Origin of the sequence: Paractinoplanes deccanensis, assembly GCF_016862115.1 — a bacterium.
In the GTDB taxonomy this organism is placed as follows: Bacteria; Actinomycetota; Actinomycetes; order Mycobacteriales; family Micromonosporaceae; genus Actinoplanes; species Actinoplanes deccanensis.
This window is the reverse complement of the sequence record NZ_BOMI01000002.1, coordinates 171,738-222,747: the sequence shown is the minus strand read 5'-3', so window position 1 is coordinate 222,747 and position 51,010 is coordinate 171,738. Positions and strand designations below refer to the sequence as shown.

Below are 51,010 nucleotides of genomic sequence, written 5' to 3'. Positions count from 1 at the left end.
CTCAGCGGCGGCTCGCCCAGTCCCGGGCGCCCCGCGCCGCCGAGCCGACCAGGTCGGCCGCGCCGCCGGCCGCCTTGCGGGCCAGGGTCACCAGCGGGTCGCTCGAATCGCGGAACCCGTCGCGATAACTGGCCGCCGCGGCCTTGACGTCCGCGGTCACCGACGCGTCCCGGTCGTCGTCGCGGCGCGCGTAGTCCCCGCCGAGGATCCGCGCGTACTCGCCCGAGTCCACCCACTTCTGCAGCTCGGCCGCCCGCGCCACCGGCACCGGCTCCGGGCTGAACGCCGTCATGCCGATCTTGTGAATGCTGTCCCGCAGGTCGCCCCCGCCCTGGTACTCGGCGGCCTGCTCGAGGAACGCGGCGGTGTCGATCTGCGACAGGTCCCCGCCACCGGCCAGCTTCATGAACAGCCGCAGCGAAGCCGCCGGATCCTGCGCCGCGAGCAGCCCCGCCCGGTCCGCCGACAGCTCCGCCTTGCGCCACCACTCGTACATCGCCGCGATGATCGCCCGAAGCCCGATGACACCGATCGGCATCCAGCTGACGTTCGTCACCCACCGGGTCAGAATCGTCATGATCGTCTGATAGACCGCATGCCCGCTGCGCACATGCCCGATCTCACGCCCGAGCAGCGTCCGCAGCTCGTCGTCGTCCAGCTTCTCCACCGCCGCCGTGCTGATCACCACGAACGGCTTGTCCATGCCGATCGCCTTGCCCCCGATGATCGGCGCCTGGTTCACGTAGAGCTCCGGCAGCTCCGCCACGTCGAGCGCCGCCCCCGCCTCGGCGAAGAGCCCGTGCACCCGCGGATATTGCCGCTCATCCACCCGGATGGCCCCGGCCAGGTACGACAGGCGGAACCCCCGCTCGTTCCACATGCCGAAGAGCCCGCGCACCACATCGTCGAACCCGCGCAGCTCCCGCAGAGCCGTCAGCGCCCCACGATCCGCGGGGTGCTCCCACGCCCGCGAGCTGATCCCGCTCAGAGTGACCCGCTGCCGCGCCGGCCGATTGTCGTCCTCGGTTGTCATCGTGACCCTCTCTCTCCATGACCGTGATCGAGAGTCCCGCACCCGCCGCCCCGGACACATCGGCTCGGAGCCGGAAACCACCCCACCCACCACTACGACTTTCGGCCGACGGGAGCGCGGCCGCGACCTTCACATGGTCGGCCAGCCGTCGGGGTTCGAGGCCGACTCGCGGGAGATGCCTGAGCCGGTTTCGGGGTAGTCGCCGAAGCGCTGGGCGTGCAGGTGGGCGAAGAAATAGCACATCGACTCGAACTCGGCGTCCGGCACCGCCAGGGAGGGGTCGGCTTCGACCGCCGACACGAAAGCGCGACCGGCGGCGACCATGAAGCCACGGCAGTAGAGGAAGCCGTCGTCGGAGCCGTGGCCTGGTTTCTTGTCGACTTGGGCGCCGAGACGGTAGAGACTGTGGCCAACGTCGATGTCTTCGTGGATGTGCCTGACGGGTCGTCGTGGGCGTTGACGATGGCCTGCGCCGACGAGGTGCGGCGGGCGGCGGTACGGAGGGGGCGGGACGGCGGGCCCGGGTAGCGTATGTTCGTCCACATCAGACGGAGGAGGGGTCGCGGTGGGCGACGCGCAGTTCGACACGAGTCAGCCGCAGACGGCGCGGATCTGGAACTACTGGCTGGGTGGCAAGGACAACTTCGAGGTCGATCGCGTGGTGGGGGATCAGATCCGCGCGGCCTTTCCGGACATCGTCGACAACGCGCGGGCGTCGCGGGCGTTTCTCGTGCGGGCGGTGACGTTCGTGGCGGCGGAGGGCGGGGTGCGGCAGTTCCTCGACGTCGGCACGGGGCTGCCCACGGCCGACAACACGCACGAGGTGGCGCAGCGGGTGGCGCCGGAGTCGCGGATCGTCTATGTCGACTTCGATCCGATGATCCTGGCGCACGCGCGGGCGTTGCTGACCAGCAGTGCGGAGGGCGCCACGCAGTACGTCGACGCGGACGGGCGGGACTCGGCCAAGGTGCTGCGGGAGGCCGCGTCGACGCTCGACTTCGGGCAGCCGGTTGCGCTGATCATGTCGGGGCTGCTGGGGCACGTCACCGACGACGGGGAGGCTTCGGCCATGGTGCGGGCCTATCTCGACGCGCTCGCGCCGGGCAGCTACTTCGTCGCGCTCGACGGGTCGCACAGTGTCGAGCACGGCGAGGCCGAGAAGATCTGGAACGAGCAGGCGAATCCGCCGTACGTGTTGCGCAGTCACTCGCAGTTCGCGCGGTTCTTCGACGGGCTGGAGCTGGTCGAGCCGGGCGTGGTGCCGGCGCCGCTGTGGCGGCCGGCCGAGGGCGACGTCAAGCCGCTCGACGTCGTCTGCGGGGTCGGGCGCAAACCCTGATCAGCGGGTCAGCAGCTCGGCCAGCGAGGTCGCGGGGCGGCCGGTCAGCTCGGGCACGTCGCGGGTCACCTCGGCGAGCTCGCCGGCGGCGATGGCGGTGTAGGTGCTGACCCACGCGTCCAGCTGCCAGTCCGGTGCCTGGTAGGCGCGCCTCGACTCGTACGCCTCCGCGATGGTCTCGTCGTGGAACCGTGCCGGGCGGCCGGCGGCGGTCAGCGTGGCCGCGATCTCCGTCATGGTCAGGGCTTCCGGGCCGGTCAGGGTGTACGTGCGGCCGGCGTGCGCGGCCGGGTCGCGCAGCACCGTGACGGCGGCCTCGGCGATGTCGTCCTGGGCCACCACCGCGGCGCGGCCGTCGCCGGCGGGGCCGCGGATCACGCCGTCGGCGCCGACCATGAACGGGAGGAAGTCGGCGTACAGGTTGTCGCGCAGGAACGTGAACGGCAGGCCGGACGCGCGGATGTGCTGCTCGGTCGCCCAATGATCACGGGCCAGCGTGAACGTGGCGCCGGGCGAGGCACCGGCGAACGAGATGTAGACCAGGTGGCCGACGCCGGCGGCGGCCGCGGCGTCGACGAAGCTGGTGTGCTCGGCGACGCGGGACGGGGTCTCCGCCGCCGACACCATGAGCACCGTGCCGGCACCGGAGAGGGCACGGCGCACCGCTTCACCGTCCGCATAGGACGCGACGGCGACCTCCGCGGAGGCGATCGACGGAGCGCGTGCGGCGTCGCGTACCACCAAGCGCATCGGCCCGTCGAGAAGTCGCGCCACCCTGCCACCGAGACGCCCGGACGCACCCGTCACCACGATCATGCGAACAGCCTACGAGCCCAGATAGCGCAGGATGGCGAGAACCCGGCGGTTGTAGTCGGTGGCCGCGGCCAGGTCGAGCTTGTCGAAGATGGCGTTGACGTGCTTCTCGACGGCGCTCATCGAGACGAAGAGCCGCTCGGCTATCGCGGCGTTGGTGTAGCCGGACGCCATCAGGCGCAGCACGTCGTTCTCGCGCGCGGTCAGGCGGGCCAGGCCCGAGGTGCCGGACATGAGCCGGCGTACGACCTCCGGGTCGAGCGCCGTGGAGCCGGCCGCCACCCGGTCGAGCGCGTCGAGGAAGTCCTCGACCTGGGCCACCCGGTCCTTCAGCACGTAGCCGACACCGTCGGAGCGGTCGGCGAGCAGCTGCGAGGCGTACCGCTTCTCGACGTATTGGGAAAGCACCAGCACGCCCGTGGGCGGCCAGCGGCGGCGGATCTCCAGGGCCGCGCGGAGGCCGTCGTCGGTGTTGGTGGGCGGCATGCGGACGTCGGTGACCACCACGTCGGGCCGCTCGTGCGCGACGGCGGCGATCAGCGCGGGGGCGTCGGCGACCGCGGCCACGAGCGTGTGGCCCTCGTCGGCGAGCAGGCGCACCAGGCCCTCACGGAGCAGCGTGGAGTCCTCGGCGAGCACTATGCGCACGGCAGCGAGACCCGGATCGTCGTGCCCGCGCCGGGCGGGCTGTGCAGCTCGAAGCGGCCGTCGAGCGCGGCCACCCGGTCGGCGAGACCGTGCAGGCCGCTGCCCGACGCGTCCGCGCCGCCGGCACCGTCGTCGTGCAGCACCATGTCGACTCCCGAGGCGGAGGGCGCGATCCGTACGGTGATCACGGTAGCGCCGGCGTGCTTGGTGGTGTTGGTGATGGCCTCGCACGCGACGAAATACAGCACCGTCTCGACCTGTGCCGGCGGCCGCGCGGGCAACGAGTAGTCGACGGCCACCGGCACCGGGGAGCTCAGCGCGACCATGGCCAGCGCGTCCTCCAGCGTGCCGTGGTCGAGGGCGGACGGGTAGACGCGCCACGCCACCTCGCGCAGCTCGTCGATCGCCCGCTGCGCGTCGTCGTGCGCCTGGGCCAGCAGCTCCGCGGCGCGGGCGGGCGAGCGGCGGGCCCGGCCCAGCAGCATGCCGAGGGCGACGAGCCGCTGCTGGAGGCCGTCGTGCAGGTCGCGTTCGATGCGGCGGCGCTCGGCGTCGACGGCGGCGATCACCCCGGCCCGGCTGACGGTCAGCTCGGTGATGCGCCGCTCCAGCTCCGAGCGGGTGCCGGCGGCGAGCAGCGTGCGGACGAACCGCCGGTCGAGCGCCGCGGTGCTGGCCATCGCCTGAAGGTTGAGCAGCAGCAGCGCCGAGCCGAACAGCAGCTGCTCCAGCAGCCCGAGGAGCGACATCTCGCCGGTGGCGACGGCGCGCACCACGATGCCGGCCAGCACCACCCCGACGGCGAGCATCCCGGTGGTCAGCGCGCCGAGGAACGCCGGCAGCAGCCGCGCGGCGAGGAACCGGAACGCCCGCCGCGGGTCGAGGCGCACCGGATCGAGCCCGAGGCGGCGGCGTTCCCAATCCGACAGCCTCATCGCGTACGGGTGAAGCGCCGGACGGAAACCGCCGGCCACCGCGACGAGCAGGAACACCGCCTCCCCGACACCGCTGAGCGCACCGGCCGCGACCGTGCGGATCAGGCGGACGAGGGGCACGTCAGCCATTCTGCCCGCGGCGCAGGCGGGCGCCGACGAAGAACACGGCGAGCAGCGCGCAGATCACGATGACCACCTTCTGGAACGTGTCCGCATAGGACTCGACGGCGGTCCAGTTCGCGCCGAGCGTGTAGCCGGCCAGCACGAAGACCGTGTTCCAGATCAGGCTGCCGAACGTGGTGCAGAGCAGGAACGTGGTGAGCCTCATCCGCTCGACCCCGGCGGGCACCGAGACGAGACTCCGGAAGATCGGGATCATCCGGCCGAGGAAGACCGCTTTCGCGCCGTGGCGGGCGAACCAGGCCTCGGTACGGTCGAGATCGCTCACCTTGACCAGCGGCAGCCGGGCTGCGATCGCGCGCATCCGCTCCCGCCCGAACGCCGCGCCGATGTAGTAGAGCGCGACGGCCCCGGCGACCGAGCCGAGCGTGGTCCAGGCGATCGCGGCCACCACGCTCATCCGGCCCTGCCCGGCGGTGAAACCGGCCAGCGGGAGGATCACCTCACTCGGGATGGGCGGGAACAGGTTCTCCAGCGCGACGGCGAGGCCGGCGCCGGGGCCGCCGAGCCGTTCCACGAGATCGGTCACGAACGTCGTCATCGAGGTCATGCCCACGACGCTAGAAATCGGCGGGTGGCCCGACCATGCGGGCGGCCGCCGACCTTCCTGCGGAAAACCTCAGGATCGCGGGCGGACGCTGTCGTCGAGCACCCTGGCGGTGGCGAGCGAGTCGGCGAAGCGGGCCGGATTCAGGTCGAGGCCGCCGGGAATCCAGGAGAGACCCGCGCCGGTCATGGCGAGCAGGATCTCGTCGGGGGACAGGCCGGCGGACTGGAGCAGGCGGATCTCGCGGGGGTTGACGGCGGGCGGGAGCGGACCGTTGCCGAGGTCGGTGCCGTAGCGGACCTTTCCGCCGTACGACAGGAAGAGCCGCAAGTTGGCGACGGCCGTGACCGAGCCGGGGGTGGGCCGGCCCCAGCCGTGGATGTCGAGGGTGCTGATCCAGGTCATCCGGGCGGCGCACTCGCGGGCGAGGGCGGGATCGAGGGGCTCGGTCCACGGGGTGTGCGCGAGGTAGGCGGCGCCCGCGTCGAGGGCGGTCCGCACCGTGCCGGGGCCCTCGGCGTGGACGACGACCGGGAGGCCCTGGGCGACCACGGCCTTGACGATCTCGAGGGGGAGGAGCGGGCCGCCGGCGTGGGCGGTGACCTTGATGAGGGTGGCGCCGAGGGAGCGGGCTTCGGCCACGGCCTCGGCCGCGTCGGCGGGGGAGCGGAGCTCGCGCCAGCTGCCGGCCGGAGCCCAAGCGCGGTCGCTTGGATAGCCGCCGGGCGCCGTGAGAAACGGACCAACATATCGGATATGCGGCATTTTCCAGCGCTCATGATCGCGGGCCAGAGCGGCGACCTTGGCGGGCACGCCGCCGAGATCCCAGACCTCGGCGATGCCGCCGGCGCGCACGGTGGCCAGGTCGACGAGCGCGGAGTGGACATGCGCGTCGACGAGCCCGGGCAGGAGCGTGCCGGGCAAGCGGCGGAGATCGCCCGACAAATCTGTTTCCGTGCTTATGTCGGAAATGTTCCATTCGAGATGTGGGCTGAGGGGGGAGGGACGGGCTCCGGGCGCGGTGGGGTGCGGAGGGTTGGTGGCGTGCGCGCCGGGCTCCGTGGGGTGCGGACGAGGGCTTGGCTGGTGGAGGGCCGCTCCGGTGCGGAGGCGGCCGTTCCACCAGATCGTGTCGGCGGTGACGGCTGTGGTCACAGGAGCGTGCGCAGGACGGCGAGGCCGCGGTGGACCTCGGCGAAGCTGGTGCTCAGCGGGGCGGGGCCGATGCGCAGGCCGTCGGGGCGGCGGTAGTCGGGGATGACGCCGCTGTTCCACAGGGGCTCGAGGAGCTGTTCGAAGCCGGGGCGGCGGAGCGTGATGTGGCCGCCGCGGCGTTCGGGGGCGCGAGGGCTCACCACCTCGACACCCTCGGGGACCAGCCATTCGTCGGCGAGCTCCAGCACGTACGAGGTCAGGCTCAGGGACTTGGCCCGGACCCGCTCGATGCCGGCCTCGGCGAGAACGTCCAGGTTGGCGTGCAACGGCACCATGGCGAGGATCGGCGGGGTGCCGCTCAGCAGCGCCCGCGCGCCCTTCGCCGGCTCGTAACCCGGGCCCATCTCGAACGACGCGCGGTGGCCCATCCAGCCCTGGATCGGCTGGCGCAGCTCGTTCTGCAGGCCGCCGCGAAGGTACGCGAACGCGGGCGCGCCCGGGCCACCGTTCAGATATTTGTACGTGCAGCCGACCGCCAGGTCGACGCCCCACGCGTCCAGCTCCACCGGCACCGAGCCAGCCGAATGGCACAGGTCCCACATCGTCAGCGCGCCGGCCTCGTGCGCGACCCGGTTGATCTCGGCGACGTCGGCGAGCCAGCCCGAGCGGTACGCGACGTGGCTGAACAGCACCAGCGCCGTCCGCTCGTCGACGGCCTCGGCGACCTGCTCCGGGTGGATGCCCTCGGTGGGGTCGGTCTCGATCCACACGAGCTCGAGGCCGCGTTCGGCGGCGATGCCCTCCAGCACGTACCGGTCGGTGGGGAAGTTGTCGGTGTCGAGCACGACCCGCCGGCGGCCGGGGCGCGCGTCGACCGCCGCCCGGGCCAGCTTGTAGATGAGCACGGTGGTCGAGTCGGCGACGACGACCTGGCCGGCCGCGGCGCCCAGCGCGATCGCGCCGAGCCGGTCGCCGAGCGTCAGCGGCCACTCCAGCCAGCCGTCGGTCCAGCCCTGGATCAGGCGGCCCGCCCACTGCGTGCGGATGAAGTCGTCCATGAGGTCGGCGGTGGCCTTCAACGGCCGGCCGAGCGAGTTGCCGTCCAGGTAGGACACGGCGCCGGTCTCCACGAAACGGTCGCGGAAGGGAGCCAGGGGGTCGGCGGCGTCCAGGGCGAGCGGGTCGGTCAACTCGGCACTCCGATCTCGGTGCGTACGGCGTACAGCTCGGGGAAGAACGTCAGGTCGAGGGCCTTGCGCAGGAAGTCGACGCCGCTGGAGCCGCCGGTGCCGCGCTTGAAGCCGATCGTGCGCTCCACGGTCTTGAGGTGCCGGAAGCGCCAGAGCTGGAAGTTCTCCTCCAGGTCGACGAGCTCCTCGCAGGCCTCGTACGCCTCCCAGTTCTTCTCCGGGTCGTCGTAGATGCCCTTGATCACCGGCACGAGGCCGGCGTTGAACCGGTACGGCAGGCTCACGTCCCGCTGGAGGATCTCCACGGGTACGTCGTGACCGTGCCGGTAGAGGTAGCGCAGGAACTCGTCGTACACGCTGGGGGCCTCGAGCGCCTCGACCAGCAGCTCCCGGGCCGCCGGGTCGTCGTCGAAGAGCGACAGCATGCGGCGGTCCTTGTTGCCGAGCATGAACTCGACCGCGCGGTACTGATACGACTGGAAACCCGACGAGGTGCCGAGGAAGCTGCGGAACTCGGCGTACTCGCTCGGGGTCAGGGTGGCCAGCACCGACCACTGCTCGGTGAGGGTGCGCTGGATGTGCTTGACGCGGGCCAGCCCCTTGAGCGCCGGCCGCAGGTCGTCCTTGGCGAGGTGGGCCCGCACGGCGCGCAGCTCGTGCAGCACCAGCTTGAGCCACAGCTCGGAGGTCTGGTGCTGAAGGATGAAGAGCAGCTCGTCATGGTGCTCCGGGGTGCTCACCGGGTGTTGCGCGCCGAGGATCTCGTCCAGGTGCAGGTATCGCCCGTACGAAAGGTTGACCTTGAAGTCCCGGACGATGCCGTCCTCGATCGGTCGTTGCTCCGCTGCCATCCCTGAAGGGAATCACACGAGGTCAGACATTGGCGAGTGACCCGTTGGTAAGGATCGGACCCCAGTACACCCACTGACCGTCATGCCGTACGAAACGGGAGCGCTCGACCATGTCGCCGTGCTTGCCGCGATCGGTGTAGTGCGCCCGGAACTCGACGACGCCCTCGGTGTCGAACATGCCGCCGCGCTCGGTGTCGAGGATCTCGAGCGACGTCCAGCGCAGCCCCTTGTCCGGCTCGATGTGGCCGGGCCGGGTCTTCGGATGCCACGAGCGCAGCACGTAGTCGCCGTCGTCGAGCGCGAAGGCGGCGAACCGGGACCGCATGAGCGCCTCGGCGGTGGCCGGCTTGCCGCCCCGGTGCAGAGGTTCGCAACATTCCGCGTACGGCAGGCCGCGCCCGCACGGGCAAGCAGTGGTCGTCTTCTTCGCCATGGCTCCATTTAACCGTGCGCGAGTTCGCTGATCAGTTCCTGACAGCGCTCCAACTCACCGATCATCCGCTCCACGGCCTCGACGGCACTCGCGGTGCCACTGCGAATCCCGCCCACCTCGGCATCGATCCGGCTGGTGGCGGTGGCGGTCTGCCCGGCGAGCTGCTGCACCTCCCCGGCGACCACGGCGAACCCCTTGCCGGCCTCCCCGGCGCGCGCGGCCTCGATCGTCGCATTGAGCGCGAGCAGGTTCGTCTGCTTGGCAATGGCCGCGATCAGCTGCACGACCTGCTCGATCTCGGCCCCACCCGACTCCAGCCCGCGGATCACCGAGGCCGCGGCCCGCGCCGCCCGCACCGCGGCCTCGGTAGCGCTCGCCAACTCCCGCCCAACATCGACGAGCCGCTGATCCCTCTCGGTCATCGCGCCTCCCCTTGCGCGTTCTACGGTCCCACTGCGGCCTCGGCCGCGCACCGCATTCGCCCCGATTGCCGGGGGCGGCGCCCCCGGCCGGCCACGAGCGACGGCTTGCCTTGCGACGGACAGGCGACGTATTCGCTTTCGAGCACGCTTCGCTTCCTCAGACGGCCCGATCGGGTCATGCGAGCCCATGGCTCCGCGCTCATCTCTGCGGCCCTGCGGACGGGTTCGTAAGGCGCACATCCGCTCTCGGGTGAGAGGCGTTCGCCCAGCTCTGTCAGCTCGGCTCGCACGCTCGCGAAGGTGGCCGCTGCGGCTCATGGTGGCGGGACAGCGGCCGTCCGCCGAATGAGCTGTGGAAGCGTGCGCAAGAGATGACCGGAGAGTTGTGGCGGAGAGTGGTCACTTAATCGCTTCACCCCGGGGGAGGCGCGCACGCGGCGCAACATCGGCGAAACATGAGCATCGCGGATGACGGCGCCGGGCTGACGGGATCTGAAAGTTCGAGCGCCGGGTGCTGAAATTTCGGCGGACTGCCGTACGGAAATTGCATAGATCTGACGTAAGCTGTCCGGTGTGACCAAACGTCTTGCCGAGGTGGCCAAGAAGGCGGGAGTCAGCGAGGCGACCGTCAGCCGGGTGCTCAACGGGCGCAGCGGCGTCTCCGAGTCCACGCGCGCGTCGGTGCTGACGGCTCTCGATGTGCTGGGCTATGAGCGGCCCACCAAGCTGCGCGGTGAGCGCGGGCGGCTGGTGGGGCTGGTGCTGCCCGAGCTGCAAAACCCGATCTTCCCGGCGCTGGCCGAGGTGGTGACCGCCTCCTTGGCGCAGCGCGGGTTCACGCCGGCCCTGTGTGCGCGGACGATCGGCGGTGTTCCCGAGCGCGACTACATCGAGATGCTGCTCGATCATCAGGTCTCGGGGGTGGTGTTCGCCGGTGGGTCCTATGCGCTGGCCGAGGCGGAGCACGGGCACTACAAGGCGCTGACCGATCGGCGCATGCCCGTCGTCATGGTCAACGCCGGCGTCGGTGACCTCGGGTTCCCGCACATCTCCACCGACGACGCGGTGGCGGTCGAGCAGGCGTACGGGCATCTGAAGTCCCTGGGGCACGAGCGGGTGGGCATGGTGATGGGTCCCGAGGACCACATGCCGTCGCGGCGCAAGCTCGGGGCGCTCGTGAAGATCGCGGGGCCGGAGGGTGAGGGGTGGTTCGTCGAGCGGACCAACTTCTCGATGGAGAGCGCCCGCCTCGCCGCCGCCAAGCTGATCGAGCGGGGCGTCACCGGCATGATCTGCGCGAGCGATGTGCTGGCGCTCGGGTCGATCCGGGCGGCGCGGCGGCTCGGGCTCGACGTGCCGGCCGACGTCTCGGTGGTGGGTTTCGACGACTCGGCGCTGATGACCTGCACCGATCCGCCGCTGACCACCGTGCGCCAGCCGATAGAGATGATGGGCCAGGCGGCTGTCGACCTGCTGGTCAACCAGATCGAGGGCAGCGGCGTCGAGCCGGACGAGCTGCTCTTCGAGCCCGAGCTGGTGGTGCGGGGGTCGACGGCGCCGGCCAAGCGCTGACATAACGGACGGAAAGCAGAAGGGCGAGCCCAGCCGGGCTCGCCCTTTTTGCGTGTCTGCGGTCACAATCTCGACATCTGCCGCGATCACAGTCGCGTTTTTTCAGCGAACGATCGAAACCTTGCCGAAACAGGTCGGTCTCGTTACAGTGACTCCACTCACTCCCGCCCCGAGCCACCACGGGCGGACGACACACGCGAATCAAGCGAAGGCCACGGATACACCCGTTCCCGAAGGGATGGACAGATGTCCACACCGCAGTACCGGAAGGTTGCGGCCCTAGCGCTCGTAACCGGCCTGGGGCTCAGCCTCGTGGGGTGCTCCACGAAGAGCGACGACGACTCCGGGACAGACGCCGCCGGCAAGACCACCATCACCGTCGACTGCCAGCCCGTCGGCGCCCAGAAGGAGCTGCTGGCCAACTGGAACGCGGATGTCGCGGCGTTCGAGAAGGACAACCCCAACATCACCATCAAGAGCGTCAGCGTCGGCGAGCAGTGCAACAACCCGCCGGACTTCACCGCCCGGCTGGCCGGCGGCACGATGACCGACGTCTTCTACGGCTACATGACCGACCTGCAGCAGGTGCTCGACTCCGGCCAGGCGATGGACATCACCGGGCTCGTCAGCAAGGACACCATCCCCACCTGGGACAGCGTCGACCCCGCCCTCAAGGAGGTCTTCACCGACGGCGGCAAGCTCTACGCCGTCCCGGTGAAGAACTACTCGATGGGCCTGGTCTACAACAAGACCCTCTTCAAGAAGGCCGGCCTCGACCCGGCCAACCCGCCGAGGACCTGGGCCGACGTCCGCACCGCGGCCAAGAAGATCTCCGCGCTCGGCGGCGGCATCGCGGGCTTCTCGGAGTACAGCGCCGGCAACACCGGCGGCTGGCACTTCACCGCCGAGCTCTACTCGCAGGGCGGCGACGTGCTCTCCGAGGACGGCAAGAAGGCCGCCTTCAACACGCCCCAGGGCAAGCAGGTGCTGCAGAACCTCAAGGACATGCGGTACGGCGACAACAGCATGGGCAGCCGCCAGCTCCTCCAGTGGGGCGACCTGCTGACCAACGCGGGCGCCGGCAAGGTCGGCATGTTCATCGGCGCGCCCGACGCGACCCAGGCGATCGTCAGCCAGTTCCAGGGCAAGTACGAGGACTGGGCGATGGGCCCGATGCCCGGCCAGGACGGCCCGGCCAAGGCGACGCTCGGCGGCGGCGAGGGCTACTTCTTCAAGAAGGGCCTCTCCGACGACCAGGTGAAGGCCGGCCTCAAGTGGCTCGCGTACCAGAAGCTCACCCCGGGCAAGGGCCAGCTCGACTACGTGCGGGCCAAGCCGCAGAACTACCCGGTCGGCCTGCCCCAGCCGCTGCTGTTCACCAACGGCAGCGAGGCGCAGAAGCAGGAGCTCGACCTGCGCAAGGCCAACGCGAACGTGGACACCGCCAACTTCGCGGTCTTCGAGCAGAACCCGGTGCCGATCAAGGGCGAGCCGCGCAACGCGCAGGCGATCTACGCGGTGCTCGACTCGGCGATGTCCGGGGTGCTGACCAACCCGAACGCGAACATCGACGAGCTCCTCAAGACGGCCGAGACCAAGGTCAACCAGCTCCAGGCCGCCGGTAGCTGAGTGACCGGGCGCGGGAGCCGCGCGGCTCCCGCGCCCGTCGAAAAGGAGTTCCCTTGACCATCGTCGCGCCGCACATCACGAAGCAGCCGAGCCCGCCCGCGCCGGTCGCGAGGACGAAGCGGAGCCGCAAACTGCGGGACAACCTCACCGGTCACGCGTTCCTGATCGGGGCGGTCGTCTGCTTCGCCCTCTTCATGTGGTTCCCGATGATCCGCGGCATCGTGATGAGCTTCCAGCGCACCCGCCGCGGCGAGACGACCTGGGTGGGCTGGGACAACTACACCCGCATCGTCGCCGACCCCAGCTTCTGGATCGCCTGGAAGAACACGTTCGTCTTCACGCTGCTCGCGCTGGTCCTCGGCTACCTGCTGCCGTTCTTCGTGGCGATCCTGCTCAACGAGCTCCGCCACTTCAAGGGCTACCTGCGGATCCTGGTCTACCTGCCGGTGATGCTGCCGCCGGCGTCCGCGCTCTTCCTCTTCAAGTACTACGCGTACGACCCGAGCGACGCCGGCCTGTTCAACGCGATTCTCAAGGTCCTGCACCTGCCCACCTCGGAGTGGATGCAGTCGCCGGGCATGACCATCCCCGCCATGGTGATCGCGTCGACGTGGATGAACATGGGCGGCGCGGTCCTCATCTACCTGGCGTCGCTGCAGAACATCCCGGGCGAGCTGTACGAGGCGGCGGAGCTCGACGGCGCGGGAGTGGCGCGGCGCATCTGGAACGTGACGATCCCGCAGACCCGGCTCATCCTCGCGCTGCTGGCGATGCTCCAGATCGTCGCCACCATGCAGCTGTTCATCGAGCCGCTGATCCTCGCGAACGGCGCCGGCACCCAGGACTCGGCCACCTCGGTCGCGTACCTGATCTACCAGCACGGCTTCTTCCAGAACGACCTGAACGGCGCCGCGGCGCTCGGCGTGATCATGCTGCTGGTGCTGGCCGCCTTCTCCGCCGTCTACGTGCGACTGACCACGAAACAGGACTGAGACGATGACCCGTACCCTCATCTCGCAGGCGCAGCTCCGGCGGGGCCGCGGCCGGTTCCTCTACTGGGCGGTCCTCGCCGTCGTGGTCCTCGGCTTCACCCTGGTCTTCCTGGGGCCGCTCTACTGGATGGTCACCGGCGCGCTCAAGTCGGGCCAGGAGATCGCGCAGACGCCGCCGACGCTGTGGCCGCGCGATCCGGAGCTGCGGAACTACGCGGACGCCTGGAACAACCTGGACCTCGCGAAGCTGATGTTCAACACGTTCTACTACGCGGCCGGCGCGGTCTTCTTCCAGCTCGTGTTCGACACCGCCGCGGCGTACGCGCTGTCGAAGTTGCGGCCCGCGTTCGGCAACGTCATCCTCGCCGCGATGCTGGCGACCTTGATGATCCCGGCGATGGTGCTGATCGTTCCGCAGTACGTGACCGCGATCGACCTGCCGATCGTGCACGTGAACCTGCTCGACTCGCCGTGGGCGATCTGGCTGCCGCTGGTCGCGAACGCGTTCAACATCTTCCTGCTCAAGCGGTTCTTCGACTCGATCCCCGAGGACCTGATCGCCGCCGCCCAGGTCGACGGGGCGTCGCCGCTGCGCACGCTCTGGTCGATCATCCTGCCGATGTCGCGGCCCATCCTCGGCGTGGTGTCGATCTTCGCGGTGACCGCGGTCTGGAAGGATTTCCTCTGGCCCAAGCTGGTCATGCCGTCACCGGAGACGCGCACGCTCAGCGTCGGCATCTACGCCTTCTCAGGCGGTACGCCGCAGAACGTGGTGATCGCCGCCTCGGTCATCGCCGCGATCCCCACGGTGATCATCTTCCTGGTCTTCCAGCGGAACATCATGTCCGGCCTCACGACCGGCAGCCTCAAGGGCTAGCCCGTCCAACCACCCCGCCGCCGCCCTTGAGCGGACTAAAGGCTCTTCTGACAGTAAAACCGGGCGGTTCAGTTAAACCGTCAGCCTCAGCGTGCACAGAAAGCGGGCAAAAGTGTCTCACCAAGACTCCCAGTGGTGGCGCGACGCGGTGATCTACCAGGTCTATCCGCGCAGCTTCGCCGACGCGGACGGCGACGGCGTCGGCGACATCGCCGGCATCCGGGCCCACCTGGGACACCTGGCCGGCCTCGGTGTCGACGCCATCTGGATGAGCCCCTGGTACCCGTCGCCGATGGCCGACGCCGGCTACGACGTGGCCGACTTCCGCGACATCGACCCGGCGTTCGGCACGCTCGCCGAGGCCGAGGCGCTGATCGAGGAGGCGCACGCGGCCGGCATCCGGATGATCGTCGACATCGTCCCGAACCACCTCTCCACCGAGCACCCGTGGTTCCAGGCGGCCCTGGCCTCGCCGGACGCGCCCGAGCGCGACTACTTCTGGTTCCGTCCGGGGCGGGGGCCGAACGGCGACCGGATGCCCACCGACTGGATCGGCGAGTTCGGCGGCACCACGTGGACGCGGGTCCCCGACGGCGCGTGGTACCTGCATCTGTTCGCCCCGCAGCAGGTCGACCTCAACTGGGACCACCCGGTCGTGCGCGCCGAGTTCGAGAGCATCCTGCGCTTCTGGTTCGACCGCGGCGTCGACGGCATCCGCATCGACTCGGCGGCGCTGCTGCTCAAGGACACGAGCCTCCCCGAGGTGCGCGACGGCGAGCCGCACCCGTTCCACGACCTCGACGGCGTGCACGAGGTGTACCGCTCCTGGCGCCGCGTCGCCGACTCGTACGGCGGGGACCGCGCCCTGATCGGCGAGGTCTGGATGCCCGAGGTCGAGCGGTTCGCCAACTACCTGCGCCCCGACGAGCTGCACGCGGCGTTCAACTTCGACTTCCTCGGCTGCGCCTGGGACCCGGCGCTCATGCGGGCCTGCGTCGACCGCACCCTGCACGCGCACGCCGCCATCGGCGCGCCCGCCACCTGGGTGCTGTCCAATCACGACGTGACCCGGCATGTCACCCGCTACGGCCGCGCGGACACCACGTTCAGCTTCGACAACAACCTCGACGGCACCCCGGTCGACCTCGAGCTCGGCACCCGCCGCGCCCGCGCCGCCGCGCTGCTGTCCCTCTCGCTGCCCGGCGCCACCTACATCTACCAGGGCGAGGAGCTCGGCCTCTGGGAGAACGAGAACATCCCGCCGGAGCAGTTCCAGGACCCGATGTGGGGCCGGCGCGGGCACAGCCGCGACGGCTGCCGCGTGCCGCTGCCCTGGTCGGGCGACGAGCCGCCGTTCGGCTTCACCACCGGCACCCCGTGGCTTCCCCAGCCCGCCGAGTGGAAGGACCGGACCGTCCAGGCGCAGACCGGCGACCCCAGCTCGATGCTCGAGCTCTACCGGTCGGCGATCGCGCTGCGGCGCGCCGAGGAAGGGCTGCACCAGCCCGCCATGACCTGGATCGACGGGGGCGGAGACGTCCTCGCCTACACCCGCGGCGACAGGTTCGCCTGTGTCGTCAACATGTCCGGCGCCCCGATCGCCCTGCCGGACCACGAGACCCTTCTGCTCGCCAGTGGCCCTCTCGACGGTGACCGCCTCCCCCCGGACACCGCCGTCTGGCTGCGCCTGCACTGATCCCCGCCGGCGAGCGGAAGAAGCAAGTGGCACCACCCCTCAGGGGGCCTTTCACGGAAGAAAGGTTCGCTCCGCGCATGCGTCGTCTCAGAAGACGACTGCTCGCCGCCCTCGCCGCGGCCGGCGTCGTCGCCACCGTCCTCATCGCACCCACCCCCGCGAACGCCGCCGGCCCCAACCTGGCCGCCGGCAAGACCTTCAGCGCCAGCAGCCACACCGACGTCTACCCGGCCGGCAACGCCGGCGACGGCAACGCCAACTCGTACTGGGAGAGCAACAACAACGCGTTCCCGCAGTGGCTCCAGGTCGACCTCGGCACGTCCACCCAGGTCAACCAGGCAGTGCTCAAGCTGCCACCGGCCACGGCATGGGCGACGCGCACGCAGACGCTGACGGTGCAGGGCAGCACCGACGGCTCGTCGTTCGCCACGCTCAAGGCGAGCGCCGGCTACACGTTCAACCCCGCGAGCGGCAACACCGTCACCATCGACTTCACCGCGGCGAGCGCGCGCTTCGTGCGGCTCACCTTCACCGGCAACACCGGCTGGCCGGCGGGTCAGCTCTCCGAGCTCGAGGTGTACGGGCCGGTGTCCGGCGGCGACACACAGGCGCCCTCCGCGCCCGGCAACCTCGCCTACACGCAGCCGGCCGCCGACCAGATCCGGCTCACGTGGAGCGCGTCGACCGACAACGTCGGCGTCACCGGCTACGACGTCTACGCCAACGGCGTGCTGCGCACGAGCGTCGCGGGCGGCGTGCTGACCTTCACCGACGCGCAGCCGGCGAGCGCGACCGTCTCGTACCAGGTGCGGGCCAAGGACGCGGCCGGCAACGTGTCGGCCGCCAGCAACACGGTCACCCGCACCGGCACCTCCACGCCCGGCAGCAACCTGGCGCTGGGCAAGCCGATCGAGGCGTCCTCGGTGGTGCACACCTTCGTGGCCGCCAACGCCAACGACAACAACACCGCCACGTACTGGGAGGGCAGCGCCTACCCGGCCACGCTGACGGTCAAGCTGGGCGCGAACGCCGCGGTCTCGTCGGTCGTGGTCAAACTCAACCCCGACACCTCCTGGGGCACCCGGCAGCAGACGTTCGCGATCCTCGGGCGCGAGCAGAGCTCGTCGGCGTACACGACGATCGTGGGCTCCGCCGCGTACACCTTCAATCCCGCCTCCGGCAACACCGTGACCATCCCGGTCAGCGCGACCACCGCCGACCTGCGGCTGTCCTTCACGGCCAACACGGGCGCGCCCAGCGGCCAGGTCGCGGAGCTCCAGGTCATCGGCAACGCCGCGCCCAACCCGGACCTGACGGTGACGGCCACCTCGGCGTCGCCGGCCGCCCCGGTCGAGACGGACACGATCACCCTCTCGGCGACCGTGCGCAACGCCGGCACCCTCGGCAGCGGCGCCACCAACGTCACCTTCTACCTGGGTACGGCGAAGGTCGGCACCGCCTCGCTCGGCGCCCTCGCCGGTGGGGCCTCGGCCACGGTCACCGCTTCGATCGGCGCCCGGGACGCGGGCACGTACCAGATCGTGGCGAAGGTCGACGAGGCCAACACGGTCTTCGAGACCAACGAGGCGAACAACTCCCTGACCGGCTCGCTGACCGTCACCCCGGTGAGCAGCTCCGACCTGGTGGCGTCCGCGGTGACCTGGTCGCCGGGCAACCCGTCGGCGGGGCAGACGGTCACCTTCTCCGTCACCCTGAAGAACCAGGGCTCGGCGGCGTCCGCTTCCGGCGCACACAATGTGACTTTGACGGTTCTGAACGGCTCCTCCGTCGTGCGGACGCTCACCGGCTCGTGGAGCGGCACGCTCGCGGCGGGCGCCTCCTCGCCGGCGATCACCCTGGGCACGTGGACCGCCGTCAACGGGCGCTACACCGTCCGTACCGTCATCGCCAACGACGGCAACGAGCTGCCGGTCAAGCAGGCCAACAACACCAGCGAGAAGTCGTTCTTCGTGGGCCGCGGCGCGAACATGCCGTACGACTACTACGAGGCCGAGGACGGCCAGATCGGCGGCGGCGCGGCGGTCGTCGGGCCCAACCGGACCGTCGGCGACCTGGCCGGCGAGGCCTCCGGCCGCCGGGCGGTCACGCTCAACCAGACCGGCGCGTACGTGCAGTGGACCAGCCGCGCGGCGACCAACACGATCGTGGCCCGGTTCTCCATCCCCGACGGCACCACCAGCTCGATCAACGTGTACGTCAACGGGTCGCTCAACAAGACGCTGCCGCTGACCTCCAAGTACGCCTGGCTCTACGGCAACGAGACCGCGCCGCAGAACTCGGGCACCGGGCCGCGGCACATCTACGACGAGGCGAACATCCTGCTCACCGGCTCGTTCCCGGCCGGCAGCACGATCAAGCTCCAGAAGGACGCGGCCAACAGCGGAACCATCGCGATCGACTTCATCAACCTGGAGCAGGTCGCGGCCAAGGCCAACCCGGACCCGGCCCGCTATGTCGTGCCGGCCGGCTTCGACCAGCAGTCGGTGCAGAACGCGCTGGACACCGCCCGCCAGGACTCGTCGAAGGTCGGCGTCTACCTGCCGGCCGGTGACTACCAGACGTCGTCCAAGTTCCAGGTGTACGGCAAGTCGATCCGCGTGGTCGGCGCCGGTCCCTGGTACACCCGCTTCTTCACCCCGTCCACGCAGACCGAGACGGACGCCGGCTTCCGGGCCGACAGCACGGCCAACGGGTCGACGTTCGCGGACTTCGCGTTCTTCGGCAACTACACGATCCGCATCGACGGCCCGGGCAAGGTGTTCGACTTCGCGAACGTCAGCGGGGTGACCATCGACAACATCTGGACCGAGCACGTGGTGTGCCTCTACTGGGGCGCGAACACCGACAACATGGTCATCAAGAACACCCGGATCCGGAACACGTTCGCCGACGGCATCAACATGACCAACGGCAGCGTCGGCAACCTGGTCGACAACAACGAGGCCCGGGCCACCGGTGATGACAGCTTCGCGCTGTTCTCGGCCATCGACGCGGGCGGTGCCGACGAGATCAACAACACGTACTCGAACCTGACCTCGATCCTGACCTGGCGGGCCGCGGGCGTCGCGGTCTACGGCGGCTACGCGAACACGTTCAAGAACATCTACATCGCGGACACCCTGGTCTACTCGGGCATCACTATCAGCTCGCTGGACTTCGGCTATCCGATGAACGGGTTCGGGGCCAGCCCGCCGACGGTCTTCGACAACATCTCGATCGTCCGGGCCGGCGGCCACTTCTGGGGCGCGCAGGTCTTCCCCGCGATCTGGCTGTTCAGCGCGTCGAAGGTCTTCCAGGGCATCCGGGTCTCGAACGTCGACATCGTCGACCCGACCTACTCCGGAATCATGTTCCAGACCAACTACGACGGAGCCGGCCGGCCGCAGAACATCATCCAGGACACGGTGTTCACCAACATCACCATCAGCGGCGCCCAGCGCAGCGGTGACGCCTACGACGCCAAGTCCGGCTACGGCATCTGGGCCAACCCGATGCCCGAGGCCGGCCAGGGCCCGGCGGTGGGCTCGGCGACCTTCACCAACCTGCAGTTCAGCAACAACTACCGGGACATCGAGAACCCCACCAGCACCTTCACCATCATCCGCAACTAAAGGGGCCACCCTCCACGAAGCCCGTTCCCAGGGGCCCGCGAACCGTCCCTCGCGGGCCCCGCACGGGCGCGTATGTTCTGTTTGTGGAGCGTTTCGACCTGCCGGACGGCCGGACCCTGGAATACCTGATCGAGGGGCCGGCCGGGGGTCTGCCCCTCGTCTTCCATCACGGCACGCCGTCCGGCGCGGTGCGGTACGAGCCGGTCTTCAAGGCCGCGGTCCGGCACGGGCTGCGGATCATCCTGCCCAGCCGGCCCGGGTACGCGGGGTCGACGCCCCACCCCGGGCGGCGGGTCGCGGACGTGGCGGGCGATGTGGCGGCGCTGCTCGAAGGGCTCGGCGCCGAGCATTTCGTCACCGTCGGGTGGTCCGGCGGCGGCCCGCACGCGCTGGCCTGTGCGGCTCGGCTGCCCGGCCGGTGCCTCGGGGCCGCGCTCCTCGCGGGCGTCGCGCCCTATCGTGCGCCGGGGCTCGACTGGCTTGCCGGCATGGGCGAGGAGAACATCGCCGAGTTCGGGGCGGCCGCTCACGGCGTACCGGAACTGAATGCCTTTTTGACCCGGATGGCCGACGGCCTGGAGCGGGTGACCGGTGCGGACGTGGCCGACGCCTATGGCGATCTGCTGTCCGGCGTGGACCGCGGCGCGCTGACCGGGGAGTTCGCCGACTATCTCGCGGAGTCGTCGCGCTACGCGGTGTCGGCGGGCATCGCGGGCTGGCGCGAGGACGACCTGGCGTTCCTGGCGGACTGGGGTTTCCCGCTGGAGGAGATCCGGGTGCCGGTGGCGGTCTGGCAGGGCGACCAGGACCGCATGGTGCCGCCCGCGCACGGCCACTGGCTGGCGGCTCACGTGCCGGGCGCCGAGGCGCACCTGCTGCCGGAGCAGGGTCACCTCTCGCTGCTGGCCGAGATCGACGCCGTACTGGAGAGCCTGCTCGCGCACAGCAACTCCTGACTTCTCCGGTTTGTCGAGCCTCGATCGGATTTAATCCGAATATGTCTCGCGTTTCCGGGCTCCTCGGCAATCTCAGCGTGCGGGCCAGCCTCACCCTTCTGGTCGTGCTCACCGGGATCCTCGCCATCGCCGTCGGACTGCTCAGCCTCAGCCGGATGGCGACGGTCGCCGAAAGCGGCCGCAACATCTACTACGAGGCGCTGCTGCCGTCGCGGGACGTGGCCGCCATCCGCGAGAAGGTCTGGACCGTGCGCTTCGAGGCGCTCACCGCCGCCACCTCCGCCGACGCCGAGCTCAAGTCGGCCGCGCAGGAGCGGATGACCGCCGCGCAGGACGCCATCGACGCGACCATCACCTCGTACAAGGCCCGCGACGTCGACGCGCAGCAACTGGCGGCCCTCACCTCGTTCGCCACGGCCTGGGGTGAGTATCTCGACCTGCGCGGCCAGGCCGACGCGCTGCAGGCCGCGGGCAAGACCACCGAGTGGTACGCGCTGCGCAAGGAGAAACTGGCACCGAAGGTCGTCGAGTCGCTCGAACACCTCGAGACGCTCAGCTCGGTCAACGACTCCGCCGCCAACGCGGCCCTGACCCACGCCGAACACAACTACAGCACCGCGCGGGTCGTCGTGCTCGTGGTGCTCAGCGTCGGCCTGGTCGTGGCGGTCCTGCTCGCGCTCTTCATGGCCAACGGCGTCATCCGGCCGCTGCGCCAGTTCCGCGAGGTGCTCGACGCGGTGGCCGAGGGCGACCTGACCCGCCAGGCCGGCATCCACACCCGCAACGAGTTCGGCGACATGGGCGCCGCGCTGGGCCGGGCCACCGAGCGCATGCGCGCGGCTGTGGGCGCCCTGGCCGACGGCGGCAACGCGGTGGCGACCCGGGCCGGCAACCTCCAGGAGGCCTCGGCCACGCTGGTCAGCGGCGCCGACCGTACATCCGGCGAAGTGCACTCCATCGGCGGCGCGGTCGACGAGGTCAACGCCCGCGTCGGCGCGGTGGCCACCGGCGCGGAGGAGATGGGCGCGGCGATCCGCGAGATCGCGGTGAACGCGGCCGAGGCGGCCAGCGTCGCCCACGAGGCGGTCGGCGCGTCCAGCACGGCCGAGGAGCTGATGACCCGCCTGGGCCGCTCCTCCACCGAGATCGGCGACGTGGTCCGCGTGATCACCATGATCGCCGAGCAGACCAACCTGCTCGCCCTGAACGCGACGATCGAGGCGGCCCGCGCCGGTGAGAGCGGCAAGGGCTTCGCGGTGGTGGCGGGCGAGGTGAAGGACCTGGCGCAGGAGACCACGAAGGCCACCGAGGACATCAGCAAGCGGGTGGCGGCCATCCAGGCCGACACGGGCACGGCGGTCGACGCCATCACGACCATCGCCGGCATCATCGGCCGCATCAACGAGTTCCAGACCACGATCGCCTCGGCGGTGGAGGAACAGAGCGCCGTCACCAGCGGCATGGCCGCCGACCTGACCGCGGCAGCCGACGGCGCCCAGCAGATCGGCGCCGGCATCAGCCAGGTCACCGAGGTGGCCGACGAGAACCGCCGGGCCGCCCACGCGACCAACGAGGCGGCCACCGACCTGACCCGCCTCAGCGACGACCTGCAGCAGATGGTTCGCCAGTTCCGGTACTAGCGCGTGGGTGATCCGCTTCCTGGTTCCGTCAGCCGCCTCCTACTGCGTCAACTCCGTCTCCTGGCCCGGCGCGCCGTTCCCCTATGCCCCGTGCCCTCGCGCCTGCATCCACGTGCGGTGAACCCTCGGGCCTCCATCCATGCGCTGTGAACTCCCGCGTCCATCGATGCGCTGAGGGACCCATGTGCCTCCATCCAGGTGGCGGAAGCTCGGCCTCCCCAAATCCCGCCCCTGCATCCGTCGCCCTGGCCGTCTCTCCCTCCTGTTGCCCTCGGTCTCGCGCTTTCCTTCTCCGCCCCCGGTTCCGCTGGCCTCTTCCCTCGCGACATTCGTCCCGCCATCCTGCCCCTACGCCCGGTCACGCGTTGGATCGGCGGCCGGTGCCGCTCGACCAGTCAGGCGTGCGTTGCGCCGGGACTCCTCGACCTCTCCGGCCGATAGCCGGACCGTGCGCCGAGCCCAGTCATCGCCGCCCTCTGCGGTCCGGCTTTGCAGATGATGAATGTCGATCTTCGCGGCATGATCGACTCGGGAAAAGTGTCGTACGTGTGTTCGAAGATGGGTGCGTGTTGGAGGACGTGCAGCAACTGAGCGACGATGCGGCGAAGCTCGCCGCGTCGCCGGTGTGGCCGCTGTCCGACGATGAGCTGACCGACTGTCTCCAGGCTGCCTACCGGCTGGAGCAGGCCGCTTCGGCGCTGCAGGCCCGGCTGGTGCGCCAGGCCGAGACCCGCGGTGTGCCCGCCCGGCACGGGTCTCGCGGCACCGCTGCCTGGCTGCGCACCGTCCTGTTGCTCGACCCGAGCCCGGCGCGTGACCTGACCGAACGCGCCGCCGCGCTGGGCCGGCAGCCCGCGGCCGAGCAGGCTCTGCTCGACGGGCACGCCGACATGCGACAGGCGGCGGCGATCGCGGACGTCGTCGACAGCGTCCGGTCCGGGCTCTCCGAGCTCGGCGACGTGAGCGCCGGCGAGGTCGAGGAGGTGACCCAGCGGGCCACGACGACGCTGATCGAGATGGCCGGGCGGCTGCCCGCCTACCAGTTGCGCCGCGTCGGCCAGCGCATCCTCGCGCACGTCGCCCCGCACCTGGCCGAGCGTGCCGAGGCGGCCGCGTTGGCCCGGCAGGAGGCTCGCGCTCACCAGGCGCGCGAGTTCACCTGGTCGATGCCGCGCGACGGGATCGTGCGGTTGTCCGGGCGCCTCAGTGTCGAAGACGCCGCCACGGTGCGCGCCGCCCTCGAGCCGTTGTGTGCCCCGGTCGCGGGTGACGATCGCCGTCCGGCTCAGCGGCGCGCGGACGCCCTGGTCGACGTGTGCCGGCTCGCCCTGCGCTCCGGCGACCTACCCGACAGCGGTGGGGAAGCCGCCCAGGTCGCGGTCACGATCGGCTACGACCCGCTCACCCAAGCCCTCGGCGCCGCCACCACCGACTCCGGCGAGAGGCTGTCCGGCGAGACGGCCCGGCGGATGGCCTGCGACGCCCGGATCCTGCCCGTCGTGCTCGGCGGCGCCGGGCAGGTCCTCGACATCGGCCGCACCCGCCGCCTCGCCACCGGCGCCCTGCGCCGTGCGCTGCATGTGCGGGACCGCGGTTGCGCTTTCCCCGACTGCGACCGTCCACCCCGCTGGACCGACGCTCATCACATCATTTCCTGGGCGAGCGGCGGGGCTACCAGCTTGGACAACTTGGTCTTGCTCTGCCGGACCCACCACCGTGTGGTCCACCATCCCGACACGAGCTGGCGTATCCGCCTCGGCGCCGATGGGCTCCCCGAGTTCATTTACCTGCCCGAGGCCGACGCCCAACGACATCCGCGCCGCAATCTCTACCACCCGCGCCATTAGTAACTGCGACCCGATGTCGTTGGGCTTGCCGTCGCCTGTTCCGAGGCCCCCTTTGCGGCCTCGGTAGCGCGGGTCACGACCAGGAACGCCGCAGCGGCCATGGCCAGGGTGATGTGGGCATACCAGGCGTCGTAACGGCGAACCTGGTACTGGTCCAGGCCGACCTCGTTCTTCGCCGTCTGAAACGACTCCTCGATCGCCCACCGGGTCCCGGCGACCCGGACCAGGTCCCGTAGCCGGGTGCCGCGCCGGCCGAAGCACCGGTAGTAGGCGATCTCGCCGGTGCTGATCGACCGGTGGGCCAGGACCCAACCGCGGCGGTCGTGGGCGAACTCGGTGCGGATCGGGGTCCACGCCCAGTCGTAGACGCGGGGGCCGTGGGCGCCGTCGCCGCAGGACATCCGCCGCCACGCCCCGGCTCGAACGGCCTCGATCATGGTCTTGACCGGGCTGACGGTGTGCAGCCCGGCCGCCACCTCGTCGTTGTTGCGGGTGGCCATCACATACGCGATGTCCCGCTCCTCAAGCCAGTCCCGCAGGCCGGGGTTCTGCCCGAACGCCTCGTCGGCGCGAGGCGTAGGCCAGGAACGTGCCGATCTGGCAGTTCTCGACCTTGCCCGCCGTGCCGGAGTACTGCCGCTGCACCCCGGCCGACCGCACGCCCTTCTTCACGAACCCGGTGTCATCAGCGATCAGCACACCCTCGGGGTCACCGAGGTGCTCCACCAGATAGCCACGGATGTCGTCACGCACCAAATCCGGACCCCAGCACGGGCTGTACAGCATCTCCTGCACCGCGTTCGGTGAACGCCGGCCGGCATGCTCAGCGATCGTCCACCCGTTACGCCGTTCCAACGGCGCCAGCAACCCCCGCACGTAGGCGAACGCCAACCGACGTGGCTCCACCCGCGAAAACCGGCCCGCGACCGCACCACTGCACGAGCATGGCCGGGTTCCGGCGAACCCGACCATGATCCGTCAGACGCGTCAGACGCGTCAGACTTCGACGGGCGAGAGCTCGGGCAGCACCTCCGGCTCGGGCTTCTCCTCGGCCGCCGCGCGGCGGGCCGTGGGGACCAGCAGGGCGGCGGCGCCGAGCGCGGCGAGGATCAGGAAGGAGATCGTGTACCCGGACTCGGCGGGCAGGCCGGCGGGCCCCGGGTGGGCGGTGATCACCGAGCTGACGACAGCGGTGCCGATGGAGGCGCCGATGGTGCGGATGTTGGTGTTCATGCCGCTCGCGGCGCCGGTCTGGTGGCGGGGGACGGCCTGGACGATCAGGTTGATCATGGAGGAGTAGACGAGGCCGAGGCCCACGCCGAAGACGCCGCCGGCCACCGCGATGGCCGCCTTGTCGTGGTGCTCCAGGGCGAAGGAGAGCGAGGCGAGCGTGCCCAGCCCGGCGCCGATCAACAGCTGCGCCTTGCCGCTCAGCCAGCGGGTCAGCGGGCCGCTCAGCGAGCCGAAGACGGCCATCGTCACCAGCATCGGCAGCATGATCAGGCCGGCTTCGGTGACCGAGGCGCCGAAGCCGTAGCCGGACGCGCGGGGCACCTGGACGAGCTGGGGCAGGAAGGCGAAGACGCCGAACATCGCGGCGCCGAAGAGCAGGGCGACCAGGTTGGTGGTCCAGACCGCGGGCAGCCGCATCATCCGCATGTCGATCAGCGGGTTCGCGGAGCGGACCTCGGCAAGCAACCACGCGGCGAAGAGCACGACCGCGGCGGTCAGCAGCCCGATCGTGCGGCCGGAGGTCCAGCCCCACGCGGTGGCCTTGCTCAGCGGCAGCAGCAGGGCGACGAGCCAGGCCGACAGCAGGGCCGCGGCGAGCCAGTTGACCTTGCCGGGGGTGCGCACCGGGGAGGCAGGGATCAGGCGCCAGGCCGCGAGGGCGACCACGGTGACGACGGCCATCGGGATCCAGAACAGCCAGCGCCAGTCGAGCGCGCCGACGATCGGGCCGGCCAGGACGATGCCGAGGCCGCTGCCGGTGGCGATGACGGCGGCGAGGATGCCGACGGCCGACGAGACGCGCTCGGCGGGGAACTCGTCGCGGATGATGCCGAACGAGACGGGGAAGACGGCGCCGCCGAGGCCCTGCAGGACGCGGGCCACGATGAGGACGGTGACGTTGGGGGCGATCGCGGCGATCAGGCAGCCGACGGCGATCGCGGCGAGCGCGACCAGCAGCGTGCGGTCCTTGCCGAGCATGTCGGCGATGCGGCCCATGAGCGGGGTGGCGACCGACGCGGACAGCAACCAGGCGGTGAGCACCCACGTGACCGTGCCGGTGGACGTGTGCAGGTCCTGCTGGATCGTCGGCAGAACCGGCGTCACCAGCGACTGCATGAGCGAGAAGGCCGCCGCGGCGGCGGCCAGCACCGCGAAGGTCGTTCGCGGCTTGCTCTGATAAAGTCGAGGCATGCCTCCACATTAGCGGAGGCATGCCTCCGGTTCGCAACGGCCGGAGGGCGTGAGGAGGATCACCATGACTGACGTGCCCGTCGCCGTACGCCGGCCACAGCGCGCGGACGCACGGCGAAACTTCGACGCGCTGCTCGCCGCGGCCCGCGAGGCGTTCGCCGAGCACGGCACCGACGCGTCGCTAGAGGACATCGCGCGGCGCGCGGGCGTGGGCATCGGCACGCTCTACCGCAACTTCCCGACGCGGCAGGACCTGTTCGAGGCCGTCTACGTCGACGAGATCAACCAGCTGCACCAGGTCGCCGAGAGGGTCTCGCCGCTGCCGCCCTGGCAGGCGCTGAGCGCCTGGCTCGAGCAGTTCGTGCGGTACGCGGCGACGAAGCGCGCGGTCGTCGAGGCGCTCAACCGCGACTCCGAGATGTTCCGGGCGTGCCGAGCGACCATGTACGCGGCGGGCGAGCCGCTGTTCGAGCGCGCTCAGGCGTCCGGCGAGGTGCGCACGGACGCCAGCTTCGACGACGTCCTGCGCATGATCGCCGGCCTCACCGGAGCGACGTTCGTGGACGACGCTCAGCGCGAGCGCGTGCTCGGCTTCGCCCTGAGCGGCATCAGGGTGTAGGAGGCGGGTCTAGAGGCGGATCGCCTCGCCCGTGCGCGCGCTGCGCCGGGCCGCGTCGAGGACCGTCATCGTCCGTACGGCGTCCTGCGGGTCGACCGGCACCGGGCCCGCACCGCGGACCGCCGCCGCGAAGGCCGGATAGTACGTGTCCCAGCGGCCGCGCTCGGTCGGCACCGGGGTGCCCTCGTCGCCGCGGAAGAGCTTGCCCTGGCTGCTCTCGACGCCCCACCGGTCGCCCAGGTCGGCGGGGGACTTGCCGCCCTTGAGCAGCTCCTCCTGCACGTCGATGCTGCCGTCGAAGCCGGTGACGAAGGTGGCCGTCGTGCCGCTGACCCGGAAGCGAGGGCCGGGCGCGGCCTGCCGCCAGCTGCCCCACAGGTGCGATTCGACGCCGTTGACGTGGTGCAGCGCCACGAACATGTCGTCGTCGAACTCGCCGCTGCCGCGCATCTCCGCGTACACCCGCACGGCCGGGCCGTGCAGGAGCAGCGCCTGGTCGACCAGGTGGGAGCCGAAGTCCATGAGCGTGCCGCCGCCGGCCGCGCCGACCTTGCGCTGCGGCTGCCACCGTTCGAAGCGCGACTCGAAGCGCCGGATCTGGCCGAGCTGTCCGTCGGCGATGAGCCGGCGGATGGTCAGCAGGTCCGAGTCCCAGCGCCTGTTCTGGTAGACGCTGAGCCGCACGCCCTTGTCCTTGGCGGCCGCCACGACCTCGCGCGCCGCGTCGGCGTCCATGGCGAACGGCTTGTCGACGACGACGCTGAGACCGTGGGCGATCGCCTCGAGCGCCAGCTGCGCGTGCGTGGCCACCGGCGTCGAGATCGTGACGGCCTCGGCGCCCGCCGCCGCCAGCTCCGCGATCGAGTCGAACGCGGTCGCCTGCGGGTACTGCTTCGCCACCTCGGCGCGGCGCTCCTCGTTCGTGGTGACCACGCCGACGAACTCGATGTTCGCCGCGGAGGCGATCAACGGGGCGTGGAAGATCCGCCCACCCGAGCCGTAGCCGACAAGCCCGAACCGCACCGCGTCACTCATGCCGAAAAGCCTGCCATACCCGCCTGTCCGGCTACCCCTGGGGCGAGAGCTGCCGGTCCAGTTCCGCCAGCCCGGACTTGATCAGCCGGCCGTAGTCGTCGTCACCGAGCGCGCCGATCGTCGCCCGCGCCCGGTCGAGGTGCTCGCGGGCGCGGTCGAGGTCGCCGAGCTTGCGGTGGCAGTCGGCGAGGTTGAGGTGCAGCGACGGATAGAGGCCGGCCACGGACAGCCCGGCGCCGGACTCGGCGAGCCGGGACTCGGGCAGCCGGTCGGCGGCGGCCAGGGCGCGCTCGTCCCAGAGCAGTTCCTCGCGGACGTCGTCCTGCACGTCGGCCATCGAGTGGGCGAGGACGCAGACGTGCAGCGGGTCGCCGTCCTCGCCGCCGATCTCGGCCCAGACCTCGGCGAACAGGTCGCGGGCGTCGGCGCGCCGGCCCTGGTGGTGGTTGAGGGCCACGCCCTCACCGATGCGGGCGAGAACGGCGTCGGTGGTCATCGATGCAGCTTACTCAGGCGGCGAGCGGGTGCGACGCCCCCGAAGCCGAAGCCGAGTACGTCTCGGTGCGGTTCTTGCCCAGCGTCTTGGCGGCGTACATGGCCAGGTCGGCGCGGCGGGTCAGCTCCTTGGCGGTGATGCCGGGCTCGGCGACGGCCACGCCGATGCTGGCGCCCACGGTCACGGTGGCCGCGGTGAGCCGTACCGGCTGGGACAGGTGCTCGCAGAGCCGGGCGGCGACCGCCGGGGCCTCCGCCGGGTCGGTGAGCAGCAGGGCGAACTCGTCGCCGCCGAAGCGCCCGGCCAGGCCCCGGCCCTCGGCGGCCGAGGCCAGGCGGGCCGCGATCTCCATCAGGAGCTCGTCGCCGGCGGCGTGCCCGTACGAGTCGTTGACCTGCTTGAAGTCGTCGAGGTCGACGTTGAGCAGGGCGACCGGGTCCGGGCCGGCCAGCGCGGCGCCGACGGCGCGCAGGAACTTCGCCCGGTTCGGCAGCTGGGTCAGGTGGTCGTGGTGGGCGATGTGCTCCAGCTCGGCGTGCGCGAGGCAGCCGCCCTCGGCGAGCATCACCTGATGGGACAGCGTGCGGAACGCGTCCATCACCTCCGGCGGCACCGCGCGGCGGCCGGCGACGGCCACCTCGACGTCGGCGGAGAGCGCGTGGAAGTGCCACGTGCGCAAGCCTGGCAACAGAGCCTTCAGGTCGTCGAGCTCGGCGAGGCGACGGCCGCGCAACCCGGCGGGTACGCCGGCCAGGTTGGCGATGTGCCGTCCTCGGCAGTCGCGGCGCACGACGAGCAGGGCGACGCCGGGGTGGAGGGCGACCAGCGCCTCGGCGGTGCGGCGGCCGGTCTCGCGGATGCGGGCGACGTCGGTGACGCCGAGCATGGCGGAGCCGGCCTGGGCGAGCAGGGCCTCGCGGGCGGCGGCCCGTTCCTGGCGGCGCAGGGCCCGGTAGATGCCGCGGGTCAGGAACGCCATCAGCAGCAGCTGGGGGATGAGGGCGAGCACATTGCCGTCGTGCCAGGACAGGTGCCGGCCCAGCGAGTCGGGCGAGATGGCCACCGCGGCGGGGTAGGCGGCGGACGCGAGGAGCAGCCGCGCCGCCCACTGGGTCCGCGAGCCGTAGAGGGAGAGCGCGACCGTGGACGCGAGCGCCAGGGCCAGCGCGCCGAGCGGGTCCCGCAGCCCCGCGCCGCCGACCGCGATCAGCGCCGGAACGAGGGGCACCGTCCACCACGGGGAGCGCTCACGGGCGTACGCCAGAATGATCAGGACGAGAAGCGCGACGATCGCGACCGCCGCGAGCCGCACGTAGGCCTCGGAGCGCCCCGGGTTGCCGAGTTGGGGCACACCTGGGACAGCAGCCCGGCCGAGCCGACGCTGACCGCCGCGAGCCGGGCGCGCTTCAGGTTGTCCCGAGGGATCCGCACCGATCGCCCATCGACGGGAAGCGCGACGATCTGAGCACTCTGTGTGTTCCCTCCTGTCGGATGAGTGACGGGGCCGTGGTGCGAAGCATTTCTTGCGTCAACATTTGCCGCATGAAGCAGATCGAGCGCACCCCCTGGGCCGACCTTGACGGCCAGCCACGCGAGCTGACCGCGATGCTGCTCGCCGCGCTCGAGGAGATGGGCCGCCATCCGGAGATCCGCCGGGTGCGCCGCATGGCCCTCGAGGCGCTGCGTCCCGAGCAGGGCTGGCGCATGCTCGACGCGGGCTGCGGCGCGGGCGACGTCGCGCGCATGCTGGCCCGCGAGACCGGTGGCGAGGTGATCGCCCTCGACTCGTCGGCCGCGATCATCGCCGCCGCGGTCGAGCGCCACGACGGCAGCGACGTGCGCTACGTCGCCGGCGACATCGCCTCGATCGACCTGCCGGCCGGCAGCGTCGACGGCGTGTGGTGCGAGCGGGTGCTCCAGCACGTCGACGACGTCGACGGCGCCATCGCCGAGCTGATCCGGGTGACCCGGCCCGGCGGCCGCGTCTGCCTCATCGACACCGACTGGACGTCGCTGGCCTTCGACGGCGTGCCGCCCGCGCTGGCCCGCACGGTCATCGACGACATGCACGGCCGGCTCACGCCACGACGGGCCGACATGGGCCGCACGCTGCGGCGCCGCCTCGTCGGCAAGGGCCTGCGCGACGTCGGCGCGGTCCCGGTGACGTGCCTGTTCCCGAGCCCCGCGTCAGCCGCGGTGGTGCTGCCGATGCTCAACCCGGGCGTGCCGGCCGACTCGTGGCTGACCGCGCCGGGCGTCCGGGAGAAGTGGTTCTCGCACGTCGAGGAGGCCGGCGCCCGCGGCGACTTCCTCGCGGTGCTCACGATCTGGGCGGTGACCGGCACCGTCTAGCTGGCGTGCCGCCAGTACTGCTTCTTCTTCACGTCCCGCACGACGATCCCGAGGCGGCCCAGCTCCTCGCGCAGGTCGCGCAGCTCGTCCTCGTCGCCGGCCTTCAGCGCCTTCTGCCGCTCGGCGAGGATCGCGTTCGCCGTGGGCGGCAGGTCGGGCAGGTCGGGCACCCAGCGGCGATAGGAGTTGAGGTACGGGTCCTCGTCGGCCCACGGCACGCCGTTCTCGGTGAAGGCGGCCCGCAGGCGCCGCTTCGACAGGTGGCACGGCTCGCGGGCGAGCTCCCGGCCGGTGCGCCCGAGCAGCACCAGCTTGTCGCGGTCGGGGAACGCCACCGCCACGTCGCCGCGCGGCACGGCCCGCCGGTGCCCGGGCCGGGTCAGCACCACCTCGGTCGTCGACACGCGCACGGTCAGCGACTCCGCGTCGACCATGGCCGCCAGCACGAGCCCGAGCACGGCGCCGAGCGCGGGCGTGACGTACGTGGTCACCAGGTCGGGCAGCTCCTCGATGAGGCCGAACGGCCCGGGCAGCCACTCGACCCCGCCGAGCAGCACCAGCAGCATCGCCACCCCGGTGCCCACCGCGGGGGCGCCGATCCACACCAGCACCCGGATCCACCACGGGGTGGGCACGGTCGTCGTCCGATCCAGCACGGCACCGAGTCTGCGGGCGCGGGACGCCGCCCCGATACCGACCGAGGGCGATGCGACGTAGACCAAAGTCGACTGCCTCGCGCCGCGAACCGCCGGTAGCGTCGACGGCGTGATGCGCCGCTGGCTCCCGGATCTGGCCCCGGCCGTCGTCGCGGTCGCGCTCGGCCTGTTCCTCATGGCCAACTCGGTCGGCGAGGGCGACGGCGCCCCGGTCGGCCTGGAGGTGGCGACCGGTGTCCTCTCCACCGCCGGGCTGGTCCTGTTCCGGCGCAGCCACCCCGTCGCGCTCATGCTGGTGCTGCTCCCGTTCGGCATCTTGTTCGCCATGCCGATGGGCGCCCTGCCGGTGGCGCTCTTCTCCGTCGCGCTGCACCGCCGCGGCCGTGTCGCGATCGCTCTCGCCGCGCTGCACGCGAGCCTCGCCACCGTCGTCTACGCGGTGGCCCTGGGCTTCACCCGGCCGTTCTACGAGGGCGCCACCTTCCTCGTGCTGCTCCAGGTGAGCGTGGTGGCGATCGGCATGCTGATCCGGTCCCACCGCCAGCTGGTCGACTCGTGGGCCGAGCGCGCCCGGCAGGCCGAGGAGGGCCAGCGGCTCCGCGTCGAGCAGGCCCGGCTTGCCGAGCGCGAGCGCATCGCCCGCGAGATGCACGACGTCCTGGCCCATCGCATCTCCCTGCTCGCCGTCCATGCGGGGGCTTTGGAGGTACGCCGGGAGGCGTCGCCCGAGGAGCAGAAGGCGGCCGGGACCATCCGGCAGTCGGCGCACGACGCGCTGGAGGACCTGCGTACGGTGATCGGCATGCTGCGGACGCCGGGCGAGGACAAGCCGCAGCCGACCCTGGGCGACGTGCCGGCGCTGGTCGAGCAGTCCCGCGAGGCGGGCGCCGAGGTGGGCCTGGCCTTCGACGGCGGCGACGGCGTGCCCGAACAGGTGGGGCGCAACGCGTACCGCATCGTGCAGGAGGCTTTGACCAACGCCCGCAAACACGCGCCGGGAGCACCCATCAAGATCAAGATCAGCCGTACGGCGGAGCCGGGCCTCACCGTGGAGGTGGGCAACGCGCTCGCGGCGAGCACCAGCCGGCTGCCGGGCGCCGGAGCGGGCCTGACCGGCCTGCGCGAGCGCGTGCAGCTCGTGGGCGGCCGGCTCGAGCACGGCCCGACGCCGTCCGGCGAGTTCCACCTCAAGGCGTGGCTGCCGTGGGCGACGTGATCCGCGTCCTGCTCGTCGACGACGACGCGCTCGTGCGGGCCGGGCTGACCATGATGCTGGCCGCCTTCGACGACATCGAGGTGGCGGGCGCGGTCGCCGACGGCACGGAGGTCGCGGCCGCCGTCAACACCCACCGGCCCGACGTCGTGCTGATGGACATCCGCATGCCCGGCATCGACGGCCTCACCGCCACCGAGACGCTGCGCAAGCGCCGCGACGCCCCCGAGGTGATCGTGCTGACCACGTTCGACACCGACGACCACGTGCTGCGCGCGCTGCGCGCCGGCGCCGGCGGCTTCCTGCTCAAGCACACCCCGCCCCGCGAGATCGCCGAGGCGGTGCGCCGGGTCGCCGCCGGCGAGCCGATGATGTCCCCCGAGGTGCTGCGCACGATGATCGGCCTGGTCGCCGGCGCCCCCGCCGACCCGCGCCGCGACCGCGCCCGCGAGCTGCTGGCCCGGCTCAGCCCCGGCGAGACCGACGTGGCGCGCCTGGTCGCCGAGGGCCGCACCAACCAGGAGATCGCCGCCGAGCTGCTGATGAGCACGGCCACCGTCAAGGCGTACGTGTCGCGCATCTTCTCGAAGCTGTCGTGCACCAACCGCGTCCAGATAGCCCTGCTGGTGCACGACGCGCGCGACTAGGACCTGAGCGTCTCGAGGATGTCGCGCAGGGCTTGCTGTTGCGCGGCGCTCAGCCGCCCGGTGAGGTGGCGCTCCACGGCCGCGGCGAGGGGCGGCTCGGTCCGCGCGATGACCTCGGCGCCGGCCGCCTCGAGGGTCACCTCGACGCCGTTGCGCAGGCGGGCCCGGGAGAGATAGCCGCGCGACTCCATGCGGGTCAGCAGGTGCGACAGGCGGGTCCGGTCCCAGCCGGTCGACGCGGCGAGCGCGTTCTGCCGTGCCGTCCCGCCCGACCCGTTGAGGTGGACCAGCACCGTCATCTCCGGTTCGGAGAGGTCGCTGCTCTCGATCACGTCGGCGACCACGGAGGCGCGGACCAGCTCGCTGACCTGCTTCCAGAGCAGCCAAAGCCGCACGCCCGCGTCCGCCGGTGTTGACATTTCAACATTGTCGCCCATACTGTTGATATTACAACAGTGGCTCGCGAGGAGGCATCATGAAGGTCAACCGCATCGGGTACGGGGCCGCGCAGCTCGACAAGCTCCGGGACGATCGGGCCGCGGCCGTCGCGCTCGTGCGCCGGGCCGTCGAGCTCGGCGTCGACCATCTGGACACCGCGCAGTTCTACGGCCACGGCTTCGCCAACGAGGTCATCCGGGAGGCACTGCGGCCCGGGGAGGACGTGCTCGTGGCGACCAAGGTCGGCGCGACGCCGGTCACCGGCGGGCGCTTTCCGTTGCGGCTCGCGCAGCGGCCGGAGGAGCTGCGGGCCGACGTCGAGCACAACCTGCGCAGCCTCGGGACCGAGCGGCTCGCGCTGGTCAACCTGCGGCGCACCGACGGCGGGCCCGGCGTGCGGGCCTCCGGTGACCAGGTGGTCGACCTCGACGACCAGCTGGCCGTGCTGACCGCGCTGCGCGACGAGGGCAAGATCGGCGCGATCGGGCTCAGTGCCGTCACGCTCGACGTGGTGCGGCGCGCGCTGCCCGCCGGCATCGCCTGCGTGCAGAACGCGTACAGCCTGGTCGCCCGCGACGACGAGGACGTGCTGGCGCTCTGCCTCGCCGAGGGCATCAGCTTCGTGCCGTTCTACCCGCTCGGCGGCGACTTTCCGGGCATGCCCAAGGTGACCGACGAGCCGGCCGTGCACGCGGCCGCGACGGCGCTCGGCGTGACCGCCTCCCAGGTGGGGCTGGCGTGGCTGCTCCACCACGCCCCGAACGTGCTGCTCATCCCCGGCACGTCGAAGGTCGCCCACCTGGTGGCGAACCTCGCGGCCGGCCAGATCACGTTCGACGCGGCGACCGCGGCGGCCCTCGACGCCGTCCCGTCCCGGTCGTCGCAGGTGCTGTTCGCCTGACGGCCCTAATAGCCGGTGGGCACCATGCGGGCGAGCAGCTGCTCCACCGGCATGCTGGCGAAGCCGATGCGGACGTCGCTCGCGCCGTACGGCAGCCAGAAGCGGCCGTCGTGGATCAGGCCGCCGCACGAGTAGACGACGTTCGGCACGTAGCCCTCGCGCTCGATCTCGTCCGGGTCGAGCAGGCCCTCGGGCAGGTCAGCGATGACCCGGGCCGGGTTCTCCAGGTCGAGCAGCATCGCACCGATCGCGTAGCGGCGCATCGGGCCGACGCCGTGGGTCAGCACCAGCCAGCCCTCGCCGGTCTCGATCGGCGAGCCGCAGTTACCGACCTGGATCAGGTCCCAGCCGCGGTGCGGCACGAGCAGCGGCTCGGCGGGCTGCCAGCGGTGCCGGTTGTCGCGCACGGCCAGGCCCAGGGTCTCGCCGTCGGAGCGGCACAGCGCCATCTTGCGGCCGTTGATGTAGCGCGGGAACAGCGCCATGCCCTTGTTGCGGGCGGCCGGTCCGTGCAGCCGGGTCACCTCGAAGTGCCGCAGGTCGCGCGAGAAGATCACCCGCCCGGAGATGTGCTTGCCGTCGTACGCGGTGTAGGTGCCCTGGTAGATGTGCCGGCCGTCGGGGTCGAGCACCTGCACGAAGCGGGCGTCCTCCATGCCGTTGCTCTCGGCGTGCGTCGCCGGCCACAGCACCCGCTGGTGCAGCGGCACCGCGCAGGGGAACTGCACCGCGTACTCGTCGGCGACGATGTGCCGGATCTGGTCGATTGTCTCCTGCGAGGTGGGCCGGGCGAGCAGCTCGCCGGGGACGTGCCCGATGACGTCCTCGAAGTCCTGATCGGTGTAGCGGTCGGGCAGGGCCGACACGACGTACGCCGACGCCTCGTTGTCGATGCCGCAGTCGATGAGCGCCGCCTCGAGCTGGTTCTTCCAGTGCTGGGCGCCGACCCGCTGGCCGATCATGAGGGGGCCGTCGCGGTCCTCCATCCGGATGCTGTCGCCGGGGCCGAGGACCGCCGAGCAGAAGCCGACCGACGAGATGTGGCCCTCGCCGATCTGCCGCAGGCTGATCGCGACGCGCAGCTCGCCCGGGTCGAGCCCCGTCTGGTCGGGGTGCGGCACCATCGACGGGTTGCACAGGGCCGCCGCCTCGACCGCGAACTCGTGGCTGAAGTACGCGCCGATCAGCGAGCGGGCCGTGGGGGAGAGGTCGAGCCCGTTGGGCACGCGGTGCTGCACCAGCTCGTAGTGGTGCTGGAAGACGCCGAGCAGGTCGTGGTGGCGGCCGGCGAAGCGGGTCAGCACGTCGTCGAGCAGCCGGGCGATCTCGGCCTCGTCGAGCTGAAGGATGCGCTCGATCAGCATCTGCGTGCGGTTCTTGACGCCCTGGGTCTCCTCGCCGGGCACGAACAACTTGATCACGACGCGCCGGCCGTCCGGCTCCATGACGATGTCGTGGCGCGTGATCGAGGACTGGGCATTCATGACTGCGGTCATGCTAGGCCGCCTGACGGTCGGGTCGCGCTCCGGCTTGCCAGCACGCGGGCATGCTGCAACGTCGAGATAAGCGCGAGGGTTGATTCGGCTCCTTGGTTCACATTAGGACCTTCCGCCTTCAATCCGTCATAACATCCGCCGGTTAGGGGGTCGTACATGACGGTTTGCGCGTCGTTGTCCCCGAGGAACCACGCGATCGCCCGGAAGACCTGCTCGTCCCAGCGGTCGTCGCCGGTGACCGCCGAGGCCGTCGCGCAGGCGTCAGCGGTCGCGGCGGCCTCGATCGGCTGCTGGTCGAAGCGGTGCTTCGGCACGCCGGGGCGCCACCCGCCGACCGGCACGGTGGACAGGTGGCCGTCGTGGTCCTGCTCGCGGCAGAGCCAGGCGAGCATCTTGAGCCCGGCGCGCAGCAGCGGCTCGTCGCCGAGCAGGTCGCCGGCCGCGATCAGCACCTCGGCGAGCGCGGGGTTGGCGTAGGTCAGCTCGGGCTCCGGCCAGACCCAGTCCGGCGAGGCCGTGGAGGGCAGGCCGATCACCGTGGCGGCGTCGGCGAGCAGGCCGGCCGCTTCGGTGGCGCGCGGGTCGGCGCGCAGCACCTCGGCGGCGCCGAGCCCGGCGTACGCCATGGCGCGTGGCCACGACGAGCGCTGGCGCACCCCGAGGCGGAAGGCGTTCAGGGCCTCCCGGCGGATCCACGGCACTGTGGAACGCGCCGCCGCGGTGCCCAGGCCCCACATCGCGCGGCCCCACCAGTCGCCGGTCGACGGCTCGTCGGTCCAGCGCCGGTCGTACGACATGCGGTTGCGGAACCCGCCGTCCGGGCCCTGGGCGTGCGTGAGGAACGCCAGGTAGCGCTCGGCGAGCCCGACCAGCTGGGCGCTCGGCCGCGGCTCCCGGCTGATCAGCAGGAGGCCGCGGGACACGTCGTCGACGCAATAGCCGTGCTCGCGGCGCACGATGGCGTTGCGAGCGTGCTCGAGCAGGCCGGTGTCGTCGGAGAGGCGGGCGACGTGACTCCAGTCGGGTGGGGGCGCGTCGGCGAGCTGGATCGGCGGCGGCACGAGCCGGAGCCCGATCGTCATGTGGTGCTCCTGATCAGGGGAAAGGGCAGGTCAGGCGGGTACGGCGGAGGCGGCCAGCGGCGCGCGGGCGGCGAGCAGGCGGGACGCCAGGGCCTGGTAGCGGGCGGCGACCGCGGGCCAGCGCAGCGTCGGGCCGCCGGCCAGGCCGGTGATCGGCATCCGCGGCTCGGCGAGCACCCGCCGCACGGCCGCGGCCATCGCCTCCGGGTCCTGGTGGGGCACGAGCAGCCCCGGGCCGTCGGCGAGCAGCTCGACCGCGTGCGGGAACTCGGTCGCCACCACCGGCACCTCCGCGCCGACGGCCTCGATCAGCACACCCGAGGTGACCTGCTCGGTGGAGTCGTACGGGAGCACCACCACGTCGGCCGAGCGGATCAGCCGGGTCAGCTCGTCCTCCTCGAAGTACGCGTCGGCCCAGCGCACCTGGTCGCTGACGCCGAGGCTCGCGGCGAGCTGCTCGAGCGAGTCGCGGTAGACGTCGCCGAACTGCTCCAGCACCTTGGGGTGGGTGCGCCCGGCGACCGTGTAGAGCGGCTTGGGGTCGAGGTCGCCCAGCAGCGCGAGCGCGCGGATCGCCCACTCGATGCCCTTGCCGGGCCCGAGCAGCCCCCAGGTCAGCAGGTGGGGCCGGTCGTGGTCCTCGCGCGGCGCGCCGGCGCGGCTGCCGGCGCCGTGCGGGATCACCGAGATCTTGCGCGGGTCCACCTCGTAGCCGCCGGAGAGGCGCTGCCGCGCGGTGTCGGTCATGGTCACCAGCGCGTCCGCGGTGGCGCCGATCCGCTCCAGCACCCGGCGCTGGAGCGGGTCGGGATTGCTGAGCACGGTGTGCAGCACGATGATCGACGGGATCCGCAGGGCGCGCAGCAGCGGCAGCACCTCGTCGCCGGCGTCGCCGGGGTAGATCCCGTACTCGTGCTGGATGATCGCCACGTCGAAGCGGTTGAGCGCGTTCGCGGCGGCCTGCCACCCGCCCCGGTTGTCGGTGTGCCACGTGTGCACGACGCGCGGCGCGCCGCGGTCGAGCTCGATGCCGCCGCTGACGCTGTCGCCGGCGAGCAGGCGCACGACCCCGGAGGCGCCGCCGGTGTTCAGGTGAGTGGCCAAAGCGGCATTGAAGGTCGCCAAACCGCATTGGGTTGGCGGGTAGGTGCTCAAGAAACCGAACTTCGCGGGCATGACAGGCCTTTCTCGATCCGCGGCTGCCTCCCCGCAGCACGGTTCAGGAAATACACCGGTTAAACGTGCAATTCACATTGCGACGTTAACAAGAACGACCCATTCAACTGACGATTTTTCGGTAAATGGTCAGGTAGTCCTCGACCATCCGGTCCGCGGAGAACCGCTCGCGGGCACGCCGCGCGCACGCCGCGCGGTCCAGCTCGCCGATGCGCTCGACCGCGGCGACCGCCTCGTCGACGTCCGTGACCAGCCGCCCGGTGACGCCCTCGTCGACCACTTCCGGCATGGAGCCTTTCCGGTACGCGACGACGGGCGTCCCGCACGCCATCGACTCCACGACCGAGAGGCCGAACGGCTCGGCGAACCGGATCGGGTGCAGCAGCGCGAGCCCCGACCCGAGAATCGTGCCGCGCTCGTCGGGCCCGACCGAGCCCAGATAGACGACCCGGTCGCCGTCGATCCGCGGTTCGATCAGTTCCTCGAAGAAGCCCCGGTCCTGCACGATGCCGCACATGACGAGCCGCCGGCCCGCCCGCCGGGCGATCTCGATGGCGAGGTCGGTGCCCTTGTCCGGATGGATGCGGCCGAACAGGATCAGGTCCTCGCCGCCGGAGAGGTGCACCGGCAGCCCGTCGAGGTCGATGCCGTGGTGCACGGTGGCGAGGTAGTCGAGGTCGGGGGAGCGGTCGCTGTCCGAGATCGAGACGAAGTGCGAGCGGGCCCGCCGGTACGCGGGCAGGATGTTCGCGCCGGAGAAGCCGTGGATGGTGGTGACCATCGGGGCCGCGCACAGCCGCGAGAAGGCGAGCGGCAGCCAGTCGAGGTGATTGTGCACGATGTCGAACTCGCCCGAGCGCGCCAGCGCGTGCCCGACGTGCAGCGCCTCCCAGACGCGGCCGTCGATCTCGTCGTTCTCCTCGTAGCCGGCCGGGGCGACGCCGTCCAGCGTGGCCTTGGTGATCGAGTCGAGGGTGGCGAAGAGCGTCACGTCGACGCCGCGGGCGGCCAGGCCCTCGGTGATCAGGCTGGTGACGAGCTCCCACGGGCCGTAATGCCGGGGCGGCGTACGCCAGGCGATCGGGCCCAGCATGGCGACCTTCACGACAAAAGCCACTTTACGGTAGTTAACACGTGCTTAGTATGCCCAGCGGTTTGAACCGGTGTTCTCGTGTTAGACAACACGCATGACGGATCTCTGGTGGAAGAGCGCGGTCGTTTACCAGATCTACCCGCGCAGCTTCGCTGACGCCGACGGCGACGGCATGGGCGACCTGCGCGGCGTCATCGATCACCTGGACCATCTCGCCGGGCTCGGCGTCGACGTGCTCTGGCTCTCGCCGATCTATCCGTCGCCGCAGGACGACAACGGCTACGACATCAGCGACTACCAGGACATCGAGCCGATCTTCGGCACCCTGGAGATCTTCGACGAGCTGCTCGCGGGCACGCACGCGCGCGGCATGAAGCTCATCATGGACCTGGTCGTGAACCACAGCTCCGACGAGCACCCGTGGTTCGCCGAGAGCCGCTCGGACAAGACCAACCCCAAGCGCGACTGGTACTGGTGGCGGCCGGCCCGCGAGGGCATGGAGCCCGGCACGCCCGGCGCCGAGCCGACCAACTGGGGATCGGCCTTCGGCGGCCCCGCCTGGGAGTACGACGAGAAGACCGGCGAGTACTACCTGCACCTGTTCTCCCGCAAGCAGCCCGACCTCAACTGGGAGAACCCGGAGGTCCGCGAGGCCGTCTACGAGATGATGAACTGGTGGCTCGACCGGGGCGTCGACGGCTTCCGGATGGACGTCATCAACATGATCTCCAAGGACACGTCCCTGCCGGACGGCCGCGTCCAGCCCGGCTCCTCGTACGGCGACGGCGCCCCGAGCTTCATCAACGGCCCGCGCATCCACGAGTTCCTCCAGGAGATGCACGCGAAGGTCTTCGCCGGCCGCGACGCGATGCTGACCGTCGGCGAGATGCCCGGCGTGACGGTCGAGGAGGCGAAGCTGTTCACCGACCCCGACCGGCACGAGGTCGACATGGTCTTCCAGTTCGACCACGTCTGGGCCGACCGCGGCGACGACCCGTGGCTGCTCGTGCCGATGCAGCTCACCAAGCTCAAGGCCATCTTCAACCGGTGGCAGACCGGGCTCGCCGAGGCCGGCTGGAACAGCCTCTACTGGAACAACCACGACCAGCCGCGTGCCGTCTCGCGCTACGGCGACGACAGCCCCGAGCACCGGGTCGCCTCGGCGAAGATGCTCGGCACGGTGCTCCACCTCCAGCGCGGCACACCGTACGTCTACCAGGGCGAAGAGCTCGGCATGACGAACTTCCCGTTCCGGTCGATCGCCGACTTCCGCGACATCGAGGCGCTCGGGCACTACGCCCAGGCGGTCGACCGGGAGGGCCGCAGCCCCGAGGAGGTGCTCACCGTGCTGCGCGCCCGGGGGCGGGACAACGCCCGTACCCCCATGCAGTGGGACTCGTCGGACCACGCGGGCTTCACCATCGGCACGCCGTGGCTGGCCGTCAACCCGAACTACCCCGAGATCAACGCGGCGGCCCAGCACGACGACCCCGACTCGGTCTACCACTACTACCGCAAGCTGATCGAGCTGCGGCACACCGAGCCGGCGGTGGTCGACGGCGACTTCACCATGCTGCTGCCGCACCATGAGCAGCTGTACGCCTACACGCGCCGGCTGGGCGGCACCGAGCTCCTGGTGGTCGGCAACTTCTCCGGCGAGCCGGTGACCGCGGAGATCGACGGCTGGTCGGACGCCGCGTTGGTGCTGTCCAACCTTCCCGGCGAGGACGGCCTGCCCGCGGACGGCGGCCTGACCCTGAAGCCGTGGCAGGCCGTGGTCTACCGGCGCTCGGTGTAGAAGATCAGCGTCCCGGCGCGCAGGGTGGTCTCGGTGGCGACCATCCGCGTCGCCGTCGCCGGTGGCTCCCCGGTGCCGTAGTTGCGCAGGTACCGGGGATGCGCCCCGCCGGCCACCAGCAGCCGCAGCCGGTGGCCGGGCCGCCACGCGTGCGCGGTGTGCCCGAGGTCGACGAGCGTCGGACCGTCGGCGGAGATCCGGCTCAGCCCGTCGCAGACGTTGACCGACCGGCCGGCCGGGTCGACGTCGCAGACGCGGGCGAAGAGGTCGCCGCTCGCCGCGGTGGTGCTCGCGTCGAGCTCGCACCGGACCGGCCCCATCATGGTCAGCTCCTCGGCCAGCGGCTCGCCGGTGAAGACCAGCACGTCGGCGCGCTTCTCCAGCTCCGCGTTGTCGACCTGCCCCTGGGTCGTGGACTGGAGCGCCCCGCCGATCGAGGGGGTCGGGTCGGCGGGGTCGTACCGGAAGCGCGCCTCCTCGACGATCATCTTCTGGCGCTCCTCGGTGAGGCCGGGCGGCGGCCAGGCCGGCAGGTCGCGCCATTCGTCGCGGCCGCCGACGTGCACGCGTACGGCATAGGGGGAGGGCTCGCCGCGAAGCCGGCGCAGAGCCTGGGCGAAGACCTCGTGCCAGCCTTGCTCCAGCGCCGACGTGTGAGTCCACGGCCCGATCAGCAGGTCGACGTCGCGGCCCGCGTCGCGCAGCCGGGTGTAGTGGTCGATCACCTGGCCGGGCACGAGGTCCCACCAGCCGGTGCAGAGGCTGGTCGGCACGGGCGGATCCGCGACGGCGGTCGCCCGCCACCACTCCGGCTCGGGATGGGTGAGCCACTCCTCGAACGCCGGCCGCCGTCCCCCGAAGGCCGGCGGATAGGCGTCGAGGAGCGGCAGATCGTGAGTGGCCTTGCGCAGCCCGAGCCGCAGCCGCACGATGCCGCGCAGCAGGGCGCCCATGGTCAGCGACGTCTGCCCGAACAGGGCGAGACCGCCGACGAGGGCCCGTTCCAGCCCGAAGGCCCCACCGGCCCAGAAGAAGTCGTGCGGATCGGTGTGGCCGACCTGCATCACGGCGCCGCGCCACTCCGGCGGCGGGTCCGTCGTGGCCAGGGCCGCTTGGGTGTACGCGGTGTAGCTGGGCCCGAGCGTGTAAAGCTCGCCGGTGAACCAGTCCTGCTCGCGGATCCACGCGACGGTGGCCCGGCCGTCGGGCCCCTCGTTGCGCCACGCGTCGAACGCGCCGCCCGAGCCGCCGGTGCCGCGGCTGCTCTGCATCAGCACATGGAACCCCTGCTCGGCGAAGAGCACCCCGTAGAGCCAGTCCCACGGAAACCCGCTCCGGATGTACGGCGCCCGCAGCATGACAGTGGGGCACGGCTTGTCGGTCACCGGCGCGTAGTGGTCGGTCAGCAGCGCGCTCCCGTCCGCGCCCGGCACGGTGAGGGCGAGCTCGCGCCGGACGTCGTAGCGCGGGGGCGGCCCGTTGCGGGCACGCCGTCGCATGAGCCGGAGCAGCAGTGGCAGTCTGTCCATCGGTCACCCCTCATTTCCCGTACAACGTACTAGAAATACTAGGAGGCATCGATGGCTCGCGGAAGGCCGCCGGCGCACACGCGCGATCAGGTGGTGGACGCGGCGATCGCCGTCGCCGACGCGGAGGGGCTCGACGCGGTGACCATGCGGCGGGTCGCCACGGAGATCGGCGCGGGGGCGATGTCGCTCTACACGTACGTCCCCACCAGGGATTCTCTGCTCGACCTGATGGTGGACCGGGTCGGCGGGACGGCCGCGCGCGCCGACCTGACGGGGGAGTGGCGGCGCGATCTCCTGACCGTGGCGGGCGAGCAGCGGGCGCTCATGTTGGCACATCCGTGGCTGCCGTCGGCCCTGCCGAACAGGCGGCTGACCGGCCGCAACACCCTCGCCTATCTGGAACGGGGGCTCGCCGCGCTCGCGCCCACCGGGCTCGACGGCCCGACGCGGCTCGAGCTGATCGCGCTGGTGACCGGCTTCGTGGCGTCCTACGTGACGTCCGAGCTGGCCGGCGCCGCCCCGTCGGACGAGCAGGTCGCGCTGATCGGCGAGGCCGTGGCGAGCGGCGACTTCCCGCATCTGGCTGCCGCCCTCGCCGACGGCAGGGGGCGCGAGCTCACGTTCGAGCGGGTCGCCGACTGGATGATCACGGGCCTGGTCACCCAGGCCCGTGATCACCGCTCCTAACCCTTCAAGCAGATGTCGAACGGCTGGCCGCTCGGGTCGAGCAGCACCCGCCAGCGGTCCGGCTGCGGCTGCTCGGCCGGCTTGGTGGCGCCCAGGGCGAGCGCCTGCTCCTCGGCCTTGTCCAGGTCCTCGACGTAGAGATCGAGGTGGAACCGCTTCGGCGCGCTCTCGTCGGGCCAGCCCGGACCCGAGTAGCCGGGCACCAGGCCGAAGCCGAGGCTCGCCGAGCCGTCGCCGATCATCGCGTATTCGTCCTGGCTGTGCAGCACCTTCCAGCCCAGCACCTGGGAGTAGAACCTGGCGAGCCCGGCCGGGTCGGCCGCGTCCAGGTTGATCATTGCCAACGTCGCGAATCCGCTCATGGCAGCGATCCTTCCCGCCATACCTGACATCTGCTGTCAGTTATCACTTCAGGTACACGAGACCGTCGATCGCCACCCCGGGCCGCCCCGGCGTGCCCTCGACCTCGACCCGCACGGTGTGCTCGCCGCTGTCGTTCCACCAGCGCGACCACACGGCCTGCCGGTTGAGCGGCCCGGTCGACTTCAGATCGACGGTGCCCTGCGCCTGGCCGTCCACGAAGATCCGCACCCGGCCCGCGTTCGGCCCCCGGCTGAAGATCAGCGCGACCGAGCTGCCGCTCAGCGTCCAGCTCGCGCTGCTGCCCGCCGTCGCGGCGCCGAGCGCCGCTCCGCCCAGGTAGGCGCGGTTGTTCAGCAGTCGCCACGTCCCGGTCCGCTGCGACGCGGCCTCCGCCAGGACGACAGGGGTGCGGGTGACCGACGCGCTGACGGTGTTGCGCGCCCGGTCGCCGGCGATCATCGCGTACGTGGCCGGCGCGCCCGGCCGGATCGCGAAGGCCCGGCTGGTCGTGGTCGTGAACAGGTTCGTCCGGGCCGGCCTGGTGAGGCCGACGTAGATCAGGCCGTTCGGGTCGGTGACCTTCCAGTCGAGCCGTACGGGCACGGTGGCGCCGACCGTGCCCGGCCGCAGCACCAGGTCCGGCTCCTTGTCGTAGACGGGCGCGACCGCATCGGACACGACCGTGGTGCTGATGCCGGCGACCCGGCCCGACAGGTGCAGCGCGCGGATCGACACCAGGTGCTTGCCGGGGCCCACGGTCACCGAGAACGTCCGGTGCGTGCCCGGCGCGGCGGCCGCCAGCACCCCGTCCACGTACACCTCGAAGCGGTTGATCAGCGCGCTCGCCGTGCGCGTGTCCCAGCGGGGCCGGATCGTGCCCTTGGTGAACCACATTCCGCCGTACGGCCACGCGGCCCCCATGCTCAGCAGCCGGAACCCCGCCGGTGCCCCGCCGGCGATCGCGCGGATCGCCGGAAGCTGCCCGTAGAGCGCGTCGCCGGGGCAGTCGGTGCGGCCGGCGTCGCGGTGGCCGGAGATCCGCCACATCTCGACCTTGGCGCCCTGGGGGTAGCGGTTGCTCCCGCCCGAGGTCAGCACGACCCGCCCGGCGGGCGGATTGCCGGCGGCGCCGAGCTTGTACGCGGCGACGGTCCCGATCGCCCGCCGCACGGTGGCCGAGACGCCGGACCCGCCGTAGGTGCCGATCACGGCGATGGCGCTGGCGTCCGTGTTGAAGCCCATCGTGTGCGCCCCGAGCACCGGCAGGGCGACCCCGCCCCGCCGCCCCTCGAAGATCGTCCCGCACCGGTCGACGAGGAAGTTGTACCCGATGTCGTCCCATCCGCGGCTGCGCACGTGATAGGCCTGGATCCCCCGGATGACGGCGGCCGACTGTGAGCAGCTGTACCCGTTGCCGGTGGCCGTGTGATGCACGAAGAACTCCTGGATCACCCCGGTGTACTCGGGCTCTCCCTTCACGATGGCTTCGTTGGCGCCCCACCCGGCCCGATAGACCATCCGCGGCACCGGGCGCGGCGGAAGAGTGACGGCCGCCGCCCGCGCCACCCCGCGCAGCCGCCCGGCCGACGCTCCCTGCGCACTTCGCGCCGCGGGTCCCGCTGGGTCCGCCCCGCCGTCCGTCGGCCCTACCCTCCCCCTGATAACCGACTTATCGGATTTATCGGGCAAGGAAGATCGTTGACTGAGTGCAGCCGCATGCGCGTCCGGGTTCACCAAGTCCAGCCGCAAGTCCGCGGGGAGCGGGGCGTCGCCGCCTGCGATCTGGGCTTCGATGCCGTTCGACGGGCCCACCCAGAGCGGGTCCGTCGAGCCCCGCCGCGCCCCCGGGGTGTTGCCGTCGGCCTCCAAACTCTGCCACGCCGACCACCGGCCGGTGTCGAGCGCTCGGGTGCGAATCCGCACGGTGCCGCCGACGGTGGCGGACGGATCGGCCCAAGTGGCGCCGATCAGGCTGAAAGGCTGGGTCCGTGTGCGGCTGGTGGCCGGCGCGTGCAGGCTCACTGTCTGGAGCTCGGGCGCCGCCGCCGGGGCGGCGCTCGCGTGGCTTTGCGGGATCGTCAGGCCCGCGGTTATCGTGAGCAGCGCTGAAGCCGCCCGGGTCTTCGTCCGATTCCGGTGCACATGTCCCCCTGTGGTGCTGGTTCATCGGCCACGAGACACCTTGCCGCTCGCTGCGGCGTTCGTCCGGAAAAGTCGGTCAAATCCCCCTGCCGTCGGCGGCTATTGTCCGAAAGGTCGGCGTGTCACACCCCATCAAGACCTGGCTTCCGCTGCCGATGGCACAACCATGACCAAGTCGCTCGGCACCGGCGCCGCACGCCTGCACCTGGCGCTCTGCATTCCGCTGCTGGTGCTCCTGGCCGCCGGCCTGGCCTGGTCTCGGAGCGCGGCCATGGTCCTGATCATGGTGCTCGGCGTGACGGCCCTCGCCGTCGGCCCGAAGCGCCTGCTCGCCGACGAGGACCAGCGCGCTCCGTGGCGCCACATCCGCTACGCGGCGTACCTGTTCGTCATCGCCACCGTCATCCGGGCGCTGGTGCCGAGCACGATGGCCACGCCGCCCACCACGATGGCGCTCATCCCCAACGCGTTCGTCGTGCCGGCGTACCTCTACCTCGGCTGGGCCTACAGCGGCATGCTGCGCCGCCGGCGGGCCGCCGAGGACGACCCGGCCCGGATCGACGCGCTGCTGGTCGGCCTCGCCGGCGCGTTCCTGACCTGGACATTCGTTATCGCGCCCGCGATCGACGACTCCGGCATGACGGTCATGCGGGTGCTCGACGCGTTCTTCCCGATCATCGACGTGGTGCTGCTGGTCCTGGTCGCCCAGCTGCTGCTCGCCGGCGGCGCCCGCCAGCCGGCGCTCTGGCTGCTCGTGGTCGCGTCCACCGCCATGTTCGTCGGCGACCTGCTCTTCACGCTCCGCGACGCCGAGATGATCTCGGTTTCACAGCACGTGGTGGACGTGCTCTTCGCCGTGATGTTCGTGGCGCTTCCCGCCGCCGCGGTGCACCCCTCCATGCGCACGCTGACCCAGCCCCAGAACATCGTGGTGCGCGACCTCGGCCGGGTGCGGCTCGCCGTGATCGCCACCGTGATGGTCGTGCCGACGGTGGTCGCGACCCTCATGCCGCTGGGCAGCCTCGGCAACAACCTCGTCCGCGCCCTGCTCTGCGCGCTCGTCGTCGTGGCGGTGCTCGTGCGCGTGGTGCGCTCCAACAACTCGCGCGTGCGCGCCGAGCGGGCCAGCCGCCGCCGCGCCACCCATGACGCCCTCACCGACCTGCCCAACCGCGAGCTGCTGGCCGAGACCGTGGCGGGCTGGGCCGGCCGCGCCGAGGAGGAGGGGCTGGAGATCAGCCTGCTCTTCATCGACCTCGACCGCTTCAAGATGATCAACGATCACTGGGGGCACCGGGTCGGCGACGAGCTGCTCTGCGAGGTGGCCGCCCGGCTCGGCGGCCAGGTCCGCACCCAGGACATCGTGGCCCGCATCGGCGGCGACGAGTTCGTGGTCGCCCTGGCCAGCCCGTCCCACCTGCGCCTGGCCGACTCGCTCGCCGAGCGCCTGCTGGTCGAGCTGGCCCGCCCGTTCCGCCTCTCGGTCGGCGACGTGACGCTCTCGGCGTCGATCGGCGTGGCCAAGTCGTACGGCGGAGCCCACGCCCTGGAATTGATCCGCGACGCGGACACCGCGATGTACAAGGCCAAGGGCTCCGGCCGCAACGCCGTGGCGCTCTTCGACACGTCGCTGCGCGAGCAGATCCGCGACCGGGTCAAGCTGGAGCAGGCGCTGCGCGGCGCCGCCCGTCGTGGCGAGCTCGCCGTCCACTTCCAGCCGATCGTCGACGTGCGCACCGGCGAGCTCGACGGCTTCGAGGCGCTGATGCGCTGGAACTCCGCCGAGCTGGGCTTCGTGCGCCCCGACGAGTTCATCCCGATCGCCGAGGAGACCGGCATGATCGTGGAGATGGGCGCCTGGCTGCTCCGCGAGTCGGTGCGGCAGCTGCTGGAGTGGCGTGCCGAGCGCGGCCCCGGCGCCCGCCCGCTGCACGTCTCGGTCAACGTCGCGGTCCGCCAGCTGCGCGACGGCAACCTGGTCACCATCGTCGACCAGCTGCTGCGCGACACCGGCCTGGACCCGTCCTGCCTGTGGCTCGAGATCACCGAGTCCGGCGTCATGGCGGACATCGAGACCGCGCTGATCACCCTCAACGCCCTGGATGCGCTGGGCGTGACCCTCTGCATCGACGACTTCGGCACGGGCTATTCGTCGCTCAGCTACCTGCACCGGCTCCCGGTCGGCATCGTGAAGATCGACCGCTCGTTCATCTCGCGGATCGGCGCCGACGGCCCGGACGAGCCGATCGTGCGTGCCGTCCTCGCCATGACCCACGCCATGGGCCACCGCGTGGTCGCCGAGGGCGTCGAGACGCAGGACCAGCGCGACTGGCTGCACGGCCAGGGCTGCGACCTGATCCAGGGCTGGTATTACGGCAAGGCGGACCGCCCCGAGAACCTGACCCACTGGATCAGCCCGCAGAAGGTGGCCACGGCGTAGCCGCCTAGAGCAGCACGTTGAGCAGGATCGTCAGCACCACCGACGCCAGGACCGAGAAGAGGATCATGCCGAGGCAGCCGAGCGGGCCGCCGAGGAACCGGACCTCCGTGTTTCCGATGCGCATGCCGGTGGTGTACCCGTTTTTCAGCGGCGTACGTCGTCGCCCTTGAGCGCGGCCAGCTCGGCCCGCGTCGGCGCGCCCTCGCAGTCGCCGGGCACCGTGACGGCGAACGCGCCGGCGGCGATCGCGGTGGCCAGCCGGTCGGCGGGCGGCGCGCCGGCCAGCCGGTCGGCCAGGTAGCCGGCCACGAACGCGTCGCCCGCGCCGACCGGGTCGATCACGGTGACCGGCAGGACCGGCAGCGCATGCCGCTCGCCGTCGATCAGCGCCGTGCAGCCGCGGGCGCCGTCCTTGACGATCACCTCGGCCGGGCCCAGCTTGGCGAGGGCGGCCGGCACGTCCTGCGGGTCGACGAACAGCTCCGCCTCCTCGGGCGAGGCGAAGACCACGTCGGCGCGCGAGACCAGGTCGCGCAGCACGGGCGCGGCGTCGAAGCGGCTCCACAGCTTGGAGCGGTAGTTGACGTCGACCGACACCGGCACGCCCGCCGCCCGGGCCGTCTCGATCGACTGGAAGACGGCCGCGCGGGCCGTCTCGCTCAGGGCCGGCGTGATGCCGGTGACGTGCACGACGCCGGAGGCGCTCAGCTCGGCGCTCGGCACGTCGGCGGGTGACAGCCGCGACCCGGCGCTGCCGGCACGGTGGTAGTCGACCTGGGCGAACTGCGCCGACCTGCGGTGGCGCACCATCAGGCCGGTGAACGAGTCGTCGGTGATCGCGAGCGTGCGCACCCCGGCGGCGCCCAGCCGCTCGGCGATCAGCGCGCCCGTCGCGTCGGGGCCGACCCGGCCGAGCCACGTGGCCTCGCCGCCGAGCCGGGCGACGCCGACCGCCACGTTGCTCTCCGCGCCGCCGATGCCGAACGAGAAGCTTCTCGCGTACGGCAAAGGGCCGATGCCGTCGGCGGCGACCAGGCCCATCGTCTCACCGAAGGTGAACAGGCCCGTCATGAGCGGGCGAAGGCGACCGCGCTGACCGCGTGCCGCGCGCGGGCGGCCAGATTGCGCAGGTTGCCCCCGGCGGCCGCGTCGCCGATCAGCGGCGAGCCGATGCCGACCGCCTTGGCGCCGGCGAACAGCCAGTCGGCGATGTCCTCGATCTTGATGCCGCCGGTGGGCATGACCGGGATCTGCGGCAGCGGGCCGCGGACGTCGCGCAGGAACGACGGACCGAGACCGCCGGCGGGGAACAGCTTGATCAGCTCGGCGCCGGCCCTGTAGGCCGCCCACATCTCGGTGGGGGTGCTCGTGCCGGGGTAGAACGGCACCTCGGACGCGGCCACGAGGCCGGCGTCGATCACGGGGGAGACGAGGAACTCCGCGCCGGCGTCGACGGCGGCCTTCGCGTCGTCGGCGGTCAGCACCGTGCCCGCGCCGATCGCGACCGAGGCGGGAAGCTGGCGCCGCAGGCCGGCGATGGCCTCGACGGCGCCGCGGGAGGTCAGCGTGACCTCCATGGCCGTGATGCCGGAATCGACCAGCACCTCGGCGACGGCGGAGAAGTAGTCGGCGGTGGGTGCGCGCAGGATCGCGACGATCCCACTGCGGATGACGGCGGCGGTGGTTTCGCTCCTATCGGTCACGACTCAGATCCTGCCGGACATCGGCGGAACCCTCCAGTGGGGCCGGTTGTGGTTGGCGTCGCAGCAGCGAGCGCGCGCGGCCGTTCAGCGACTCGGCCTCGGACGGCGGGGTGGCCTCGATCCGCAGCTCCTCGCGGATCGCCTCCTCGAACTGCTGCATGACGAGCGGCACCTGGGTGAGCAGCTCGCGGAAGTGGGTCTGCGGCTGCACGCCGGACACGCCCGCGGGATTCATCTCGCCGTGCAATTGCTGCAAAAGCAGGTGTACGGCGAGCGCCGCGCTGCGGACCGGTCCCGAGGCGAGCAGCCGCACCTGCATGAGGGCCGGGCCCA

The 51,010-nt window shown here is 71.4% G+C and carries 45 protein-coding genes and 2 pseudogenes (1 of these 47 running past the window's edge); 18 read left to right on the top strand and 29 right to left on the bottom strand.

The window, feature by feature from the left end; all coding sequences use genetic code 11:
- Position 1 precedes the first annotated feature (1 nt).
- Positions 2–1,033: a M48 family metallopeptidase gene (locus Ade02nite_RS01050; RefSeq protein ID WP_203759550.1), complete on the bottom strand. Its 1,032-nt coding sequence runs from the start codon at positions 1,031–1,033 to the stop codon at positions 2–4.
- A 129-nt stretch (positions 1,034–1,162) separates the two neighbouring features.
- Complete coding sequence (locus tag Ade02nite_RS01045; RefSeq protein ID WP_203759549.1) at positions 1,163–1,357, bottom strand: hypothetical protein; 195 nt, start codon at positions 1,355–1,357, stop codon at positions 1,163–1,165.
- 241 nt (positions 1,358–1,598) lie between these two features.
- Between Ade02nite_RS01045 and Ade02nite_RS01040 the strand changes: the two genes are divergently transcribed.
- The gene (locus Ade02nite_RS01040; protein WP_203759548.1) at positions 1,599–2,372 is read left to right on the top strand and encodes an SAM-dependent methyltransferase; all 774 of its coding nucleotides are present in this window, start codon (positions 1,599–1,601) and stop codon (positions 2,370–2,372) included.
- Here the strand turns inward: Ade02nite_RS01040 and Ade02nite_RS01035 are convergent, their stop codons facing one another.
- The 9 genes from Ade02nite_RS01035 to Ade02nite_RS50195 form a co-directional block, all read right to left on the bottom strand.
- A complete protein-coding gene (locus tag Ade02nite_RS01035) occupies positions 2,373–3,188 on the bottom strand; it encodes an SDR family oxidoreductase (protein WP_203759547.1) in 816 nt (271 codons plus the stop codon).
- A 9-nt stretch (positions 3,189–3,197) separates the two neighbouring features.
- Positions 3,198–3,833 carry a response regulator gene (locus Ade02nite_RS01030; protein ID WP_203759546.1) on the bottom strand — a complete coding sequence of 212 codons (636 nt, stop codon included), beginning with the start codon at positions 3,831–3,833 and terminating at the stop codon, positions 3,198–3,200.
- Entirely contained in the window at positions 3,824–4,888 is a 1,065-nt protein-coding gene (locus Ade02nite_RS01025; RefSeq protein ID WP_239168418.1) for a sensor histidine kinase, read from the bottom strand. The genes Ade02nite_RS01030 and Ade02nite_RS01025 overlap by 10 nt, the downstream gene beginning before the upstream one ends.
- Position 4,889: 1 nt before the next feature.
- Positions 4,890–5,489 carry a DedA family protein gene (locus Ade02nite_RS01020; RefSeq protein WP_203759561.1) on the bottom strand — a complete coding sequence of 200 codons (600 nt, stop codon included), beginning with the start codon at positions 5,487–5,489 and terminating at the stop codon, positions 4,890–4,892.
- A gap of 78 nt (positions 5,490–5,567) precedes the next feature.
- Positions 5,568–6,419, bottom strand: a complete 852-nt coding sequence (locus Ade02nite_RS01015) for an amidohydrolase family protein (protein ID WP_239168417.1) — start codon at positions 6,417–6,419, stop codon at positions 5,568–5,570.
- A gap of 227 nt (positions 6,420–6,646) precedes the next feature.
- Entirely contained in the window at positions 6,647–7,840 is a 1,194-nt protein-coding gene (gene kynU, locus Ade02nite_RS01010) for a kynureninase (RefSeq protein ID WP_203759543.1), read from the bottom strand.
- A complete protein-coding gene (locus tag Ade02nite_RS01005) occupies positions 7,837–8,691 on the bottom strand; it encodes a tryptophan 2,3-dioxygenase (RefSeq protein WP_203759542.1) in 855 nt (284 codons plus the stop codon). The genes kynU and Ade02nite_RS01005 overlap by 4 nt, the downstream gene beginning before the upstream one ends.
- 22 nt (positions 8,692–8,713) lie before the next feature.
- Entirely contained in the window at positions 8,714–9,124 is a 411-nt protein-coding gene (locus Ade02nite_RS01000; protein ID WP_203759541.1) for a YchJ family protein, read from the bottom strand.
- 8 nt (positions 9,125–9,132) lie between these two features.
- A complete protein-coding gene (locus Ade02nite_RS50195) occupies positions 9,133–9,546 on the bottom strand; it encodes a methyl-accepting chemotaxis protein (protein WP_275409857.1) in 414 nt (137 codons plus the stop codon).
- A gap of 573 nt (positions 9,547–10,119) precedes the next feature.
- On the opposite strand from Ade02nite_RS50195, the gene Ade02nite_RS00990 reads away from it, so the two are divergent.
- The 9 genes from Ade02nite_RS00990 (at position 10,120) to Ade02nite_RS00950 (ending at position 24,387) form a co-directional block, all read left to right on the top strand.
- Positions 10,120–11,118 carry a LacI family DNA-binding transcriptional regulator gene (locus Ade02nite_RS00990; protein ID WP_203759539.1) on the top strand — a complete coding sequence of 333 codons (999 nt, stop codon included), beginning with the start codon at positions 10,120–10,122 and terminating at the stop codon, positions 11,116–11,118.
- 246 nt (positions 11,119–11,364) lie between these two features.
- Positions 11,365–12,747, top strand: coding sequence for an ABC transporter substrate-binding protein (locus tag Ade02nite_RS00985; protein ID WP_203759538.1), 1,383 nt, complete (start codon positions 11,365–11,367; stop codon positions 12,745–12,747).
- A gap of 59 nt (positions 12,748–12,806) precedes the next feature.
- On the top strand, positions 12,807–13,739 hold the full coding sequence (locus Ade02nite_RS00980; protein ID WP_203759560.1) for a carbohydrate ABC transporter permease: 933 nt from the start codon (positions 12,807–12,809) through the stop codon (positions 13,737–13,739).
- A gap of 4 nt (positions 13,740–13,743) precedes the next feature.
- Positions 13,744–14,616, top strand: coding sequence for a carbohydrate ABC transporter permease (locus Ade02nite_RS00975; protein WP_203759537.1), 873 nt, complete (start codon positions 13,744–13,746; stop codon positions 14,614–14,616).
- A gap of 112 nt (positions 14,617–14,728) precedes the next feature.
- Entirely contained in the window at positions 14,729–16,312 is a 1,584-nt protein-coding gene (locus Ade02nite_RS00970) for a glycoside hydrolase family 13 protein (protein WP_203759536.1), read from the top strand.
- A gap of 77 nt (positions 16,313–16,389) precedes the next feature.
- Positions 16,390–19,944 (top strand): galactose-binding domain-containing protein, encoded by a 3,555-nt coding sequence (locus Ade02nite_RS00965; protein WP_203759535.1) that lies wholly within the window; start codon positions 16,390–16,392, stop codon positions 19,942–19,944.
- An 83-nt stretch (positions 19,945–20,027) separates the two neighbouring features.
- The gene (locus Ade02nite_RS00960; protein WP_203759534.1) at positions 20,028–20,900 is read left to right on the top strand and encodes an alpha/beta fold hydrolase; all 873 of its coding nucleotides are present in this window, start codon (positions 20,028–20,030) and stop codon (positions 20,898–20,900) included.
- 41 nt (positions 20,901–20,941) lie between these two features.
- Positions 20,942–22,540, top strand: coding sequence for a methyl-accepting chemotaxis protein (locus Ade02nite_RS00955; RefSeq protein WP_203759533.1), 1,599 nt, complete (start codon positions 20,942–20,944; stop codon positions 22,538–22,540).
- Between the two features lie 566 nt (positions 22,541–23,106).
- Positions 23,107–24,387 (top strand): HNH endonuclease signature motif containing protein, encoded by a 1,281-nt coding sequence (locus Ade02nite_RS00950; RefSeq protein ID WP_203759532.1) that lies wholly within the window; start codon positions 23,107–23,109, stop codon positions 24,385–24,387.
- Here Ade02nite_RS00950 and Ade02nite_RS00945 read toward each other — a convergent pair.
- Positions 24,384–25,359: pseudogene (locus Ade02nite_RS00945) on the bottom strand (IS701 family transposase). The gene Ade02nite_RS00950 and the pseudogene Ade02nite_RS00945 overlap by 4 nt on opposite strands.
- A gap of 24 nt (positions 25,360–25,383) precedes the next feature.
- Positions 25,384–26,811 carry an MFS transporter gene (locus Ade02nite_RS00940; protein WP_203759531.1) on the bottom strand — a complete coding sequence of 476 codons (1,428 nt, stop codon included), beginning with the start codon at positions 26,809–26,811 and terminating at the stop codon, positions 25,384–25,386.
- A 64-nt stretch (positions 26,812–26,875) separates the two neighbouring features.
- Between Ade02nite_RS00940 and Ade02nite_RS00935 the strand changes: the two genes are divergently transcribed.
- Positions 26,876–27,430 (top strand): TetR/AcrR family transcriptional regulator, encoded by a 555-nt coding sequence (locus Ade02nite_RS00935; protein ID WP_203759530.1) that lies wholly within the window; start codon positions 26,876–26,878, stop codon positions 27,428–27,430.
- Positions 27,431–27,439: 9 nt separating this feature from the next.
- Here the strand turns inward: Ade02nite_RS00935 and Ade02nite_RS00930 are convergent, their stop codons facing one another.
- From Ade02nite_RS00930 to Ade02nite_RS00920, 3 genes are read right to left on the bottom strand one after another with little or no spacing between them, the layout of a single operon-like run.
- On the bottom strand, positions 27,440–28,465 hold the full coding sequence (locus Ade02nite_RS00930; RefSeq protein WP_203759529.1) for a Gfo/Idh/MocA family protein: 1,026 nt from the start codon (positions 28,463–28,465) through the stop codon (positions 27,440–27,442).
- A gap of 31 nt (positions 28,466–28,496) precedes the next feature.
- Positions 28,497–28,961: a hypothetical protein gene (locus Ade02nite_RS00925; RefSeq protein ID WP_203759528.1), complete on the bottom strand. Its 465-nt coding sequence runs from the start codon at positions 28,959–28,961 to the stop codon at positions 28,497–28,499.
- 13 nt (positions 28,962–28,974) lie between these two features.
- Positions 28,975–30,312 carry a GGDEF domain-containing protein gene (locus Ade02nite_RS00920; protein ID WP_203759527.1) on the bottom strand — a complete coding sequence of 446 codons (1,338 nt, stop codon included), beginning with the start codon at positions 30,310–30,312 and terminating at the stop codon, positions 28,975–28,977.
- Between the two features lie 191 nt (positions 30,313–30,503).
- Here Ade02nite_RS00920 and Ade02nite_RS00915 point away from each other — a divergent pair, with 191 nt between their 5' ends.
- A complete protein-coding gene (locus Ade02nite_RS00915; protein ID WP_203759526.1) occupies positions 30,504–31,313 on the top strand; it encodes a methyltransferase domain-containing protein in 810 nt (269 codons plus the stop codon).
- Here Ade02nite_RS00915 and Ade02nite_RS00910 read toward each other — a convergent pair.
- A complete protein-coding gene (locus tag Ade02nite_RS00910) occupies positions 31,310–31,969 on the bottom strand; it encodes a YqeB family protein (protein ID WP_203759524.1) in 660 nt (219 codons plus the stop codon). The two genes, Ade02nite_RS00915 and Ade02nite_RS00910, sit on opposite strands and share 4 nt — an antisense overlap.
- A 112-nt stretch (positions 31,970–32,081) precedes the next feature.
- Between Ade02nite_RS00910 and Ade02nite_RS00905 the strand changes: the two genes are divergently transcribed.
- Together Ade02nite_RS00905 and Ade02nite_RS00900 are read left to right on the top strand one after the other, a co-directional pair.
- On the top strand, positions 32,082–33,185 hold the full coding sequence (locus tag Ade02nite_RS00905) for a sensor histidine kinase (protein WP_239168422.1): 1,104 nt from the start codon (positions 32,082–32,084) through the stop codon (positions 33,183–33,185).
- Positions 33,164–33,829, top strand: coding sequence for a response regulator transcription factor (locus tag Ade02nite_RS00900; protein ID WP_275409856.1), 666 nt, complete (start codon positions 33,164–33,166; stop codon positions 33,827–33,829). The genes Ade02nite_RS00905 and Ade02nite_RS00900 overlap by 22 nt, the downstream gene beginning before the upstream one ends.
- Here the strand turns inward: Ade02nite_RS00900 and Ade02nite_RS00895 are convergent.
- Positions 33,826–34,248, bottom strand: coding sequence for a MarR family winged helix-turn-helix transcriptional regulator (locus tag Ade02nite_RS00895; protein ID WP_203759520.1), 423 nt, complete (start codon positions 34,246–34,248; stop codon positions 33,826–33,828). The two genes, Ade02nite_RS00900 and Ade02nite_RS00895, sit on opposite strands and share 4 nt — an antisense overlap.
- Before the next feature lie 56 nt (positions 34,249–34,304).
- Here Ade02nite_RS00895 and Ade02nite_RS00890 point away from each other — a divergent pair, with 56 nt between their 5' ends.
- Positions 34,305–35,168, top strand: coding sequence for an aldo/keto reductase (locus Ade02nite_RS00890; RefSeq protein ID WP_203759518.1), 864 nt, complete (start codon positions 34,305–34,307; stop codon positions 35,166–35,168).
- Between the two features lie 5 nt (positions 35,169–35,173).
- On the opposite strand, the gene Ade02nite_RS00885 is transcribed toward Ade02nite_RS00890, so the two are convergent.
- The 4 genes from Ade02nite_RS00885 to Ade02nite_RS00870 form a co-directional block, all read right to left on the bottom strand.
- Positions 35,174–36,652 carry a glycoside hydrolase family 130 protein gene (locus Ade02nite_RS00885; RefSeq protein ID WP_239168416.1) on the bottom strand — a complete coding sequence of 493 codons (1,479 nt, stop codon included), beginning with the start codon at positions 36,650–36,652 and terminating at the stop codon, positions 35,174–35,176.
- Positions 36,653–36,660: 8 nt separating this feature from the next.
- Positions 36,661–37,746, bottom strand: coding sequence for a glycosyltransferase (locus Ade02nite_RS00880; RefSeq protein WP_203759514.1), 1,086 nt, complete (start codon positions 37,744–37,746; stop codon positions 36,661–36,663).
- 30 nt (positions 37,747–37,776) lie between these two features.
- A complete protein-coding gene (locus tag Ade02nite_RS00875; protein ID WP_203759512.1) occupies positions 37,777–38,922 on the bottom strand; it encodes a glycosyltransferase in 1,146 nt (381 codons plus the stop codon).
- A 103-nt stretch (positions 38,923–39,025) separates the two neighbouring features.
- Positions 39,026–40,027 (bottom strand): glycosyltransferase family 4 protein, encoded by a 1,002-nt coding sequence (locus Ade02nite_RS00870; RefSeq protein WP_203759558.1) that lies wholly within the window; start codon positions 40,025–40,027, stop codon positions 39,026–39,028.
- A gap of 82 nt (positions 40,028–40,109) precedes the next feature.
- On the opposite strand from Ade02nite_RS00870, the gene Ade02nite_RS00865 reads away from it, so the two are divergent.
- On the top strand, positions 40,110–41,813 hold the full coding sequence (locus Ade02nite_RS00865) for a glycoside hydrolase family 13 protein (RefSeq protein WP_203759510.1): 1,704 nt from the start codon (positions 40,110–40,112) through the stop codon (positions 41,811–41,813).
- Here Ade02nite_RS00865 and Ade02nite_RS00860 read toward each other — a convergent pair.
- Positions 41,795–43,342: a CocE/NonD family hydrolase gene (locus Ade02nite_RS00860; protein WP_203759508.1), complete on the bottom strand. Its 1,548-nt coding sequence runs from the start codon at positions 43,340–43,342 to the stop codon at positions 41,795–41,797. The two genes, Ade02nite_RS00865 and Ade02nite_RS00860, sit on opposite strands and share 19 nt — an antisense overlap.
- 51 nt (positions 43,343–43,393) lie before the next feature.
- On the opposite strand from Ade02nite_RS00860, the gene Ade02nite_RS00855 reads away from it, so the two are divergent.
- The gene (locus tag Ade02nite_RS00855) at positions 43,394–44,029 is read left to right on the top strand and encodes a TetR/AcrR family transcriptional regulator C-terminal domain-containing protein (protein ID WP_203759506.1); all 636 of its coding nucleotides are present in this window, start codon (positions 43,394–43,396) and stop codon (positions 44,027–44,029) included.
- On the opposite strand, the gene Ade02nite_RS00850 is transcribed toward Ade02nite_RS00855, so the two are convergent.
- From Ade02nite_RS00850 to Ade02nite_RS51060, 3 genes and pseudogenes are all read right to left on the bottom strand, one after another.
- A complete protein-coding gene (locus tag Ade02nite_RS00850) occupies positions 44,026–44,391 on the bottom strand; it encodes a VOC family protein (protein ID WP_203759504.1) in 366 nt (121 codons plus the stop codon). The genes Ade02nite_RS00855 and Ade02nite_RS00850 overlap by 4 nt on opposite strands.
- A 43-nt stretch (positions 44,392–44,434) precedes the next feature.
- The gene (locus tag Ade02nite_RS00845) at positions 44,435–45,871 is read right to left on the bottom strand and encodes an N-acetylmuramoyl-L-alanine amidase (protein ID WP_239168415.1); all 1,437 of its coding nucleotides are present in this window, start codon (positions 45,869–45,871) and stop codon (positions 44,435–44,437) included.
- A 309-nt stretch (positions 45,872–46,180) separates the two neighbouring features.
- Positions 46,181–46,414, bottom strand: a pseudogene (locus Ade02nite_RS51060) (hypothetical protein); the annotation flags it as partial.
- A 286-nt stretch (positions 46,415–46,700) separates the two neighbouring features.
- Between Ade02nite_RS51060 and Ade02nite_RS00840 the strand changes: the two are divergent.
- Positions 46,701–48,974, top strand: a complete 2,274-nt coding sequence (locus Ade02nite_RS00840) for a putative bifunctional diguanylate cyclase/phosphodiesterase (RefSeq protein ID WP_203759500.1) — start codon at positions 46,701–46,703, stop codon at positions 48,972–48,974.
- Positions 48,975–49,118: 144 nt separating this feature from the next.
- On the opposite strand, the gene Ade02nite_RS00835 is transcribed toward Ade02nite_RS00840, so the two are convergent.
- The 3 genes in view from Ade02nite_RS00835 to Ade02nite_RS00825 are tightly spaced (each overlapping or abutting the next) and all read right to left on the bottom strand, a layout consistent with a single transcriptional unit that may run on beyond the window.
- Positions 49,119–50,045 (bottom strand): sugar kinase, encoded by a 927-nt coding sequence (locus Ade02nite_RS00835; protein ID WP_203759498.1) that lies wholly within the window; start codon positions 50,043–50,045, stop codon positions 49,119–49,121.
- A complete protein-coding gene (locus Ade02nite_RS00830; RefSeq protein WP_203759496.1) occupies positions 50,042–50,677 on the bottom strand; it encodes a bifunctional 4-hydroxy-2-oxoglutarate aldolase/2-dehydro-3-deoxy-phosphogluconate aldolase in 636 nt (211 codons plus the stop codon). The genes Ade02nite_RS00835 and Ade02nite_RS00830 overlap by 4 nt, the downstream gene beginning before the upstream one ends.
- A protein-coding gene (locus Ade02nite_RS00825) for a hypothetical protein (RefSeq protein WP_203759494.1) crosses the window boundary here: on the bottom strand, positions 50,667–51,010 show its 3' portion. It continues 256 nt past the right edge of the window; only the last 344 of its 600 coding nucleotides appear in the window; its start codon lies beyond the right edge, outside the window; its stop codon occupies positions 50,667–50,669. The genes Ade02nite_RS00830 and Ade02nite_RS00825 overlap by 11 nt, the downstream gene beginning before the upstream one ends.

Excerpts from the sequence above, each read along its gene's own strand:
- Ade02nite_RS01050 (WP_203759550.1), bottom strand. The coding sequence starts at position 1,033 with ATGACAACCGAGGACGACAATCGGCCGGCGCGGCAGCGGGTCACTCTG.
- Ade02nite_RS01045 (WP_203759549.1), bottom strand. The coding sequence starts at position 1,357 with ATGGTCGCCGCCGGTCGCGCTTTCGTGTCGGCGGTCGAAGCCGACCCC.
- Ade02nite_RS01035 (WP_203759547.1), bottom strand. The coding sequence starts at position 3,188 with ATGATCGTGGTGACGGGTGCGTCCGGGCGTCTCGGTGGCAGGGTGGCG.
- Ade02nite_RS01020 (WP_203759561.1), bottom strand. The coding sequence starts at position 5,489 with ATGACGACGTTCGTGACCGATCTCGTGGAACGGCTCGGCGGCCCCGGC.
- Ade02nite_RS01005 (WP_203759542.1), bottom strand. The coding sequence starts at position 8,691 with ATGGCAGCGGAGCAACGACCGATCGAGGACGGCATCGTCCGGGACTTC.
- Ade02nite_RS01000 (WP_203759541.1), bottom strand. The coding sequence starts at position 9,124 with ATGGCGAAGAAGACGACCACTGCTTGCCCGTGCGGGCGCGGCCTGCCG.
- Ade02nite_RS50195 (WP_275409857.1), bottom strand. The coding sequence starts at position 9,546 with ATGACCGAGAGGGATCAGCGGCTCGTCGATGTTGGGCGGGAGTTGGCG.
- Ade02nite_RS00985 (WP_203759538.1), top strand. The coding sequence starts at position 11,365 with ATGTCCACACCGCAGTACCGGAAGGTTGCGGCCCTAGCGCTCGTAACC.
- Ade02nite_RS00975 (WP_203759537.1), top strand. The coding sequence starts at position 13,744 with ATGACCCGTACCCTCATCTCGCAGGCGCAGCTCCGGCGGGGCCGCGGC.
- Ade02nite_RS00965 (WP_203759535.1), top strand. The coding sequence starts at position 16,390 with ATGCGTCGTCTCAGAAGACGACTGCTCGCCGCCCTCGCCGCGGCCGGC.
- Ade02nite_RS00955 (WP_203759533.1), top strand. The coding sequence starts at position 20,942 with ATGTCTCGCGTTTCCGGGCTCCTCGGCAATCTCAGCGTGCGGGCCAGC.
- Ade02nite_RS00940 (WP_203759531.1), bottom strand. The coding sequence starts at position 26,811 with ATGCCTCGACTTTATCAGAGCAAGCCGCGAACGACCTTCGCGGTGCTG.
- Ade02nite_RS00935 (WP_203759530.1), top strand. The coding sequence starts at position 26,876 with ATGACTGACGTGCCCGTCGCCGTACGCCGGCCACAGCGCGCGGACGCA.
- Ade02nite_RS00930 (WP_203759529.1), bottom strand. The coding sequence starts at position 28,465 with ATGAGTGACGCGGTGCGGTTCGGGCTTGTCGGCTACGGCTCGGGTGGG.
- Ade02nite_RS00925 (WP_203759528.1), bottom strand. The coding sequence starts at position 28,961 with ATGACCACCGACGCCGTTCTCGCCCGCATCGGTGAGGGCGTGGCCCTC.
- Ade02nite_RS00915 (WP_203759526.1), top strand. The coding sequence starts at position 30,504 with ATGAAGCAGATCGAGCGCACCCCCTGGGCCGACCTTGACGGCCAGCCA.
- Ade02nite_RS00905 (WP_239168422.1), top strand. The coding sequence starts at position 32,082 with ATGCGCCGCTGGCTCCCGGATCTGGCCCCGGCCGTCGTCGCGGTCGCG.
- Ade02nite_RS00895 (WP_203759520.1), bottom strand. The coding sequence starts at position 34,248 with ATGTCAACACCGGCGGACGCGGGCGTGCGGCTTTGGCTGCTCTGGAAG.
- Ade02nite_RS00890 (WP_203759518.1), top strand. The coding sequence starts at position 34,305 with ATGAAGGTCAACCGCATCGGGTACGGGGCCGCGCAGCTCGACAAGCTC.
- Ade02nite_RS00885 (WP_239168416.1), bottom strand. The coding sequence starts at position 36,652 with ATGAATGCCCAGTCCTCGATCACGCGCCACGACATCGTCATGGAGCCG.
- Ade02nite_RS00880 (WP_203759514.1), bottom strand. The coding sequence starts at position 37,746 with ATGACGATCGGGCTCCGGCTCGTGCCGCCGCCGATCCAGCTCGCCGAC.
- Ade02nite_RS00875 (WP_203759512.1), bottom strand. The coding sequence starts at position 38,922 with ATGCCCGCGAAGTTCGGTTTCTTGAGCACCTACCCGCCAACCCAATGC.
- Ade02nite_RS00865 (WP_203759510.1), top strand. The coding sequence starts at position 40,110 with ATGACGGATCTCTGGTGGAAGAGCGCGGTCGTTTACCAGATCTACCCG.
- Ade02nite_RS00860 (WP_203759508.1), bottom strand. The coding sequence starts at position 43,342 with ATGGACAGACTGCCACTGCTGCTCCGGCTCATGCGACGGCGTGCCCGC.
- Ade02nite_RS00855 (WP_203759506.1), top strand. The coding sequence starts at position 43,394 with ATGGCTCGCGGAAGGCCGCCGGCGCACACGCGCGATCAGGTGGTGGAC.
- Ade02nite_RS00850 (WP_203759504.1), bottom strand. The coding sequence starts at position 44,391 with ATGAGCGGATTCGCGACGTTGGCAATGATCAACCTGGACGCGGCCGAC.
- Ade02nite_RS00840 (WP_203759500.1), top strand. The coding sequence starts at position 46,701 with ATGACCAAGTCGCTCGGCACCGGCGCCGCACGCCTGCACCTGGCGCTC.
- Ade02nite_RS00835 (WP_203759498.1), bottom strand. The coding sequence starts at position 50,045 with ATGACGGGCCTGTTCACCTTCGGTGAGACGATGGGCCTGGTCGCCGCC.